Genomic DNA, 57,671 nt, shown 5'->3' with positions numbered 1-57,671 from the left:
AATGTCGTGCTTGATGATAATAATATGCCTAACTATGATGATGATAGCTTAACAGAGAATACCAGAGGCGCATATCCTATAGAATATATCGAAAATGCAGAACTAAGTGGAATTGGTGGACAACCAAGCACTATAATATTTTTAACAGCAGATGCTTTTGGAGTTCTTCCACCAATTTCAAAACTTTCAAAAGAAGCTGCAATGTATCATTTTATTTCGGGATATACAAGTAAGCTTGCGGGTACAGAGCGTGGGATTACAGAACCGAAAGCGACTTTTTCATCTTGCTTTGGAGAAGCTTTTATGCTAATGAACCCTTCAGTTTATGCAAAGCTTTTAGGTGAGAGAATAGACAAATATGACACTGAGGTGTTTTTGGTAAATACAGGTTGGATTGGCGGAGAATATGGGGTAGGTTCAAGAATGAAACTATCATATACGAAAGCTATGGTAAAAGCTGCTCTTGAAGGTAAGCTTAAGGATGTTGAGTATAAAGAACATCCAATATTTAAAGTAGATATACCGGTGGCGGTGCCAAATGTTCCAACAAAAATGTTGAATCCACAAAATACATGGGGAGATAAAGAAAATTATGTTTTAAAAGCTAAAGAATTAGCATTCAAATTTGCTGAGAACTTTAGCAAATTTAAAGGAGTTGCAGAAAACATAAAAAAAGCTGGACCTATATATAAATAATATAAAAACCCGACGGCTAGAAGCATTATAATCCGACGGGTTTTTATGTGATTTTTTGTGTAAATATGATATACTCATTAAATATATGAGTATCTATAGGTATTTTGAATAAGGAGGAATAATGAAAGAATGGTATTTTTTATAGGGTTTTAATTTCTGCTATTATAACAATAGGTATAGTTATTTAGAATCTTAAAGCTGGAACGGATTTAAGTTATTCATTTTTATTAATTGAATTCTCGAAATGAGAACTTATCAAAATTTAAAACAAAGTATGGACTAAATAAACTTATAGATAATAATGATAATAAATTTGAGAACTCAATAAAAATCATGCAATTTATTAATAGAAAAATAAACATATCTACATACAAATAGAATATAATAAATTATGCTTAGAAGGGAGCAGACATTAGATGAATTTAAACGTTATATTGGTGTTAAAAGCTATAATAATAGCTATAGTAGAAGGGGTAACAGAATTTGTTCCTATTTCCTCTACTGGACATATGATCATTGTAGGAGATATTATAAATTTTAAAGGGGCATTTGCAAATCAATTTGAGGTAGTCATTCAATTAGGAGCTATTCTTGCAATTATAGTTTTATATTGGAATAAAATATGGAAGTCAGTTGTGGAATTTTTTCAAGGGAAACCCTCAGGTATTAAGTTTTGGACTAATATTATAGTTGCATTTATACCAGCTGCAGTCTTTGGGTTTGTTCTAAATGATAAAATAGATAAATATCTTTTTAATTCAGGAACTGTAGCCGTGGGGTTAATAGTTGGCGGAGTTCTAATGATTATTATAGAAGGTAGATTTAGGCAAAAGTATACAACGGAAAGTATAGAGAAAATAAGTATTAAGCAATCATTTAAAATAGGTTTTTTTCAATGCTTAGCACTATGGCCAGGTATGTCAAGATCAGCATCGACGATAATGGGAGGTTGGATTTGTGGCGTTTCTACAGTTGCTGCAACTGAGTTTTCTTTCTTTTTAGCGATACCAACTATGGTTGGAGCTACAGCATTAACTTTATTTAAAAGCGGAATGAATTTTAGTAGTGGAGAAATTATAACTTTGGTTATTGGATTTGTAACAGCCTTTTTAGTTGCATTAATTGTGGTTGAAAAATTTGTTTCTTATTTAAAGAAAAAACCTATGAAGGTTTTCGCTATTTATAGAATAATTGTTGGTGTAGTTTTGCTATTATTAATTAAAATTGGTACTATTTCATTATAAATAATAATATTATGGCAATTAGATCATTACATGATTCGCTACATAGATTCGAAGAAGATTTAAATTAATGTTTTCTTGATTTAAATAAAAAAACTAGGTAACTAGTTTTTTTTATTTATGTTCGTGCCATCGCTTATAAGTATAATATTTTTATCTAAATCAGTTCTATAGACAATAGAATTTATCTTTTTCAATTTAGCTAAGGTTCCTTTATTTGGATGACCATAAGTGTTGTAAGTTCCACAACTTATTACAGCAATTTTTGGAGAAACTTTATTTAGAAATTCTTGTGAGGTTGATGACTTACTGCCATGATGAGCTACTTTAAGCACCTGAGATTTTAAATTGTAACCATTGTCTAGTAGTTCCTGCTCAGCTAGGGACTCTATATCACCTGTAAATAAATAAGTTGAATTTTTATAAGATACCTTTATTGTACAGGAGTAATTATTAGTATTTTCATAACTTGTTTTATTAGGTGATAGCATAACGCATGTTGTATTAGGGCCTAAATCTAAAGATATATTAGGGGCGGATACTTTTATTTTAAGATTTTTATTTCTTAGAGAATTGATCATATCAACAAATGACTGCGAGGAAGATATGACTTTAGGGGCATAGAATTCATCTATATCGAAGGTTTTAATTATTTTAGCCATACCGCCTATGTGGTCTTCGTGGGGATGAGTTGCAACTACATAGTCAAGTTTTTTAACATTATTTTTTTTTAGATATCTAATTAACTTTTGAGTTGAATCAACGGTGCCACTGTCAATTAGTAAGTTTTTATTATTTACTTGAACAAGTATACAATCACCTTGTCCTACATCAATAAAATGAGTAACCATATTATTTTCTAAATTTAAGTTAGTTTTTATAGTAGATTTATGACATATAGTTACACAGACAGATATAAAAACTAAGACGGTACAAAGTAAAATATATTTTAACCAGGTTTTCTTTGGCATATGATTAATCTCCTATGAAATATTTGAAGCATATAAATGATTTTATCCAATTATATAAAAAAATATCAATATCCAAGGACAAATTTGAAATAAGTCTTATAAACTAGTATAATTATAGTTGTAATTCAATCGTAAAATGAAAGGAACAGTGATATGAGAACTATATATTTTTATTTGTGTTTTATTATCAATTTGATCGGTAAAAGCTTTGAGAAGATAAAATTTAATAGCATAAAAAAACATAAAACTAGAGAAGAGGCAGATGTGTATATATTCAAAGTAGCTACGAAGTGGTCTAATTTTGTGCTTAGGGTTGCAGGATTAAATTTAACAGTCGTAGGAAAAGAAAATATACCAAATGAGCCTTGTGTTTTTGTGGGAAATCACCAAAGTAATTTTGATACACCAGTAATATTATCTAATATGAATAGACTTACTGGTGCAGTTGCTAAAAAAGAAATGAAAAAAATACCAATAATGAGCTATTGGATGAGGCAAATACATTGTGTATTTATGGATAGGGAAAATCCAAGAGAAGCTTTGAAGGCAATTTCGGAAGGTGTTCAAAATTTAAAGAATGGATATTCTATGATTATTTTTCCAGAGGGTACGAGAAGTAGAAGTAACAGCTTAGGTGAGTTTAAAAAAGGTAGTATGAGGCTAGCAATAAAGGCTGGGGTACCTATTGTTCCTATAACATTTTATGATACTTATAAAGCGATGGAAGGTAATAATGGGAAAATTAAAAAGACAAATGCTAAGCTTATAATAGATAAACCTATATATATTGAGGGTATGTCAAAGGAAGAAAAAGTAAAAATTTCAGAGGTAGTACAAAATATAATCCAAAATAATTTAAATAAGGAACGTTAGGAAAAATAGATTTATATGGTTACTTGTTATTTATTTAAATGCCCTAAAGCTGAAGTAATATAAAAGAAGCTGAATTTGAAACTTCAGCTTCTTTTATATTGTATAGAAATATTTATTTGAAAATTATTTAACCTCAGTTCTATCGCTGTCGCTAGCTCTGTCTCTTCCTAAGAAAGATAAAGAGTATAGACCGCATAAACCTACTAGAGCGAAAATAATTCTCGTAAATGCTGTTCCAGTGCCAAATAAGCTTGATACTAGGTCAAATTTGAAAAATCCAATTAGTCCCCAATTTATAGCGCCTATGATAACTAATACTAGTGCAGTACCATCTAATGCTTTCATTGTAAACATCTCCTCTTTCATAAGTCTTAGTATTATTGTTTACAATTTTTAAAAAATTATTACTATATTAAAAAAAAAATATTTAATTTCCCCATGTATTTAATAGTGGATTATTAATAATATGTTAAATAATTAAGTACAGTTCTTATTAAATACTGCTCACAGATATTTTGGTATAAACTTTTTTTAAATACAAATATAAATAGATAAATTAATGCATAAGCTATTGATATATATTAAAATATGTTTGATAATGTATAGTATACATTTATTTATAGAAAGATAGTGTTAACATTATCTATAAAAAAGGGAGGGATAAAATATGAATATCTTAATACAAATACTTAGCGTTGTTGCATTTGCAATTATTGTTCTTGTAATATATAATGTTTTAAAAGCTTATGTACTAGATAAGTTAAATATTAACAAGTGGATAGTACTTTTATTAGCTATTGCAATATATGTGGTTCCTGTGCTCATATGGCCTAATATTATAAATCATGCAACTTACTATGTAATGACAGGAATATCTGCTATTATGATTTTATGGTTTACGGATTTATCAGGTTTTTTAAAAAATTCGAATATTTTTAAAAAAAATTCAACAAGCATAGGTTCTGCAAATATTAATGCTAAAAAAGATAAGAAGGACGATGTAGTAATTAGGTCCAAGGCTAAACCTAATAGGAATAAAAATAATAAAAAATAATAAAAAGGAGTACAAATTTCCATGGGGAATTTGTACTCCTTTTGAATGTGTCTATATATATAATATTTAATACTTTTTAACTGTCACAAAATAATTGTGAGATTTTGGTTTGTTGAAGCTAACTACATCCAGTAGTAGTTCCACATTCAAGGCAAACTTTACAAGTACCGTTTCTAACAAGCCTAGTACTTGAGCAATGAGAGCAGGTTTCAGAGTATAATCTTTCCCCTTGGATAGTGTCTGTGCTTATGTTAGTAGGGGCGAGGACATTCTCAGCGTCTGCTAGGCCAGTTGAAATTTCAGTCTCACCAGGCATTAGTGGATTTTTAGGTATATTAGCGTTGTCGTAATTTTCAGGTTTGATTTGACATCTACTATAATCTCCTAGTTCTATATCAATAATCTTACTAATTAAATCAGATATAGAAGAAACAGATTTAATATAAGGATGCTTTTGTACAAAACCATAAGGTTCAAATTTTTGTCCGCGAAGCATTTTAGAAATGGCTTGCGCAGGTACATGATGCTGAAGCATTACTGAAATTGCCTTTGAAAGAGAATTCAATAATCCAGTAATTATAGTACCTTCCCTATCTGTAGTTATATATATTTCAGAAATTTCTCCGTTTGAGCGCCTATTTATCGTAGTATAGACTTTTACATCATCAATTTGAGCAGGATGAGTAGTTCCATAACGTATTCCAATTGGCTTTTCTCTTGTGGAGTGGTTTGAAGTTTCTTGTAATGACTTTGCTTTCTTTAAAAGAGCCTCGTATGATAAATCCTCAAGTAACAGTTCTTTGTCAACAGATAAAGTAGTGTTTAAAGGTTGACTTGCTTTTGAACCATCTCTATATAAGGAGATACCTTTCACGCCTAGCTTCCAAGAATTTAATATCACTTCTTTAAAGTCTTCTATGGTAGCATTTTTAGGTAGATTTACAGTCTTTGATATAGAACCTGATATCATTGGGGTTATTGCCGCCATCATGAGAACATGTCCCATAAATGAAATATATCTTTTTCCGCTACCGCATTTGTTTGCTGTATCGAATATAGGCAAATGTTCTACCTTTAAATGTGGAGCACCCTCAATTTTTCCATCAATGATTTTTTCATATTCAAAGCCGTTTTCATCAACCTTTTCTTTTCTTAGAATATAATCAAGAATATCATTTGTTTCACTTTCGGAATATCCAAGGTTATCCAATGAGTCTTTAATTACAGGATTTACGATGGTCATAAATCCACCACCAGATAATTTTTTATAAATAAAATGGCTGAAATATGGTTCAACTGAGGTTGCACCACAATCCATTGCAAAAGAAATAGTGCCAGTAGGAGCTAGAACTGTAACTTGAGCATTTCTAAACCCATATTTTTCACCACTGCTTAGTACTTTTGACCAACAGTTTTTTAAGGTTTCACTTATATTGCTTAGGGAATCATTACCTAAAATATCATGGTTAACTTTTATAGGATCATAATTCAAATGTTCATAGTTACTATTTAGAGCTCCAGCAGCTCTTGCATGATTCCTTATAACTATTTGCATATGTTTTTTGTTGATTTCATATTTTTCAAAAGGAGCTAGTTCTTTTGAAAGTAGGGATGATACATAATAAGCCTGTGCAGTCATTATTCCACTTAGCGCTGCAGCTATATTTCTAGCATCTTCTGAGTCATAGGCATAGCCCATTACCATAAATAAAGAAGCTAAATTTGAAAGCCCAAGACCTGTGGTTCTAAATAAATAACTTTTCCTTGCTATATCTTCAGTTGGAAACTGGCCCCAATGAATGGAGGATTCAAGGACTAATTGAGTAAGTCCTATTAGATGGACATATCCATCAACATCAAATTTATTAGTCAAAGCATCATAAAATTTATAAATATTAATAGAAGCTAAATTACAAGAGGTATCATCTAAAAAAGCATATTCTCCACAAGGATTAGTCGAATTAATTCTATTATGTTTAGCATTAACTACTCCATCTTCTCCACCGGGGCAAGTATGCCATGCATTAAAGGTGTCATCAAATTGAGGCGCTGGATCAGCACATTGCCAAGCAGCGGTATTAAAGGTATCCCATAGCGTCTTAACACTTATGTCTGCATCAACTGTGGAATCGCATCTCCCTTTAAGAGTAATAGTCTGATTAGGATTTTTCGATAAGGTATCAACTTTCATCATAAATTCATCTGAGAATCTTATGGAGTTGTTTCCATTTTGGCCAGATACAGTCTCATAAGCCTCTCCTTCAAAGCTACCATCATAACCCATTTTAGTAAGAGCGCGTACTTTATCTTCTTCTTTAGCTTTCCAAGTCATAAACTCCATTATTTCAGGGTGATTGATATCAAGGCATAGCATCTTAGCAGCACGCCTTGTAGTTCCACCAGATTTTATAGCTCCAGCATTTCTGTCAAGTCCTCTTAAAAAACTCATAAGACCTGATGAAACTCCACCACTAGATAAGCTTTCACCTATACCTCTTATGGATGAGAAGTTAGTTCCGGTGCCAGAGCCACCTTTAAATAATTTAGTCTCTGTTACATACTGCTCAGAGATTGAATGATTGCCAAGTAGTTTATCTTGGATTGATAGAATGAAACAAGCTGAAGCTTGAGTCCTTGTATAAGCATCTTCGCTTTTAACTATCATTTTTTCTTTTTCATCGTAATAAAAATTATCTAATGATTCGCCTTTTATACCATAGGATAGGTTAAGGCCCGTATTAAACCATTGAGGAGAATTTGGTGCAAACATTTGATTTAAAAATGCATATATTAATTCATCATAAATAATGCTTTTTTCCTCTTGAGATTTAATAATAGTCTCATCAGTCAAGGATTCACACCAAAAATTAACAAGTCTATGAGCTACCATTTTCATACTATCCTCATAACCTTGCTTATTATTAACACCAGATTTTCTGAAATATTTTGAAGCAATAATATCGCAAGAATTTTGAGAGTAATGCTCTGGAAATTCTAAAGCCTTCATATCTAAAAGCACTTTATTTGTTTTATGGTCTTTTAAAAAAACATTTACCTTTTTCCATTTGAACAAATCAAAAACAGTAATAGTTTTATCTTTTTCTAATTCCTTTGTATAAAATCGTTTGATTAAATTTTTTATCTCCGCCATAATTAATACTAGCTTAAAAAGCTAGTATATTCACCTCCTATTAGTTGCATGATAATTAAGATTAAGTCTAAATTATGTAAAACATACTTCTGTATGGTTGATATTACTACACTAAAAGATTTTCTTGATTATTTAGTTTAATTATTATGTGTTATATTAGTATAACACCATATGTAGTAAGTAGAAAAAGAATTATAACTACAGATGGTATTATATAATAGAATCAAATAAAAATCAACATTAAATATTAACCAAAAATATGACGAATAAACGGCAAATTTATATAATATAGTAGTATAATAAATACATATTTATTATTATGTAAAATAATAAATCTAAAAGTTTATTATTATGTAAAATAATAAACCTAAAAGTTTATTATTATGTAAAATAATAGACTTAAAAGTTTATTATATGTAGAAATAAACTTACGTATTTATTATTTTGGAAGAGGTGATGATGAAATTATGATACATCAATTTGATGGAAAAATACCTAATGTACATAAACATTCTTATATTGCTTGCAGTGCAGATGTTATAGGAAATGTGTCTATAGGAGAGTACAGTAGTATTTGGTTTGGAGCTGTATTAAGAGGCGATATGAATTCCATGTCTATAGGTTCTTATACAAATATTCAAGACAATTGTACAGTACATAATGATGATGAATTTCCGGTTAATATTGGAGAGTATGTAACTATAGGACATAATGCCATAATACATGGTTGTAAAATTTCAAGTTATGCTTTAATTGGAATGGGAAGTACTATACTAAATGGAGCAGAAATAGGGGAGTATACTATAATCGGCGCTGGTAGCTTAGTTACTCAAGGAAAGAAAATACCCTCAGGGGTTCTTTGTATGGGAGTGCCGGCAAAGGTCATTCGCGAACTAACTACAGAGGAAAAGGAAGGATTAAAAAAATCAGCTCAGCATTATGTAGAGCTTTCAATGAAATATAATACAAAACAAATAAATGACCATACCTTAATTTAGATTGTTATAGAGCGCGAAAAATGATAATATTAAATGGAATAGAAAAGGTGACAGATGAGCAGAAATATAAATACATGTTTATAGAAAATATTTAGTACAATATGTTGATAAATTTAACAAATATATAGATTGGTCAAAAGTTTAAAAAAGGTAGGAGATAATAAATGATAAAAATAGGAGAATTTAATAATTTAAAAGTAGTTAGGCGAGCAGAATTTGGGTACTATTTGGGCGCAGAGACTGAAAACACTAGTGATGATATATTATTGCCAATGAAAAGCACTTTAGGTAGAGCACTTAATATTGATGATGAAGTTGAAGCCTTCGTATATAGGGACTCAAGTGATAGGTTAATTTCAACTTTAAAAAAACCTCTTGCAAAGGTTGGTGATTTAGCCTACCTTAAAGTAATTGACATGACTGCAATAGGAAGTTTTGTAGAAATTGGTTTAGAAAGAGACGTATTAGTTCCTTTTAAGGAGGAAAATTACAAATTAGAAACAGGCAAAAAATATCTTTTTTATATATATTTAGATAAGACTGGAAGAATAGCGGCCACTACTTTTATTGATAAATATTTATACGATACAGATTCATATGATATTGATGAGGAAGTGGAAGGAACAGTATACGGAATCCAGACTAATGGTACAGTAATGATAGCTATTGATGATATTTATAGGGCGGTTATTCTAAGAAATGAGAATTATATGAGTGTAATACCAGGAGATAGATTAAGTGTACGAGTGAAAAAATATTATGAAGATGGCAAAATGGACGTAACAGCAAGAAAACCAAGACTAGAAGAAAGAGATGTAGTTGAGGAACAAATAATAGAATACTTAGATAAAAGTGATGGCTTTATGCCATACAATGATAAAAGTTCTCCAGATGATATAAAGAAAGTTTTTAAAACAAGCAAAAATGCATTTAAAAGGGCATTAGGAGGACTTATGAAAAATGGGCTAATCCATCAAGATGAAGAAGGTACTAGATTAAAGTAATTAGATATATTTATAATAGTAAAAGGCTGATGAGTTAACTCATCGGCCTTTTACTATTTATATTTTAGATGAACTACGTTTAAATATCTTTACAATTTCATTAAAAAGTAATGGCATTAAGGCTAAAATAGTAACGATACCCCAATCTGCTAAACTTAAAGCATGAACACTAAAAGCATTTGCTAGAGGTGGAATAGTTATTATCAAATCTTGTAGCAGTATACCTAAAACTATAGCTGCAATTAAATATTTGTTTGAAAATAAACCTATTTGGAATATGGATTTTTTATTATTTCTCATATTTAAAGAATGAACAAGCTGAGAAACACTAAGTACTACAAATGCCATAGTTTGTGCATGTTTTAAAGCATCTTGTGAAATGTTTTGAGGGAATAGTGGGAATAAGTTAGTTATGCCACTATAATATTTTGCACCTATTATAAAGGCTGCTAAAGTTACTAAACCTATTAACAATCCGTTAAGAAGTAAACTTAATGTTGAACCTTTAAATAAACCATCTTTTTGGTTGCGTGGTTTATACTTCATTACGTCGGGGTCGCCAGGATCTACACCTAAAGCTAAAGCTGGAAGCGTATCTGTAATTAAGTTAACCCATAATATATGGATAGGTCTAAGTGGCGATGCCCAACCTAAAAGTATTGCAAGAAATAAAGCAATAATTTCTCCAACATTACAGGAAATAAGAAATACTACAGTTTTCTTGATATTCGTGAAGATATTTCTTCCTTCCTTTATAGCGGAAACGATAGTTGAAAAGTTATCGTCTATTAATATCATATCAGCAGCACCTTTAGCTACATCAGTACCTGTTATACCCATGGCTACACCTATATCTGCCATTTTCAGGGATGGCGCGTCATTTACTCCATCACCAGTCATTGATACAATATTTCCTTTGGATTTAAGAGCATTTATAATTTTTACTTTATGCTCTGGAGACACTCTTGCGAATACCCTTATATTATCAATTTTACTATTTAGTTCTTCATCTGAAAGTTTATCAAGCTCAGAGCCAGACATAACTGCTAGGGGATCTTTAGTAATATTAAGGTCTTTCGCTATAGCAAAAGCTGTGTTTTGGTGATCGCCGGTTATCATTACAGTTTTTATTCCGGAATTCGTGCACACAGAAATAGAATCCTTAACTTCCAGTCTAGGTGGATCTATCATACCTACCAGGCCAATAAGTATTAAATCACTTTCTAAAGAATCAATATCCACATGAGATGTTGGAAGAATTTTATAAGCTGCGCCTAGAACTCTTAAAGCATCATCAGACATTTTATTAGACACATCTAATATTTCTTTTTTTATGACTGGAGTAATTTCTATTATATTGCCTTTAATACAGGCTTTAGTACATAGTTTTAAGAGATTATCAATAGCCCCTTTTGTCATTACATAATATTCATTATCATATTTATTTACAGTAGTCATTAATTTTCTATCTGATTCAAAAGGAATCTCAGCGATTCTTTTATGGATTTTTTCTAAATGGTCTTTAAATATATTGTAAGTTACCCCAGCTACTAGTAAAGCAATTTCAGTTGGGTCACCTGTTTTTGAACCCTCAGAGTACGTAGCATCATTACATAAAATAAGATTCTCAAGTAAGAGCTTATGCTCATTGTCATTAATGTTTAAATTGGTTATATTACCTAAGAGGCCATCTGTATAGAATTTTGTTACAGTCATTTTATTTTGAGTTAATGTTCCTGTCTTGTCTGAACATATAATATTTACTGAACCTAAAGTTTCAACTGCGGGTAATTTACGTACAATTGCATTCTTCTTTATCATTTTTTGAACGCCCATAGCAAGTACTATAGTGACTATTGCAGGAAGACCCTCAGGTATCGCAGCTACTGCTAAACTAATAGATGTAAGTAACATTTCAAAAATATCTCTTTTTTGAAGAACGCCTACTATAAACATAAGAGCACATATAAACAACGCACCTATTCCTAGGTATTTTCCAAGTTCAGCCAGTTTTTTTTGAAAGGGGGTCTGGTCGTCTACTTTTTCATCTAGCATTTTAGCAATTTTACCTAGCTGAGTATTCATTCCAGTAGATACGGCAATGCCTATACCTCTACCATAAGTTGCGAGTGTTGACATGAAGAGCATATTCTTTTGATCGCCGAGTGGAATATCATCACCAGTTAAGACCAGGGATGCATCTTTATCTACTGGCACAGATTCTCCTGTAAGTGTAGATTCTTCAATTTTTAAATTTGCAGTTTCAATAAGCCGTAAATCGCAAGGCACGTATCTTCCAGCGTCAATAATAATAATATCACCGGGTACAACTTCGTTAGATGGAATTTCTTTTAACTGCCCATCGCGTCTAACTACAGCCTTAGGTGTAGATAATTTTTTTAGTGCATCAAGAGCTTTTTCAGCTTTTGACTCTTGAATAATTCCGACTGTAGCATTAATAACAATTACAATAGCAATTATAACTGCATCACTTGTTTCACCAAGGAGGGCAGAAATTACAGCAGCTGCAATTAAAATATAAATTAAAATATCATTTAATTGGGAAAAAAACATAGATATTAAAGTTTTAGGCTTTTTACTTTCTAACTCATTTAGTCCGAATTTTTCTCTTTTTAGGGCTGTTTCTTTTTGAGAAAGTCCTGTTAGTGGATTGGAGCCTAATTCTTTTAGAACTTCCTCTATAGTTTTGTTAAAAAACATAAATACCACCTCGTGTATAGTATTTGTTGTTACCGTTTAATTTATTAAAAATAAAATACAATACCTAATATTCCTGAAATTATTATTACTAAAATTGGATGGAGTTTATTAGTTAATAATATTCCTAAAATTATAATTCCAATTATTATACTTTTAATATCTTTATATGATTCCCTTCCCATGGATAAGAATACAGAGATTATAAGGCCAATTAGTGCAGGCCTCATACCGGATAGTGCGGCCTTCATTATATAGGATTCCTTAAATTTTAAAATATAGTGATTAGCTATGGAAACTAAGATAAAAGAAAATGAAACTACGCCTAGGGTTGCAGAAATAGCACCGAGTACTCCAGAAACTTTATAACCTACAAAGGTAGCTGAATTTATTGCTATAGGTCCCGGAGTCATTTGTGATATACCAATAATATCAACAAACTCTTTAAAGGTAATCCAATTATTAGTGGATACAATTTCTCTTTCGATAAGTGGAAGCATAGCATAGCCTCCACCAAAGCTAAAGGCACCTATTTTAAAGAACGATAGGTAAATTTTAATTAAAATAGACATTTACTTCACCTTCTTTCCAAGAAATATAATCCCGTATAAACCAGATAAAAGTATAACTATAACAGGGTGTACATTAAAAAATAATATACTTACCATAGAAATTAAGATTATAATAAGATTTACATAGCTTTTCTTTAAAGATTTGGATAAGCTTACTACAGCTATGAGTATAAGAACTGGTACTGCAGCCGAAATGCCTTTGAAAACTAAATCAACATAATAATAATCTCTAAATTGCATAAAGAAAACTGCAATGCATAATATTATGAAAAATGAAGGTAAAATCACACCTAGAAGCCCGATGATAGCGCCAAGTAGGCCGTTAATTCTATAACCAATAAATATACTACTATTAACTGCTAAAGCTCCAGGAAAAGTTTGGGAAACAACAATTATATCCATGAAATCTTCTTTTGAAAGCCATTGTTTTTTACTTACAACTTCAGTCTCAATGAGTGGTATCATTGCATAACCTCCACCAAAGGTAAAAGCTCCAATTTTAAAGAAAGTCCAAAACATATTAAGTAATCTTTTCGTTTTTCTCACCTCAAATAGTTTAAATTTTTGATTATATCAATAGAAATGCCCTTAAAAGTATGAACCTATACTTTTAATCTATAATAGTTACCATATAAGTATACTATTATAAAAAAAATAGGCAAATATATAAACACTATTGATGAAATTTCAGGATTAATTGTAGATATTTATAAATGAAAAAGTACACATATTTTGTAAAGGTTGTTATATAAACTTCACAAAATATATGCACTTTTTTCAGAAATCTAAAGGAAAGAATTAAAACTAGCATCTGACGGCATTCTAAGATCTCCTCTTGGGGATACACTTATAGTTCCTACTTTTGGACCGTCTGGCAGAGCTGAACGTTTAAATTGTTGGGTAAAGAATCTTTTTATAAATTTATCTAACCATTTGCGTATATCTTTTTCGCAGTAATCAGCTTTGAAGGCTTCCTTAGCTAAAAATAATATTTTACTTGGCGAAGTACCTTGCTTCATAAAATAATAAAGGAAAAAGTCGTGTAATTCATATGGTCCTACTATGTCTTCAGTTTTTTGAGTTATTTGACCGTTCTTATCTTTGGGTAGAAGTTCAGGACTTATAGGAGTGTTAAGGATATCTAAAAGAATGTCTGTTACTTCCTTTGAAGCTTCTTTATCTGCTACATATTTAACTAAATATCTCACCAAAGTCTTAGGGATTGAGCAGTTTACGGAATACATAGACATATGATCACCATTATATGTGCACCAACCTAAGGCGAGTTCTGATAAATCTCCAGTACCTATTAAGAGTCCACCTTCCTTATTTGCAACATCCATAAGAATTTGAGTTCTTTCTCTCGCTTGAACATTTTCATAAGTTATATCATGTTTTTCCACTGGATGATCTATGTCTTTAAAATGCATCAGACATGCATCTACTATATTAATTTCTCTGAGTTCTGTTCCTAAATTTTTACATAGGTTTATTGCATTCATATAAGTCCTATCTGTAGTTCCAAAACCAGGCATAGTTATAGTAATAATATTTTTTCTGGGTATTTTTAACAGGTCGAAGGTTTTAACTATAACGAGTAATGCTAAAGTTGAATCAAGCCCACCAGAAATCCCAATAATAGCCTTGTTAAGACCAGTATAAGAGAATCTTTTAGCAAGGGCTGAGGATTGAATATTAAATATTTCCTTGCAACGTATTTCACGTTTATATAAATTAGAAGGAACGAAAGGATGCTTATCAATATTTCTATCAAAAACGCCAAAACCTGCACTCCCAAATTCAAAAGGAATTTCACATGCTTCAAAAGGGCATATAGAAATGCTATTTCTAAAACTGGTATTTTTTAATCTTTCACTGTTTAATTTATCTATATCAATAATTGAAGTAACAACTTCATTTTCTCTTTGAAATCTATTATTTTCTTTTAATACTAAACCATTTTCGCTAATTAAAAGATGGCCACTGAAAAGTAAATCTGTAGAGGATTCAAAAACACCAGAGGATGCATATAAATAAGAACACATACATCTTGCGCTCTGGGATGAAACTAAGGATTTTCTATAATCAGCTTTGCTAACTAATTCATTTGATGCAGATAGATTAGCAATTATATTTGCACCTTGAAGAGCTAAATAGCTGCTTGGAGGAATAGTTACCCAAAGGTCTTCACAAATTTCAAAACCAAATTTAATATTGCCACTGGTAAATAATAAATTTGTCCCAAAAGGGATGCCTTTTGCAAAAGAAAGGTTTACGGTTTTGCTTATGAGGCCAAGACCTTCAGTAAACCATCTTTTTTCATAAAACTCAGAGTAATTTGGAATATAGCTTTTTGGTACTATTCCTAAAAGTTTACCATTAAATATTATATAAGCACAATTATATAGAGAATTGTTATAGTATAAAGGAGACCCTACAGCAATTAGGATATCTTTATTTTTAGAAAACTCACATAGAGATTTAATTGCATTTTCAGATTTTTCAATTAGCTGATGTTGTAAAAATAAATCCGCACATGTGTAAGCTGTTATGCAAAGTTCTGGGAAAACTATGAATTTTGATTTCTCATCATAAGCCTGATTAATGCAGTTTCTTATGTTGATTAAGTTAAATTCTATATCTGCTACATTTACAATTGGACAAGCAACAGAAACCTTTATAAAAGAAGTTTCCAAACTAATTCACGACCTTTCTTTAGTTTTTCAAATATAGTATATGTAAAATTGACTTTAAATAATAAATATTTACTGAAATTATATCATATTAGCTAGATTAGTAGGGTCGGTTAATGATTATTTTACCATTATTTTTTATTGCCTTTTTAATAGTTGTTAACTGTCCCTTGCTATTGTGACAATTTTAATTGTGAAGAGAATGAGAGCAGACATGAGAAAGAAGAAGTCTAAAACAATAAGAAGATGTATAATGCACTAATATTAAACTTTATTAAGTTTAATATATAAAACATAAAATATATAATTATTGTAGTAACATAATAAAATTGTATTATAAAATGCACAGAAGATGTATAATTAAGATAGAAGTTAGTAATACGTAGTTGAAAAGAGCGTATAATATTAAGTGATATTCGTAAGGGGGTACAACATGAACTGGACGCCGATGATATTTTGGATAGTTGTAGCATTAGCAGCATTAGTTATTGATATTACAACTAGTAGTTTTATGTTTATATGGTTTGCTGTAGGTGCAATGGCGGCAATAATTGCTATTGGGCTAAGTGCATCAATAATTGTTCAAGCAATTGTTTTTGTAGCAGTTAGTGCAGTGGTTATGGCTGTGGGTTATCCTATAGTCAAGAAAACTATAAAAAAAACTGTGAAAAAAACTTTAACTATGGAGGAAGGGTATGTTGGGAAAGAATTTACAATAACAAAAGATATTGATGAAAAAGCAAACATTAAGTTTCAAGGGATTTATTGGACTGTAAAAAATGTTGGAAAACCTTTGAAAAAAGGTGAATCAGTTCAAGTTATCGGTATAGAAGGGAATAAATTACTAATAACTAAAGTATAAGATATATTAAAATATAAGGGGGAATTTGTAATGGGAATAGGAACAGTTATAGGCTTGTTTATATTATTTGTAATAGTTATAATGATTTTATCATCGATTAAGATTGTTAATACTGGATCTGTGTATTTAGTAGAAAGATTTGGTCAGTTTCATAGGATACTAGAACCAGGCTGGCATTTTACAATTGTATTTGCAGATTTTGTTAGAAGAAGGATTTCTACTAAGCAGCAAATATTAGACATACAACCACAGAATGTTATAACTAAGGATAATGTTAATATATCGATTGATAATGTTATATTTTATAAGGTTATTAACTCAAGGGACGCGGTCTACAATATTGAGGATTATAAATCAGGTATAGTTTACTCAACTATAACTAATATGAGAAATATCGTGGGAGATTTGACTTTAGATGAAGTATTATCAGGAAGAGATAGAATAAATTCTAAGCTTCTTGAAATAATCGATGAAATCACGGATGCTTATGGAATAAAAATATTATCTGTAGAAATTAAAAATATAATTCCACCGGCTGAAATTCAACAGGCTATGGAAAAACAAATGAGAGCAGAGAGAGATAAGAGAGCATTTATTCTTACAGCAGAAGGTGAAAAACAAAGTCTAATTGAAAAAGCTGAAGGACATAAGCAAGCTCAAATATTAAATGCAGAGGCTGAAAAACAAGCAAATATTAGACATGCAGAAGGAATGAAGGAATCTCAACTTCTTGAAGCAGAGGGTAAAGCTCGTGCTATAGAGACTATTGCAATTGCAGAAGCAGATGCAATAAGAAAAATAAATACAGCTATTATAGAGTCAGGTACAAATGAAACAGTAATAGCATTAAAACAGATAGAAGCTCTTAAAGAAATGGCAAAAAATCCAGCTAATAAACTTATACTTCCAAATGAAACATTGTCAAGTTTAGGCAGTATAGCAGCCATAGCTGATATGTTAAAAATGAATAAGAACTGTGAAAATAAATCAATATAAAAGAAAGCCTGAGCGATCAGGCTTTCTTTTTATTTTTTGAATGAGATTTATTGTTTTTTTTCTGAACTGAATAACCAAATTTTCCTAAAGCGTTAGAATTAACACTAAAATACTCGCCATGAGAATAGGTAATAAGATCTGCCTTTTCAAAATGAATTTTTCCAGAAGCATCTATTAAGCTATTATCTACATGAGTATTCACAATTTCAGCTAAAAATAAATCATGGGTACCTAAAGGTGTAATGCTTTTAACTTTGCACTCTAAAGCTATTGAGCATTCAGAAATTAGAGGCGCTATGACATCCTTGCCATTTTCAATAGTGAAGTTCATTTCGTGAATTTTATCTATTTGCTTACCAGAGCGTACCCCGCAATAATCAACTTCACGAACCATTCTAGAATTAGGTAGATTTACTACAAAGTCACCACTTTCTTTTATATATTCATAAGAAAGTCTGTCGGGTCTTATGGCTACAGTTATCATTGGTGGTTTAGTACAAGCCATTCCTATCCACCCTACTGTAAAAACGTTTATTTTTCCCTCTTTATTTTTTGAGGTGATTAATACCACGGGAACAGGGTTTAACATTGCACTGCCTTTAAATATAGTTTTTGTCATATATTTTCACTCCTATATCTTTATATTGTATAACATTACCCATTATACAATACCTTAAAAGATTTATACAGATGAGAGTAAATTGATTTAAAGAAGTCTTTAAAAAAGGTTATTAATAATAATTTTTTGATAATATGGTATAATAAGTGTATATAAATATAGGTATGGTGATAATTATGACGATGGCAGGAAAAATAATATATGGTTTTGGAAAATTAGTTGGAAATACCGCGGGATATAGTGTTAAACTAACGGGTAATGTTATATCATCTATAGCGGAAATCTCAGGAAACGAAAAATTAGCCATAAACACTAAGGAGTATGCTACGATAGCTTCTAAAGGGATTGATAAAGCTGTGAAAATAACAGCAGCAGTAACCGCTGTTGTAATAGATAAAACTATTGATGTAGCTTTAAACACTGCACAATATATTGAAGAAAACGCTGTGGAAACAAAAGTGCGGGTTTATGGGCAATCAGAGAAATTCTACGATAAAGATAAATATATAGAGGTTAACTATGAGGTCCTGGAGAAATAAATGGTAATATGTTAAAAAAGATACTTTAATGCAATATTAATTAATTATTTAAATAATATTACTTTGCAAATATATAGTTTAGTGATATAATTTATATGAGAGTAAATGTGAAATATGAAATATTGCTAAAAAAAATGAGAGCTACACTAACCAATCTGTTAAATAATGGATTAATTAGTGTGGCTTTTTGTGTTTAACGACATTTCAGAAGGAAAGCCTTCCGCTTATATAAGGGGGAGTTCAATACTATAACAAAGAGAAAACTTCAGTGGGAGTATAAATCTCCTTCTGAAGTCGCTAATATTGTAGCGACCCAGGAGATGATTTAATGACATTTCAAAATATAAATAGGGGATGAAGTTATGATAGTAGAAAATTTTAAGTTTAAAGATAAGGGTGACTTAGAGATATTTGTGTACAAATGGCTACCTAATGTGAACGTACAAATTAAGGGGATAGTTCAGATAGCTCATGGAATGGCAGAGACAGCAGCTAGGTACGAAAATTTTGCAAGTGCGCTAACAAATGATGGGTTCATTGTTTATGCTAATGACCATAGAGGGCATGGAAAAACTGCAGGCGAAGTCCGAAAACTAGGAGAATTAGGTGAGAATGGATTTAATTCGATGGTTGAAAATATGCATGAACTAAATGAGAAGATTAAAGAAGAAAATCCTAATTTACCTATATTTTTATTTGGGCATAGTATGGGATCTTTCTTAACACAAAGATATATTTGTTTATATGGAAGTGGATTAAAGGGGGCAATTATTTCAGGATCCTGCGGCAAACAGGGAATTATTATAGATATAGCAAGACTAATAGCAAAAAGAGAGATTAAGAAAAATGGAAAAATTGCAAAAAGCAAGAAACTAGATAGGTTATCTTTTGGAAGGTATAACAATTCTTTTAAACCAAATAGAACAGCATTCGATTGGTTAAGTAGGGATAACAAACAAGTAGATAAATATATAGACGATCCATTCTGTGGGACGGTTTTTACAACGGGATTTTTCTATGATTTTTTAGGTGGACTAAAGGGTATAGCTGACGACAAGGAAATTAAAAATATTCCTAAAGATTTACCCATTTATATTTTCTCGGGAGATAAAGATCCCGTAGGAAAGAATGGAAAGGGTGTTCTAAAACTGGTTAAGACTTATAAACGACATGGGATCAAGGATTTAACTTATAAACTTTATAAGAATGGAAGACATGAGATGCTTAATGAAACCAACAAGGAAGAAGTAATTGTGGATGTAATAAGATGGATTAAGGAACATTGAGTTTATTATAAAATAGTAAAAGCAACAGGAGACATGGGTATTGTCTACTGTTGCTTTTAATTTTAAGAAATATCTATTGAAAATTTAATTTAACTTAATAACTTCTGTAGAGTGAACTTGTGAATATTATATGTTTACAAGTTGCAAACGTCAATATATTAATTAAGATTTATTTAATATGGCACTAAGAATATAAAGGGAGTTGCCTACGTCATGATAACTTTGCTTTAGTTCGACCTTATAGCCTAATTCAATTGCCGAATTATATAAATGACTAAGCCCTATGCCCATATCTATACGGTTGGTGTCTTTAAGCATCTTTTTAGTTAAAATATTTCTGTTATCTAGATATAAGTCAAATTTATTATTGTTAATTGATAATTTCCAAGGTTGAGAGTTAATTGCAGAGGGGGCATCAATAAGTGATTGTATTATAGTTTCATATTGATTTTCATAATCACCAGTAACTAGTTTGATTTTATCAAATCTCTTTCTATTTACAACTGGTTTTAATTGAGAAGTTGGGTACCCAAAAGCAACTAAAATTATATAACTTTGTTTGTCTTTTACTTTGAATATTGTTTTAAATAACTCCTGTTTAATCGCACTTCCTAACCAACAAGTTCCAATACCAAGCTCTGTTAACTTAAGAACTATTTCCTCACCAATGAAGCCTATATTCTCTAAATGACCTTCCTTAATTTCGGAAGTAAAGGCTAAATAATGTGGAGCTTTAACTTTTGTATATTTGGAAATAAGACCTTTAAATGTATCCGTAATTTTTTCACCATCTTCAATTAGTAATACTTCCATAGGTATATTGTCAAACAAAGGTTTAGCATCATTTATAATAGTTTTAATCTTTTGCAAATGTTCCCCGGATATTTTTTTATCTTTATAATTTCTTATGGATTTTCTTAAATTTATAGCTTGTATCATAATAAATTCCTCTACTTTATCTAAATTTTCGACTGCTATTTAATATTACAGCATCGAATATGATGAACGGCTGCACAGGTGACAATTAAACTCTAGACAATGCTTTTTTGCTGCCGATTACAAGTACTAAGACAAAGACAGAAGTCAGGGCTATAGTTCCCCCAGGGGCACAGTTTATGTAGTAAGATATAAGAAGTCCTAAAATTATGTCAATAAATCCGAACATTATTGAGTAAAGTAGGGTATGCTTAAAACCTTTATTGAGCTGCAGTGATGTTGCTACAGGTAACGCTATCATAGAGGACATAACAAGTATTCCAAGTATTCTTAGCGATGCTGAAATAGTAGCGCCTACGAGTAGCGCAAAAACATAGTTAATCACCTTAACTTTTACACCAGAAACCTTAGCACCCTCTTCATCGAAGGTAATATATAATAATTGATTATATAAAGAAAGTAGAGTTACTATAGAAATAATACTAAGTACAAGCATTATGTATAAATCATTTTTTGTAACAGTCAGAATGCTTCCAAATAAATAAGAATTAACATTGGCACCTGCTTTGCCTGTACTTACTAAAGTTATACCAACACCTACACTAAATGTAAGTAAAATTGCCAAAATCAATTCTGCGTATTTTTTATAATAATCTCTTAAAAATTCAATAGATAAACCGCATAGAGCTGTAAAAACAAAAGCACAAATTATGGGGTTATATCCAAGAACTAAGCCAATAGCCACCCCAGCGAAGGAGGCGTGCGACATAGTATCTCCCATCATGGAATACCTTTTTAATACAAGAAAAACCCCTACAATTGGGAACAAAATAGAAATTAAAACTGATGCAATTAAAGCATTTTGCATAAAACCATATTCAAACATAAAGTAATGTTACCCCCTTTCTTCATTTAATTTGTTTTTATAATTATGTATATTATAAAGTATTCCGCTACCATTACCCATTTCAAAAATATCAGTTGAATTATCTAATGCAGCTTTTAAATTATGTTCTACAGAAACAACTGTAATACCTAGGTTTTTATTTAAGCCTTTAATAATTCTATATATATCTTCCATACTTTGAATGTCTACACCAGTAGAAGGCTCATCTAAAATTAATAACTCAGGGTCACCAATTAAACTTCTAGCAATAAAGATTTTTTGTTGCTGACCTCCAGAAAGATTTCCAATAAGCGTATGAGTATGACTTTCCATACCTACAGCTTGCAGACTTTTTAAAATTAAACTTTTATCTTTAAGCTTTAATACTTTCCTGTGGCAATTTAGCATCTCATAAACTGTTATAGGAAACTGCGCATTAAAATTTTCAACTTTTTGCGCTACATATGCGATTTTAGAAGTAAATATAATAATTTGACCACTATTAGGTTTTAATAAGTTCAATATTAATTTAACTAAAGTACTCTTGGCACTACCATTTTCACCTAGTATTGAGACGTAGCTACCTTTTTCAATTTTAAGATTAACCTTATCTAATATATATGGCTTTGAATTTGTATATGTAAAACATAAATTTTTTATGTTAATCATGTAAATCCTCCTCACTAATTCTTTCAGTTAACAACTATTAATTATTACAAAATTAACTATGCAAAAGGCAATAATAATATGTGCACAAAAATAGTAGCAACAAATAGTATACACCCAAATGCGAATAACTTGCAATAATCTCTTAGTGTTATTGGTAAATAAATATATTAATATTTTTCATAAAATTTATATAATTGGTAAAACTGTATATGGCGATACTTAATTTAAAAGTATATATAATATTGTTTAAGTATCTACCAATAAGAGATACATGTTTATATGTATTAAGAAAGGTAGTGTTATTTTGAATAAAAACGAAATCTCAGCTCATGTTATTAGTAGAGTAGCGAAAGACAATCAAGGAGAAATTACAGCTTACGAACTTGAAAATGGAGAAATAGTTTCAAAAGAACAAGCAGTGCTGCTTGCAAAACAAGGAAATATAATTGGAGTATCTGTCTCAACTTCAAAAAAAGGTGAAGAATTTTTAAAAAGTCTACCTGATCAAGATAAATCCAATAATTTAGACAATTTACCAGTTATAGATGATAATGATATCTATTAAAAACATTAAAAAACAGGGATAACGAATGTCCCTGTTTTTTAATGTTTTTAATGAGGGACGGTTAACAACTAATTCACATTAGTTGTTAGCTGTAATTTATATCCAAAAAGTTTTTCCTTTGAAAAAGGGGGAAGGTGTGTTTAAATGTGTTAATATTATGTAATAACTATATAAGCAGGAGGGTAAACAAATGGTATTGCTAAACAACACATTACAGTGCATTAAACCACTAAATAAAGAGGCTATGAAAAAAGCGTGGGATAGACTTGATAGTTTATCAAAACCTATAGGAAGTCTTGGTGAAATAGAAAATATTATAGCTAAGATGGCAGGGATTACTGGAGACATACATAATAAAATTAATAAAAAGAATGTAGTTATAATGTGCAGCGATAATGGAGTGGTGGAAGAAGATGTGTCTAACTGTCCTAAAAACGTAACGGCTATAGTTACTAATAATTTCACTAAAAAAATCACGGGTGTATATGTTTTATCAAAATTTGTTGGAAGTGAGATTACAGTTGTAGATATAGGCGTTGATGCAGACTTTAACAATCCTAAAATTGTAAATAAAAAAATTGCATATGGTACCATGAACATGATGAAGGGGCCCGCAATGACTAGGGAGCAAACAATTAAAGCTATAGAGGTTGGAATCGATACAGTTGATGATTTAGCGCGTAAGGGGTATGATTTGTTTGGTACCGGGGAAATGGGGGTAGGAAATACTGCCACAAGTGCAGCAATTTTGAGCGTTCTTTCAGGACTTGAAGTAGAGGTGTCAGTAGGTAAAGGTTCAGGAATTACGCAGGAGCAATTTATTAATAAAAAGAGGGTAATTAAGAAAGCTATTGAAGTAAATAAACCAGATAAAAATGATGTTATCGATGTACTTTCAAAAGTTGGAGGATTTGATATTGCGGGACTATGTGGGTGCTTCCTGTCAGCTGCGAAGAATAGGGTGCCTATTGTTATTGATGGATTTATAGCCTCAGCAGCTGCATTATGTGCTTATAGACTAAACCCATTAGTGAAGGAATATATATTTGCATCTCACTTATCTGCGGAACCGGGGGCAGCTTTTATAATGAAGGAAATAGGATTAAAACCTATGCTTAATTTGAACATGAGACTGGGGGAAGGGTCAGGTTGTCCACTTGCTTTTAATATAATTGAGGCGGCGCTTTTCACTATGGATAATATGGGGACATTTGAAGAGGCAACGCTTGATAGTAAAAAGTATATAGATATAAGGGAGAATACCGTAGGGTAAAATTTAGGTGTGAGAATTTATGAATATTTATTTGTTAAGACATGGCCAGACTGAAGAAAATAGAAAAGGGTCTTATTATGGTAATTTGGATATAAGTCTAAATGAAATTGGCATAGCTCAAGGCAATAAGGCTAAAGATTTCTTTGATGGCATAAAATTAGATAGAGTATACGTTAGTGATAAAAAAAGAACTTTAGAGATGGCAAAGTTAGTTTTAGGACAACAGGAAATTGCAGTTATACAAGATAATAGAATAAATGAAACTGATTTTGGAGATTTTGAAGGGAAAACATACGAGGAAATTAAAGTTTCATATCCCCAACAGTGTATTTGTTGGCAAAATAATTGGAAAGAATTTGTACCTCCGAATGGAGAAAGTTATATTAAACTATGTGAAAGAGTTAAGAACTTTATGGAGCATATTAAAAAGCTAGAATGCGATAATATTTTAATATGCGCTCATTCGGGAGTCATAAGAGCTATATATTGTTATATTATGAATGAAAATATAGATTTGTTTTGGAAATTTGGTTGTAAAAATGGGGATATAAGCATTATAAAATATGAATATGGTAATTTATATATTGATGCTATTATTCATAATGCATAGTTAGAAAATTGATTTGAGGTATATTTAGTTCTTGCCGATTAACTTTAAAATTAAAATAAACATTACTATTTAGGAAAGAGGTGAGCTTTGCAAGGACAAGTCTTTGCGAGCAAATAAAATGAGAGAATATTTAAATGATTTTTTACTGTTTTTCCAATTCTTCACACGGATACCTATAAATAAAAGTTTAAACTGTGACAAGGAAAACTTTAGGCGGGGATCTGTATTTTTTCCGGTGGTAGGATTATTTATAGGAATTGTCCAGTGGATAACTTATTATATATTAATAAAAGTGCTGCCAGTAGATATTACAGCAATATTTGTAGTTATTATACCGATAGTTATTACTGGAGGATTACATGTGGATGGACTTGGAGATACTTGTGATGGTTTCTTTTCGTTTAAAGGAGACAAACATAAAATAATAGAAATTATGAAGGACAGCACAGTAGGCACTTATGCAACTATTGCTATAGTATTTGATATGTTAGCACGATATGCAGCGGTCTGCACTATCATAGGAAAGAATTTACCACTCATATTAATTGCAACGCCAATAATTGCAAGATTTACCGTTGTTTTTATATCTTTTATTGGTAAGAATGCTAAAGAAACAGGCTCGGGTAATATATTTATTGGAAATATTGACATCAAAAGGGTGGTAATTTCAGGTATTATAACTATTGTATTTGGAACCTTATTAATAGGATTTAACAAAAGTGTTATATTGATACTATCAGCGTTACTTTTAAGTTTCCTATTTAATAAGTTTTGCGAGAGTAAAATTACGGGACTTACGGGAGATAGCTTAGGAGCTAATAATGAATTAGTTGAAATTCTAACTATGATCTTATTTATAGCAATAAGTTAAGGTAAGATAATGGGGACGGTTAACAATTATTTATATTATAATTGGGTGCAAGTTGTTTATGGAAACTTGTACCTTTTTATCGTTGAATTAATTTATTGAACACTAATTTTAATTATTTTTATATTATACATAAGTAAAATGTATATTTTTGATACTTGTCCATGTTTATTAAATGCATATATCCATCTGTTATTCTAATTTTTTTTATTTAATATAACAGATTTAATAAATAGGTAGGTTAAAGTAAATAATTAGAATGAATTTTAATGATTGTCATTAAGTTATTAATCATAATATTGAAGATTATATTAATAAATTATTACTAAGCATAACGTTTAATAAAATCCATGATAATATTCTCATATTTATCTTCTGTTCCAATTAATTCGATGCCAATAGTGCTTAATTTTGATACTCTAGCCTGTGTAATGTTTCCAAGAGTGCTGGATATATCGCTAGATTTAAAATTACAGAGGCTCCTCATTAGAACAACGGTTAAGGCTTTTGCCCGTACAAGCTTTCTGCTGTACTTCATATAAAGATGAGTCTTTGATACATTCATCTTTGACGCTATATATTCTATTATATCTTCTGGCTTAAAGTTCCTTACAAGTATTTTTCGTTCACATTTATACTCTGATTTTTCATCTTTAAATTCTATTTCTTGTTTTAATTTTTCTCCATTACAGCGAAAGACAAGATTATAGTAATTCTTTCTTGCATTTTTTAGGTTATTACCAAAAGAGCTCATAATAAATCCATAATCAACTAATTTAAAAGAATCATGTCTTTTTCCTAAAAATATGGCTAGACTAGAAAAAGCATATTTTTCAGGACAATTTTTATATTCATCTATATCCGTAGGATTATTGTGTATATATAGAGATAAAGTCTTCAAATATCGTTCATTATTAACTATTTTACTCTTAAATCTATCTTTAAAAAGATGTCCTTCCCTTTTATATTTTTTATTAAAGTACATTGCATAAGAAAAATTTATTCCATGCATTGCCTTTGATATATCAGTGCCATTAGCATCAATCATTAAATGAGAATGGTTATCCATAAGACAGTAACCGTAGATTTTAAAATTATAGAGATATTTATACTTTTTTACAAGTGATAAATACTTGTTCTTATCCTCATCATCCTTGAATAAATTTATTTCGCTGATACTTTTGCACATAATATGAAATATCGAGTCATCTGTTTTTTCTCTTGCCTTTCTTGGCATTAAAATCACCCTTCCTCATAGATTTTTATTTGAATTATTGCCTATGAATCGGGATGATATTCATAATCTTAAGCTAATATATATATAAATAATTTAAATAGTTGTTAACCGTCCCTAACTATTTTTCTGAATCATTTTTTTGCCTATTAAACTAAGGAGACACTCTAAATATTGACAGTACGGCTTAAATATAATAAACTAGAATTAATAGAGAATTGAATATGATTTTAGGTGCCTTGAAATAGGTGAAAAGGGAATGCGGTTTAAATCCGCAGCAGCCCCCGCTACTGTAATTGATGAAAAACTTTTAAATGCTACTTCGTAAATTAAAAATGAGGAAGGATAATTAAAGGAAGAATCAAAAGCCAGGAGACCTGCCTAAATGATGTTAACAAGCTTTCGGAGGGAAAGAACTATTTAATTATGGATTAATTAAAAAGTAGTCGCTATCGTATGCGTACTATTTTTTTTGTTTTAAAAAGCATTATATGTAAATGTTATGATAGATTTCGGAAAATATTTAGCAAGGTGGATGATCGAAATGAAGAAGGCAATTTTAATTGTAAGTTTTGGAACAACACATGAAGATGCAAGAAAAGTAACTATCGATGCAATAGAAGATAAAATAAGACATACTTTTGAAGATTATGATATAAGAAGAGCATTTACTTCACATATTATTCTTAGAGTACTTAAGAATAGGGATAATATTCATGTAGATACTCCAGAAGAAGCTTTGGAAAAGTTAAAAAGCGAAGGATATAATGAGGTAATTGTTCAGCCTTTGCATGTTATTCCTGGAGTAGAATTTGATTATATAAATAATGTAGTTAATAGATACAAAGAATGTAAAGCATTTAAAAATATCTTAATAGGAAGACCTCTTTTATGTTTTAAGGGTGAAGAAGCAGGCGTGCCAGATGATTACTCAATAATGGTGGATGCTCTATCAAAGCAATTGCAACCAATGGATACAGTAATTTTGATGGGGCATGGTACAAACCATATTGCAAATGCAGTATATTGCTGTTTTGAAAGCGTTTTAAGGGATAGAGGTTTTAACAATGTCCATGTAGCAACCGTGGAAGGGTATCCAACTTTGGAAAGAGTAATACCTAATGTTACGACTCAGAGTATTAGCGAAGTCACTTTAATGCCACTACTGCTCGTAGCAGGAGACCATGCCAAGAATGACATGGCGGGAGATGCAGAGGACTCCTGGAAGAGTATTTTAGAGGCAAAAGGGTTTAAAGTTAAAATATATCTGCATGGGTTAGGGGAAAATAGTGACGTTCAAGACATTTATATACAGCACATTAATGATGTAATTAATGAAAAGTTTAAGAATGTAGGGAAAACACATAAGGGAAATTAAAATTCTGCGTAAGTTATAAGTAACAAAAGTACGGTAGATGTGAGTTACAAGTAGAAAGGAAGGTATTCAATGATACATGGTGGAGATGTTTATACTAATGGATTACTTGAGGGGCGAGAATTAATAGATTACAGTTCTAATATTAATCCATTAGGGGTTCCTAAAAGTTTCACTGATAACATTAGTGAAGCCGTAGATGCTTTAACAAGATATCCAGATATTCAATATAGGGAGGTATTGAAAGAATTAAAAGAATACATTGATTGCCCAAAAGAATATTTTGTTTTAGGAAATGGGGCTGCAGAAATAATTGACTTAGTTATAGCTTGTCATAAAAATCTACTAATTGTGGTGCCATCTTTTGTAGAGTACGAAATTGATGCTAAAAAGTGGAATTGTAGTATAGAGTATTCTTATTTAAAAGAGAAGATTAATGAGAATACCTTATTAAAGCATGAATATGCTGAGCTTTCCTATGATTATGAGGATATTCTTAATAGATTACAGAGTGTAGAAGGTGTGGTTTTAGGTAATCCGAATAACCCCAATGGCAATATCATAAATAAGGCTGAGTTTCAAAAAATTCTTGAATATTGTGAATGTAACGACAAAGTCATAATAATAGATGAGGCTTTTATAGAATTTACTGGAGATTCACAGCACAGTTTCAGTGAAAAAGTTAAAACATACAAATGTTTATTTATAATAAGAGCATTAACCAAATTTTTTGCGATGCCTGGTATAAGGTTTGGGTATGGAATAAGTAGTAACGTAGACCTATTAAAAAAAGTTAAAGAAAAACAAAACCCCTGGAACATAAACTGTTTTGCAGAAATGGCTGCACGTCATGTGTTAAAAGATAACGTTTATATTGAAAAAAGCAAAGAGTGGATAAGAGCGGAAAGGCCTAGGTTTATAAGATCACTTGAAAATATTTCATTTATAGATAAAGTGTATTTAACCTATGGAAATTATGTATTATGCAAATTAAAAGGACTGGACTCAGAGGCACTTTATAAACTATGCCTAGCTCAAGGATTTGTTATAAGAAAAGCAGATAATTTTAGAGGACTAGATAAACAATATGTAAGGCTTGCTATTAAGGATAATGATAGGAATAGAAAATTGATTCAGTGTTTGAAAAACTTAGAATTGATAGTGAAAACATTGGGGACAGTTAACAACTAATTGCACATTAGGGGATAGTCCGCAAAAGGATGTGAATATAAATGAAGAGTATAGTCATAGCTTCAGATTCAAGTGGTGGTGGTAAGACCACAGTAACACTCGGAATTATGAAAGCGTTTAAAAATAGGGGATTTGAGATACAAGGGTATAAAGTAGGACCTGATTATATAGACTCAGCTTTTCATACAAAGATAACAGGTAAAGGTTCAAGAAATTTGGATTTGTATCTTATGGGAGAGGCGGGAGTTAAGGCTAGCTTTTCTAGAGGATGCGGAGAATTGGGTGTAGTCGAAGGTGTAATGGGTTTATATGATGGAAAAGGCATAAATACATCCTATTCTACGTATCACGTGTCAAAGGTTTTAGACTTGCCTATCATACTTGTATTGTCTCCAAAGGCTCAGGTAGCAACCCTCTGTGCAGAAATTAATGGAATAGTAAATTTTAAAGATGCGAATATAAAGGGCATAATACTAAATAATATAACAGAAAATTATTATAAGTTACTTAAGGCAGCAATTAAAGAAAACTGTAACTTGAAAGTGTTAGGCTATCTTCCAAAAGATGAACGATTAAGCTTAAAAAGTAGGCACTTAGGGCTAATTCAAAGCAGTGAAACAGAGGATTTAGATGAGAAAATTGAAATCTGTGCCAAGTTATTAGAAAAGCATTTGGATATGGATTTATTGTTAGAACAATTTAAAGAAAGTGAAAGGCATATAGATGATTTCCATGTGGAGAATAAGGGGAAAAGGATAGCTGTAGCCTATGACAAGGCCTTTAGTTTTTATTATAAAGAAAATTTAGAGCTTCTAGAGGAAATGGGACAAGTTATATATTTTAGTCCAATTAAAGATAAGAAGCTACCCAGTAATATTGGTTTTCTTTACATAGGTGGAGGGTACCCTGAGGTTTTTATAAAGGAGCTATCTGAAAATACATCAATGCTTGGCAGTATAAAAAAAGCTCTTGATAATGGGCTACACTGTTACGCCGAATGTGGAGGATTAATGTATCTTACTGAGGGAGAAAAACTGCAAGGCGAAGAAAAAATATCACATAATACTGTTGGCTTTTTTAAGGGGTATTACACCTTAACAAAAAAGCTTCAGAACTTTGGGTATGCAGAAATAAAGGTAGGGGTAGAAAATAATATTTTACCACAAAATATGAGTATAAACTGTCATGAGTTTCATAAATCTATTGTTAATTTATCTGAAGAAAAGGTATTTAAGCTTTCTAAAGAGGGTTATGATGGATATGAGAAAAATTGGCAATGCGGATATGTTAAAAAAAATACTATGGCAGCTTATGGACATGTGCATTTTTGGGGAAACTTACAATGGTTTAAGGAGATTTTCAAATAGATTAATTAGTTGCTAACCGTCCCTACCTATGAACACTTATTTAAATTATTTAAATTAAAAGAAAAGGAGATTAAAATATGGATTATATAAAGATTCCTATGGATATAGAAAAAAAAAGCTTCGAAATTATTGGAGAAGAAATGGGAGAACATAAATTTTCTGACAAAGAGCTTTCAATAATCAAAAGAGTAATACATACTACAGCAGATTTCGATTATAAAAACATAGTTTATATTAGGGATGGAGCTATTGATGAGGCTGTAGAGTTACTTAAAAATGGAGCTACCATTTATACTGATACAAAAATGGCACTGGCAGGTATAAACAAAAAAGCTCTTAAAGATTTAAATTGTAAGGCTTTATGCTATGTAAGTGATGAAAAAGTGGCAGAGATAGCAAAAGCGCGTCACATAACGCGGTCTATGGCAGCAGTTGAAAAAGCGGTAGATGATGGAGTAGAATTTTTCATATTTGGTAATGCACCTACAGCTTTGTTTAGATTAAAGGAACTAATCGAGGAAGGAAAGTGTAATGCTAAATTTATATTGGCAGCACCTATAGGTTTTGTTGGAGCAGCAGAATCTAAGAAAGAAATTGAAAAATTAGATCTGCCAATGATAACAGTGCGAGGAAGAAAAGGTGGAAGCACAGTAGCTGCATCCATTTTAAATGCACTGATGTACATGATAGTAGATAGGAGTTAGTAATCCGCTAGAGTTTCATAGTTATTAGGCATTTTGAAATAAATGTTAGGTATCTTTAAATGAATAAGAAACTTAACAGGGGGTACGTAATAATGCTGAATTTATATGTTAATAGTAATGGAAAAAAGCTTAGATGTGGATATACCACTGGTTCTTGTGCTGCTGGGGCAGCAAAAGCTGCCACACAAATTTTATTTTATGATACCGAAATAGACGAGATAAGGATAGATACTCCAAAGGGTATAGAATTATTGCTACCAATATCTAAGGTAGCAAAGGGAGAAAATTTTGCTGAGTGTTGTATTATAAAAGATGCGGGGGATGACCCTGATGCAACTAATGGTATAGAAATTTGGGCAAGGGCTGAAAAAGCAGAATCAGTATATACATTAAAAGGTGGAAAAGGTGTAGGGATAGTTAGAGGAGAAGGATTATATGTACCCAAAGGGGAATGGGCAATAAACCCAGTACCTAGAAAAATGATAGAAAAAGAAGTAAAAGAGGTGCTTCCTAAGAAATCTGGGATTACAATAACTATATTTGTACCTAAGGGAGAAGAAATAGCCAAGAAAACATTTAATCCTAGACTTGGCATTGAAGGTGGTATATCAATACTCGGAACAACAGGAATTGTGACACCAATGTCAGAAGAAGCTCTCACACAATCTATACATATAGAAATATGTCAAAAGGTAGCTGCGGGGCATAAAAATCTTACCTTAGTTTTTGGTAACATGGGTGAGGATGTGGCTGCACAGGTAGGCCTTAAAGTTGACAATATAGTAATGATTTCAAATTTCATAGGATTTGCACTAAACAGCTGTATGGAAAAGGAAGTAGAAAGTGTAATTTTAGTAGGACATATAGGAAAGGTAAGTAAAATTGCAGCGGGATGTTTTCAAACTCACAGTAGAGTATGTGATGTGAGGCTTGAAGTAATAGCTTTAGAACTGGCGTTGGCTGGAGCACCTACGCAGCTTATTACACAGGTATATAAGGAAAAAACTACTGAAGGAGCAATAAAGCTAGTAGGTGAAAATTATAAGGATATATATGAAAACATTGCAAATAAGGTAAAGCGAAGATTATTCCAGTATACTTATGAAACAATTCCGGCAGAGGTTATTATGTTTTCTATGGATAAGGGAATTCTCTGTGACACAAGAAAGAATAGTTAGAATGGTTAGGGACAGTTAACAACTAATAGATGAATAAATAATGAAAGGTAGCAGAGTATATGGTTTATATAGTGGGGATTGGGCCTGGAAGCCCTAAATATATTATTCCTTTGGCAGTAGAGACTATAGAAAAGGTTGATGTAATCATAGGATTTGAAAGAGCTGCAATGAGTATACCAAAGATTAATGTCGAAAAGATAGTAGTGAAAACATTAAAGGATATTATGAATTTTATAACAGAAAACATAGAGAAGGATATCGCAATAATAGCATCAGGTGATCCATGCTTTTATGGTATCACAAATTATATAAAGAGTAATTTTAAAAGCAAAATAGAAATAGTACCTGGTATAAGTTCTTTTCAATACTTAATGTGTAAGCTCCAAAAGCCGTGGCAAAACGCTTATTTAGGTAGTATGCATGGAAGACGAGAAGAATTCATAAAAATAGTGCGGGAACACGAGATATCTGTGTGGCTTACGGATAAAAGTAATTCGCCACAGGCTTTATGTAGAAAGCTCTATGAAAATAATATTAAAGCCACAGCATATGTTGGGGAAGAATTATCATACGAGGATGAAAGAATAATAAAAGGTACAGTGGAAGAAATTAAGGAAAAAACTTTTAATGACCTTAGTGTGGTTGTTATAGAAAATTTAAATTAAGTAAGATACATAAAAATAAACAATAATATTGATTTGTTTGTGCTTACTTAGATATGGGGGATTAAACATGGCAAAATTATATGGTGTAGGGGTAGGACCAGGAGATAAGGAATTACTTACAATAAAAGCAATAAAAACTATTGGAAAATGCGATGTAATAGTAGTGCCTAGTGCTATGAATGGAGGCAAAAGTATAGCACATGAAATAGCAGAAGAGTATATTAATAAGGACTCTGAGGTGCTAGTTAAGCATTTTCCTATGGGGGGAGAAGAGCAGGAATCTAAAATATATGAAGCATTTAAAGCTGTTGAAGAAAAGCTAAAAGCTGGGAAAGATGTGGCTTTCTTAACTATAGGCGACCCGTTTGTATATAGTACATATATATATCTTTTAAATTATATAAAGGAAAGCGGATATGAAGTTGAAACAATTCCAGGTATAACATCATTTTGTGCTTGTGCGAGTATTGCAAATGAGTATTTAGTAATTGGTAATGAGCCTCTTTTAATACTTCCAGCATCTAGGCTTGATACTATAAAGGATGAAAAATTCTTAGTAATTATGAAGGTTTATAAAGTAGAAGAGGAAGTAATAAATCATCTAGAAGCAAAGGGATATAGCTATGTATATGTTAAAAAAGCAGGTAGGGAAGGACAAGAAGTTCTAAGAAGCCGTTTGGATATATTAAAAAATAAAGAGTACATGAGTTTAATAATTGCTAAGAAGGAATAGGGTAGGGACAGGTAACAACTAATTAAGCGGGGACGGTTAACAACTATATCAATAATAATTAATAAGGGATAGGTGGATTTTATGGTTTATTTTATAGGTGCAGGGCCAGGAGATGTGGATTTAATAACAGTTAAGGGAAGAAATATATTATCTAGTGCAGATGTAGTTATATATGCGGGATCGCTTGTGAGTGCTGAGCATATGACTTTCTGTAAGGAAGATGCAGCAATTCATAATTCCGCTTCAATGACACTCGAAGAAGTTATTGAGGTTATGAGAAAGGCACATATTGAAAATAAAAATGTAGTAAGACTACATACTGGAGACCCAGCTATATACGGAGCTATAAAAGAACAAATGGATGAGTTAGATAAACTAAATATAGATTATTCAATAGTACCAGGAGTAAGCTCCTTTTCAGCGGCAGCTTCTGTTATAAAAAAAGAATTCACACTTCCAAGTGTAACTCAAACTTTAATTTTAACAAGAGTAGAGGGTAGAACCCCAGTACCTGAAACAGAAGATTTAGAAAAACTTGCATCAGTTGGAGCATCTATGGCTATTTTTTTATCTATAAGTATGATAGACAAGGTAGTTGCAAAGCTTAAAGCAGGTTACGGAAGGAATGTTCCAATAGCTGTGATTGAAAGAGCTACTTGGCCAGATGAAAGAGCTATTATTGGGACTTTAGATGATATAGCAGAAAAGGTAAAAATAGCTAAAATAACAAAATGTGCTCAAATTCTTGTAGGCGATTTTATAGATTGTGAATATGAAAAGAGCCTTTTGTATGACAAGACCTTTACACATATGTTTAGAGAAGGAAAAAAATAGATAGCGAAGGGGATGTAGAATTGGGTAAATTATATGTAATAGGAATAGGACCAGGTGGACTTTCTCATATGACAATAAGAGCAATGGAAGCCATTAAAGAGAGTGATATAGTTGTAGGCTATAACAAATATATAGATATGATAAAACCATTATTACAAGGCAAGGAAGTATTCTCTACAGGCATGATGGGAGAAGAAGAAAGATGCAAAAAGGCATTAGAGCTTTGCCGTGGTAAGATAGTTAGTGTAATAAGTACTGGTGATGCTGGAATTTACGGAATGGCGGGATTAATTCTTCAGCTTCGAATAGATGAGGAGGTTGAGGTTATTCCGGGAGTTACAGCATCGTCAGCTGCAGCTTCAGTACTAGGAGCACCTTTAATGCATGACAATTGTAACATAAGCTTAAGCGATTTAATGACTCCATACGAATTAATTACAAAAAGAGTAAAGTTAGCCGCAGAAGGCGATTTCATAATTTCATTATATAATCCTAAAAGTAAGGGTAGACCTCATTATTTAAAAGAAAGTATAGATTTAATAAAAAAATATAGAGAAGGAACCGTACCAATAGCCGTAGTTAAAAACGCGCTTAGGGATGGACAAGAAGTAAGTATATCTACATTAGATACCTTTGATGAAAACATAGTTGATATGCTTTCAATTGTTATAATTGGTAACAGTCAAAGCTATGTAAAAGATGGTAAGTTTATAACACCAAGAGGTTATAAGGTTTAAAAAAATTGAGGGACAGTTAACAACTTTTTAGCTATTAGTAAACTAATAAGTAAGAAAAAGTTGTTAACCGTCCCCAACTATTTTAGGATGTGAATAAAAATGATAGGTTTAATTGTAGGGACTTCAGAGGGGAAAAATATTCTTGCAGGACTGAATGGGTTTACAGAGGATATTTTCATCTCAACAGCTACGGCTTATGGCGCAGAGCTTTTGAAAAATTATAAATATAAAATTTTCAATGAAAAACCATTAGACCTTTCAGGGTTAATGAAAGTCATACGATTACATGATATTAAAATATTAATTGATGCATCTCACCCTTATGCTCTAGAAATTACTGAAAATGCAATGGAAGCATGTAAAATCTATGGAGTACAATATGTTAGATATGAGAGGCCATCAGTTGTGGAAAAATTTAAGAAAAATAAAAATGTTATTGTGGTGGAGGATTATGATAGTCTATATACACAGCTTACAAAAGTAGAGGGAAATATTTTAAATACCACTGGTAGCAGAAATATAGATAAAATTCTAAGTTTTAATTTAAATAATAGGATAATACATAGAGTTTTACCTTCTGTTAAGGTTCTAGAAGAGATTTTAGAATTAGGAATAAGAGTTGAGGATATAGTGGCGATGAAGGGTCCTGTAGGCTATGAATTAAATTGTGGCTTTATTAAAGAATACAAGGCTAAGGCAATACTCATGAAGGATAGCGGAGTTCAAGGTGGAACTTACGACAAAATAAAAGCAGCTATAGATAATAATATACCAGCGTTTATAATAGGAAGAAAACCAATGGTATATTCACAGGTGTTTTATAGTGAAATAGAACTTATAAAATATATATCGGAATTAACGATGTAAAAATTAGTTTATACAAACCCCTTTAGTTTAATATTAGCTAAAGGGGTTTATAATTATGTATTATTTAAATTCATTAACTGTCTCACATACCTGTATGCATACATTTGTAGTTATTTGTACAAACTAATTAAAATGATTGTGGATGTATCACTATTGATACACATATATTATAGTGATATAATATTGATATTATGTAATGTAGGAGGATTTAATTTGAATAAAATAGCGTTGATTACAGACACTACAAGCGATTTAAGTAAAGAAACAATAGAGAAATATAATATAAATGTATTACCCTTTAGGATTATCTATTCTGATAGAGAATATTTGGATAATATAGATATATCGCCACAAGAAGTTTACGATAATATGAAAACAGAAGTACCTACATCCTCTTTGCCATCAATGAAGGATATGGAAGAACTGTTTTTGAAATTAGAAGAAGAAGGATACACTCATGTTATAGCAATAACTTTATCTACTGGGTTATCAGGTATATTTAATGCTGTGAAGCTTACAAGTGAAAATCATCCAAGTATTATTACTCATGTATGTGATTCACAATCTATAGCCCTAGGCGAAGGATTAATAGTAACGGAATGTGGAAAGCTGATACAAGAAGGAAAGAGTTTTGAAGAAATTGTTGAAGCTATTCCGTCTATTAAAAAAAGAATCCATCTATACTTTGTAGTAGGGACTTTAGAGTACTTAAAAAAAGGTGGAAGAATAGGGAAAGTTGCAGGCACAATAGCTGAGCTTTTAAACATTAAACCTATAATTTCGTTTGATGATGAAGGTAAGTATTGTACATGTGAAAAGGTAAGGGGTAGAAAGCAATCTCTTAATAAACTTGTAGAACTTACAAATAGCATTTTAGATAAAAAGAAGTGTAGGGTTTATATATTACACGGTGATGCATTAGAAGAGTCTAAAAAAGTAATGGAAAGTATAAGTCTCCATCCAAATGCTATTTCCGTAGAATTCGGAGGATATATAAGTCCTGTATCAGGGGTTCATAGTGGACCAGGTTTGGTAGGAATGGTTTGTATAGAGGAACCTTAAATAAAAATGGATGATATAGTGAATAAAGAAAGTGAGATAGACATTAGGGTGCAGGAAAAGAGGTTGTATGTTGAATACAAGAAAAAACTTTTACAGCTTCGAAAAGTTCAAAAGGAAAAAGAAGCTGTAGGTCAAGTATTCACAAAAGGGTTACTACCTTTGTACGTGCTATACATTCTAAGTTTAGGCGAAACTAATGGAAACGATATATCTCATAAAATTGGTGATAGAACAAATGGTCTTTGGATTCCTAGTACAGGCGGAATATATCCTCTTTTAAAAAAAATAGAAAAAGAAAAATTGATTATTGGGGAATGGAGTAATTCCAAGAAAGCACAGAAAATTTATAAAATCACGGTGGAAGGTAGAAGGCAGCTAGAAAATAAAAAATACCTACTACAAGATAAAATAGAAGAGGCTTTAGAAGTATTTAAAATTATTTATAGTGATTTATACAATTAAATATTATAACAAAAGAAGCTGCAGGTGAACTCACCCAAAGGGTGTATTATCACCTGCAGCTTCTTTTGAATTTCACTAACTCAAAGCTTAAGCTTTAAGTCTCCTTGACTAATCCACCCTTTCTTCCTCATAATCTCTGAGAAGAGTAGGGTTAAAACAGCAGGGGCTATAAAGTGTAGAAGTAATATTTTTAAAACTATCACCGAAGTAGGTTGGCTCCCCTGCATAGCGGCAAGGGTTCCAAACTGACCTACAAGACCGCTAGTACCCATACCTGCACCTAGAGAGTTGTTTTTCATGGATAAAACCGTAGTAGCAAGAGGGCCGAGTATTGCACCGGCAAGTGTTGGAGGTATCCAAACCTGGGGACGTCTTATTATGTTAGGTACTTGTAGCATAGAGGTACCTAGTCCTTGAGATACTAAACCACTTATCTTATTTTCTCTATAACTAGAAACAGCAAAACCTATCATTTGAGCACTGCAACCAACAGTGGCGGCACCGGCTGCAAGGCCAGACATTTTTAGTGAAATTGCTATGGCAGCACTACTAATTGGAGCAGTAAGCGCTAAACCCATTAAAGTAGATACAGCAATACCCATTGGAATAGGCATAAGAGTTGTAGCAGAATTTATGACTGCACCAATATTCGTCATAAGAACTGAGATATAAGGGCCAACAAACTTACCGGATATACTTCCAGTAACAATAGTAACAATGGGAACTATAACAATATCAATCTTAGTTTTTCCAGACACAAAGTTGCCAAGTTCTGCACCTATTACTGCAGCAATGAAAGATCCTACTGGGCCACCACCCATATACATATATCCAAAAGCACCAGTAGCAGCGCAGGAGAACATAGTAAGTGGGGTAACTTTTAAGCCCCAAGCTATAGCCACACCAATAGCTGCGCCAACTACAGGGGATTTAACTGAAATGATTTCTGCAAACTCTTCAAGGAAAGCTAGTGCAGGTATTTTTGATAATTGACTTAGTATTAGTCCAATAATTAATGAAGCAAATAGACCTAATGCCATTGCACTCAAGGCATCTAAAAAATATCGTTTAAGGCCTTTTTTTACAACGATTTTGAATTTTTCCATGAGGTTTCCTCCTAATAAAATATATACTTTGTTAAGTTATGAATATAAAGGATGTTTATAATATTATGCACATAAACTGTTATTTAACTCAGGTGCACATGTATATACTGGTGTATATACATGTGCACCTGACAACATTATAACATCTTATTATAAACACATCAATAAGATATACAAAAAAATGACAAGCCTAATATATAGTGAATTATTAGTGAGGTTATTAGCCTATAAAGTAAAGCCTATATCTTATTTTACATAGTAATTTAAGATATAGGCTAATTTTATTTTTTTATTTAAAACTTTTAAATAAAACTTTACGTTATTATATGTAGAAGGGTGGTGATGGAATGTCGACTGATGAAGAATTAATTAAGGAAATACAAAGCGGAAATCAATATGCAATGGAAATTTTGGTTAAAAACAATTATAAATTATTGTTTTCATTTATATATAGACATATTGGAGACTATCATACATCTTACGATATTACACAAGAAGTTTTAATAAAGCTTGTTAAATCAATTAAATCTTATAAAGATGAAGGAAAGTTTAAAAATTGGTTGCTACGGATTGCAGCAAATACATGCAATGATTATTTTAGAAGTAGCGGCGCTATAAAAAATAAAAGTAACATAGAGCTTAATACAAATATAATTGATAAAAATAGCAATGTTTATGAAATAATGAGTAGGAAAATTGAGAGGCAGAAGATAAAAAATGCAATTACGACACTTCCCCAATTTCAAAGAAATGCTATAATTTTAAAATATTATCATGATTTAAAGATTAAGGATATTGCATATATAACACAAAGTAATGAATCAACAGTAAAGTCGAGACTAAAGCAAGGCATAGGAAAACTTAAACAAGTATTTGAAAGGAGTGAAAAAAATGAAAAAAGTGCCAAAGAATCTTATCGCTAAATCTCAGGTCATACCAGATAATGATGACAAGGCAGTAGAAGAGTTGCTCACGTATATGCAAAATTATACAATAGAACTCCCAGGGGAAGAGGAAATAGATGCAACGATAGAAGTTCTGAGACAATATGTACCGATAAAAAATGAAAGATTTAAAAAGTTCTGCCATATTATAAGGATGGCAGCAGGAGAAATAACTTTTATAAGTAAGATTTACTGGGTTTTCTGCACCGCAATATTCATTATAGGGTATTTTATATCTATTAATCAGATTGATCCATACATTACCATTATGGCGTTAGCGCCTTTGCCTTCTATTTTAGGTATAGTTGAGGTATTCAAAGGTCGTGACAGTGGTGTGCTTGAAATTGAACTAAGCTGTAAAATATCAGCTATTGAGATAATGCTTTCGAGAATATTAGTTATAGGAATTTACAGTATATTTATGAATACAGCACTTTCCGTCGTTCTATACATGTTTAGGAGCAATATAGATCTATGGAAGCTATCAGTACTGTGGCTAACACCGCTTACATTGGTTTCCGGAGTATCACTTTGGATAGCAATGAAAATCAAAGGAGATTATGCGGTAGCTGCGATTGTATCAATTTGGTCAATGGTAATTTTATATATGTGCATCGATAAGAAATTTGTAAATACCATTATGCAACTTGATACTGTTGCATATATGGTTATATTATCAATCAGTACATTAATGTTAGTACTACAGCTTAAAGCTTTACAAAGCAGATATAATAATATTTTTGAGAGGGGAAATCAAATTGAAATTAGTGCTTGAAAACATATCAAAACAGTACAAAGACAAATATGCGGTTAAAAATCTAAAGGTTAAACTAACCCCAGGAGTGTATGGACTTCTTGGTCCTAATGGTTCGGGGAAGACAACACTTATGAGAATAATGACGGATATTTTAAATCCAACAGGAGGAAGAGTTATTCTTAATGGTGAGGATATTAAGGTAATGGGAGATAGGTATCGGGATATTCTGGGATATTTACCGCAAAATTTTGGTATATATAAAGATTTTACTGCCCATAGGTTTCTTATGTACATTTCAGCCTTGAAGGGACTTGATACACGTTCTGCCCAAAGAAAGGTTGACGAACTGCTTGAACTTGTTAATTTGAAGGCAGTTAGTAAAAAAAAGCTGGGAACATTTTCAGGTGGAATGAAACAAAGAATAGGAATAGCACAGGCATTACTAAATGATCCTAAAATTCTTATATTGGATGAACCTACCACAGGACTTGATCCAAAGGAGCGGATAAGATTCAGAAATTTGATATCAGATATGTCAAAGGATAAAATAATAATATTTTCTACTCACATTGTTTCGGATATAGAATATATTTCAAAGGAAGTACTTCTGCTTAAAAATGGAGAGCTTATTGAAAAAGATTCTATCGATAATATTCTAAAGAATATGGAAAACAAAGTATGGAGCGCTATAGTTGAGGAAAATATGCTAAATGAGCTTAATAAGGATTTTAAAGTAGGCAATATAATGAGAAAAGAAAAAGGCATTGAAGTAAGAATAATAAGCGATGAAAAACCTTTACCTAAAGCGAAAGTTGAAGTTCCAAGACTAGAGGATTTATACATGTATTATTTTGAGGAGGAACAAACTGATGAGCAAGCTATTTAATTTAATAAAGCATGAGCTTTATAAAATTTTTTATAAGAAAAGTGTTTTAATTTCCTTGGCAGTGTTTGTAACAATTCTAATATTAAGTACAATATTGACAGGTGGTGGGAATAAAGCGATAGAGGCTAAAAATCTAGTCAAAGAATATTATAAAACTGGTGGTAATGTAACAAAACTTAGTCAAATTACGCAAAAAGAAAAAGAGGGATTATCAATCTATACAAATATCTTTAACTTAGAGGAATATAAAACAAATAATGCTGAAAATGTTGCTGAATTGCAAGATAAGTTAAATGGAATGAAGGCCAGTGGCATCACTGGATATGAGTACAAATCAAAGGTTATGGAACTTAATATGTATAAAAAAGTAAATAAAGATGCAAAGCCTTATTACTTAGGTCTTTGGGGGGATATTAATCTTATAGGTACAAGTAGCATTATTGTTGGGTTATTACTACTTTTATGTTTGGGGCTTTCAGGAGTATTTTCAGAAGAATATTCGAGTGGTATGGATGCACTTATATTAAGCAGCAAGTATGGTAAAAAAACTATAATTACTGCAAAACTCATTGCTTCATGTATCTATTCTTCTTCTATTGCTTTAATATTTGGAATTATACCGATTCTATCATCTGTTTTATGCTATGGAAATATAGAAGGTTTTGATAGACCGATGCAAGCTTTGGGAATGTATTCTTTTAGCCCATATCAGCTAAATATATCTCAGGTATATTTATTGCAGTTCTTGATGATGTTTATAGGGATATTAGCCTTTGGGTTATTGATTTTAATGTTTTCCTCACGTATAAGGAATCTACTGGTAACGTTCTTCGTTAGTTTTGCAGCAATTATAATGCCTTTATATCTTGCTGGAAATATGGGGATTGAGCATTCTATACTTGGACTTATAAATTCATATTGCTTTTTTATAAGTCCTTCTGATTCATTACAAATGGTTAATACCTATAATATATTTGGGACACCTGTGATAAATATAGTCGCTTGTGGTATCGCTTTAATAATATTTTCTATGATTTCTATATATATTACAAAGCACTCTTTTAGAAAACATGAAGTTGTTAATTAAATTACAGTTTTTGAAGTATAGATGGAGGTGAGTTTATGGATTTAGTAAGATATGAATTATATAAAATTTTTTCGAAAAAGATAGTAATTATTGGAATAGTGATACTTGCAGGTTTCATTGTATTAATAGCTTCGCAGCTTTCTAATGTAAATAATACATTTAAAAAATATAATAATGCAATTAATACTGGTAAAAGTACAATAATGGTAAGTAATATGGAGCAGGAGATATTATATAGCACAATTTCTCGTCCTAACATATTGTGGTCAAATCACAAAGAGAAGCTTACTAAACTAAAAAATGAAATAACAAAAATTCAAAAAGTAAAGGGGATAAGTAGTTATACTTATAGGAAAAAGAACCTAGAATATAATTACCTTAAAAAGATAGGATCACCAGAAACCATCAGTTACCATAGTATATGGCCGGCTATTCTTAGAAAAAATGATATATATTGCTTTATTGCGTTTCTTATTATACTTGGAATATCTCCTATATTTTCTGAGGAATATTCAACTGGTGTTGATTCTCTAATACTAAGTAGTAAAAAAGGAAGAAATACTATAGTAAGAGCAAAAATATTAGCGGCGGTAGTATATATCATTGTTATTGCAGGTTTTGCATGTACACTTCAGACAATTTTCGATATAAGTATGCTGGGTAATTATAGCGGTGTTGCATTCCCTTTAAGCATGTTTGGACATTTTGTTCTTCAATTTCTAACTAATCTTACTGCGGGTATAGCTCTTGGTTTATTCATTTTAGTTATTTCTGCAAAAGCTAAAAATTTGCTTATTCCGGCATTCACTGGAATTGCAGCTGTTGTAGCTATAAATGTAATTGAAATTATTCAAAGTATTCTTCCAGAGTGGCTAAAGAATTTAACAGATTTTTATTATATAAGATACATTTATTCGGATTATTTGTATAAAGACTTTAAAGCGTTTAATATACTGGGATATCCTGTATTATATCCTTATCTAGCATTCTTTGTAATGTTAGTAGCATCAATAAGTTGTATATTAATGACTAAGCGCTTATTTATTAATCATAATGTTTCAGATTAAGAAATTTGGAGGATAAATATGAGAAAAATATATTTGTTGTTGGCATTATCTATAGTTTTAATGCTTTCAGGTTGCAATGCAAAAAATAATGCTGTAACTACTGCATTACAAAGCTCTAATAGTGAAAATACTCCTACTTCTAAAAGTGGGACGTATATTGTGAGGCATCCTCCTGCATCTGGAGAAAATATTGGTGGTCTTAATGTAATAACAGGTCACAAATCAAAGTTCTTAGGAGATGTGAAAAATTTTAACGGTTATCTTGATTTACGGTATAGTGACTTAAGTAATGTCAATCTAAGTCAAAATAGTGAACAACTTAGTAATTGCTTTTTTAGTAATCATACTAAATGGCCTGAAAAAATGACAAAAGAATATAAGCCAGATACCATTTTGGAGCTTGGTAAAAATCAAGGATTAGGAATAAGCAAGCTTAACAATGAGGGTATAGATGGTAGAGGAATTAATATTGCTATAATAGACCAGCCCTTATTAGTTGATCATGAAGAATATAAAGATCAGATAAAGTTCTATGATGAGATCAATGGCAATGGAAAAGCATCAATGCATGGGCCTGCAATGACTTCAATAGCTGTAGGTAAGTCAATAGGAGTTGCACCAAAAGCTAATCTTTATTATATTGGTTGCTATAATTTAGATATTAAGAATGGAAATGGAGAAATAAATTTCATATGGGAGGCAAAAGCAATTGATAAAATTCTAAAAATTAATAAAACTCTTTCTGAAAAAGATAAAATAAGAGTATTATCAATTTCAGCTGTATGGGGTCCCAATAATAAAGGATATAAGGAAATGAATGAAGCTGTGAAAAGAGCCGAAAATGCTGGGATTTTCGTTATTTCTGCCAATATATTTGAAACTTCTAATTATAAGTTTTGGTATTATGGAGTTGATAGAGAACCTATGGCTGATCCAGAGAAACAATCCTCCTACAAACCTCATAAATGGAGTAATTGGATTTCTTTCGTAGCAGAGATACCTGGATTTGGTAAATATTATGAAGAAAAGTATAATAAATTAGCAGCAAAAGAATTGCTATTAGTTCCAATGAGCTCAAAAACCTTTGCGATTCCTGAAGATGTCAAGGGCTACAGTTTTAATAGAATAGGTGGGTGGAGCTCGGTAGAACCTTATCTTGCTGGACTATATGCCCTGTCTTGTCAAGTAAAACCCAATATCACTCCTGATTTATTTTGGAGTACTGCACTGAGAACAGGCGATGCCATGGATATAAGCAATGAAGGTAAAGAAACCAAAACAGGCAAACTGATAAATCCAATAAAATTAATAGAAGCATTAAAGGATGATAAGTAAGAATTTCAGCGCACCATAAAGTTCTAGGAATTTTTGCAAATCCTAGAACTTTAATTTTAATATTTTTTATCAAAAACACGCAATAACTAATCTTCGCGTAAATCTAAATAAGAACTACCATCAAGAGGAATTAGAGCTTGAAGGCCTGGAATATCGTTAGCTAATCCTACAGCATAAACAGTGTAAAAACGATTAGGTTTTAGTTTTATATTAGGGACGTATAAAGCAATATTCGTGGTACCAGTAGGTCTAACTTCTAAAGTATAAGTTCCAACAGGGACTTCTATATAATCAGTAAATTGTTTGTACTTAATATTTTTAAGTAGAATTTTACCGTCTGGTAATGCAACATCTACAGCACCGAGATTAGGTGATAAATGAGCAAATTTAATATAAGCATTGTTACTAGGATTTATAACTATAGGTTCTGGAATAGGTAGTAACTCAATGTTAGGTAATAGACCAATAACTGCAACGGTGTAAATTTTTTCAGGCGGAATAAAAATATTTTTATTAAGTACAGGTGTAGTTTTAGTACCTGTAGCATACAATTTTACATTGTAATTTCCAGCCATAACTTCTATATAATCTGTAAAAGCACCATAAGTAAGGTTTTTAAATTTTAACATATCATTAATATATACATCAACAGCTGGGGATTTAGGTGAAGCATGAAGAATCCTAAAATAAGAATTCTTAGGGGTAACTCTATATAGCGGATAAGGATCATTATAATTGTTTGGACAATAGAACATAAAAGGCTCCCTTCAAATATTTCTACTGTATTAATATATGAAGAACAATCCTAGAATGTTACTGAAATTAGTTGTAACTCGACTATCACATGGTAAAACTCGTATTATTGAATGAATCTGTTGAATAAATAGCCAACTAATAAATCCCGGAGAATTAACATCTTCCGGGATTTATTAGTTGGCTATTTATGTAGAAATTTTTAAATAAGCTTAGAAATTGTATGGATTCCTAAGTTTGGTTCACACTAAAGATATCTACAATTTAAAGAAAAACTGATTATTTTATGCTTCCAGCTGCAATAGATTTTATAATTTGTTTTTGTGCTAAAAAATAAAATATTATAACTGGAATAATTGCGAGAGTTAGTCCCGCAAGAGCTAAATTCCACTGTTTGGTATATTCACCAAAGAAAAAGAAAGTTCTCAATGGCAATGTTTGTGTTCCTGGTCTATTAATAACTAAGGATGGCAATAAAAAATCATTCCAAATCCAAACGGTATTTAAGATAGAAACTGTAACAGTTATTGGTTTTAACAAAGGAAATATTATATACCAAAAGGTTTGAAATTTGTTGCAACCATCTAACATGGAAGCTTCATCTAACTCCTTTGGGATTCCTTTTACAAAACCATGATACAGGAATATGGATAAGGCTGATCCAAAGCCAAGATACATAAATATGAGTCCACCCATATTCAATAATTTAAATTTACCCATAATTCTAACTAGGGGCAACATGATTGCTTGAAAAGGTATTAACATGGATGAAATAAATAACAAAAGAATTGCGTTGCTCAGTTTTGTTTTTGTCCGCTCTAACATCCAGCCCGCCATTGAAGCGAATATTGCAATAAAAATAACACCAGATATTGTTATTGTTAAAGAGTTAGTAATTGCATTTAAATAGTGCAACCTATCAAATGCTTCTTTATAATTATTTAAAGTGAATATTTCAGGAAAGGACAATACACTTGCAAATAATTCTTTTTTTGTTTTAAGGGAATTGATAATAATGATATAAAAAGGTGATAAAAATAATGCGCCTAAGGCAATACCAATAACTCCTAGAGCTAGTTTACCTACATTTAATTTTCTGGTTTTTTTTATCATGCTTCCACCTCATTTTTCTTAGAAAGATATACTTGTGTTAAAGTAACCGCACCAACTATTAGTAAAAATATAACAGCTTTTGCTTGCGCTACGCCCATTTGATTAAATTTGAATGCGGTGTTGTAAATATTCATAGAGAGCATCTGTGTTGAATTTGCAGGACCACCTGCAGTTAAGGATAAATTTTGGTCATAAAGTTTAAAGGAATTAGATAAAGTTAAAAATAAACTTACTGTAAAGGCAGGTCCTACTAGAGGGAATGTAATATTCTTTATTCTCTGCCATGCATTTGCACCATCAATCTCAGCTGCTTCCGTAAGCTCTGGTGGTATGTTTTGAAGAGCAGCTACATAAATAACCATTAAATATCCTGACATTTGCCATGACATTAAAATTACTAACCCATAAAATCCAGTAGTCCCATCCGATAACCATCCAAGTAACCATTGCTGATGAAAAATAGTTCCAAGTCCAGAAAAAACTTGTGTGAAAATAAACTGCCAAATAAATCCAAGTATAAGTCCTCCTATCAAGTTAGGCATAAAAAATATAGTTCTAAGTAGATTATTGCTTTTCATACCAGTTGTTACAAGTAAAGCGAGGCCAAATCCAATACAATTTATTACAACAACTGAAACTATAGTAAATTTAGCTGTAAATAAGAATGAAGCAAGGAAAGTCTCATCCTTAAATGCAGAGACGTAGTTTGCAAATCCGATCCAACTTATATCGGATGCAATTCCATTCCAGTCTGTAAAAGAATAGTAAACTCCAAAAAGCAATGGTATGATCAAAACTATAGTGAACACAGCTAAAATTGGACCTACAAACATCCAAAATGACGCATTATTTTTTTTCATTACAGTATCTCCTTTCGTACATTAGCTTGATATTAATAAAATCCTGGAACAGATTTGAACTTTCCCAGGATTTTGAAATCTTAAATCATATTCATTATTTTTTTCTTGCTGCTGACCAGGTCGTTTTCATATTATCTACTAATTTATCCCATGTGATGGTGCCAGCAATATATTTTTGAACGTCTGTTCCGAATTTTTCCATACCCCATGCAGTAGGATATCCCATAAATACCCATGGAATTGTTTTTCCTTCGTTTACGTATCTAAGTACTTCTTTACCTAGTGCATCTGTTGGTTGTAATTTCTCACCGTCATAACCTTTGAAAGCTGGTATAAACTTAAAGTCTTTAATGATCATTTCTTTACCTCTGTCTGAAGTATATAACCAGTTTAAGAAGTCTGCAGCAGCTTTCTTAGCTCCATCATCTTTTGAACTGTTAATAGCCCAATACATAGGTACTCCAACTTGGATACAACCTTCTTTAACGCCATCTAAAGGCATTGGTAATATACCAATATTTTTGGACAATTCTGGATCGATACCATCTATTGATCCAAAAGCCCAGTTTCCTTGTTGAATTATTGCTACTTTACTCATAGAGAACATTTTTTCAACTTGAGTAGAATAGTCCACGCTGTTAATTGATTTATTAGTACCATCTGGCTTATAAGCATATTTAATTTGAAGATCTAATAGTTTCTTTAATGGCTCATTTTGTTTGAATGTTATTTCTTTTGCATTAAATGCATCTACAACTGTTGGAAATTCATTTGCAAAAGCAACGTTAGATAAATGTAATCCTGTTACCCAAGTTTCCTTGCCAGGTAAAGCAAATACTGCATCTATCTTTAATTCTTTCTTCTTTGAATCCAATGTTTTCGATGCGGCTTTTAAATCTGCATATGTTTTGATTTTTGAAGCATCAATTCCTGCTTTTGTGAATATTGTTTTATTGTAAATAAGTCCAGATCCTTCTTGGTTAAACGGCATACCATAAAGTTTACCATCCATCTTTACAGCATCTAAAGTTCCTGGGTAAGCTTGTGATACCCATGGTTCGCTTGATAAATCTTGAAGTTTAGCTTTCCAGTCAAGGACATCTTGAGTTCCGCCAATATTGTATATTGTTGGTTCTTGTCCTGATGCAAATTTAGATTTTAATGCCGCACCGTAGTCTTCTCCACCGCCAACTGTTTGTACATTAATTTTAACATTTTTATTTAATGCCATGTATTCTTTTGTAGCTTTTTCAAGAGCATCCTTAGCTTCAACTTTAAATTGGAATATGTCCACTACGACATCCTTGCCTACCGCTTTTGAAGCAGCAGGATCTGTACTTTTACTACAACCAGACAACATACCTGTCATTATAGCAACTGTACATGCAACTGCTATAAGCTTTTTTGTGTTCTTCATTATTAAGCCCCCCCTATTTTCTAATTAAATCTTATCTATGCAATCGTTTGCTTAAACATTATAATAAACCATTTAGAGAATATTGTCAATATAGTAATTTTATTTTTTTCTTTCAGTATTTTAGTAAATACTAAAAGAGAAGATATAACATTTCTACTGATATTATTCTAATAAATTTTTTTGATATGTGACAGCCATTCCGTGGATATCAGTACATTGCTGAGCTTTTATTATAACTACCACTGGTGAAGTTTCAGGGCCCTATAACTATGGTATTTAAGAGAGCGTTCCAATATTTCAAGTATGGTCAATGAGGAGTGATTTTAGTAATTATAAACCTAATTTTGTTAGCATTTAGTATCGTATTTATTAGAACTCAAAAATAAGAAGAGTAGAGGTGATTTGTATGAAAAATAATGAATTTTAGATTTAATGGAGAATTATGCTTGATTCTGAATTTATTGCACAAAATTATGATTTTATTGCAAAATTGCACATTCGTTGAAGATTGATGATTTGTTTTTTTCTGTAGTTGTAGTAAATTACTTAGTAGACGTATGAATTAATTAACATTTAGGGGGATGAATATTTATGGGGAATTTTCAAAATATTAATACTTTAAAGCCAGAAGGCATTGAAAACAAAAAAGCATATTTAGTCGGAGGAGGTATAGCCTCTCTTGCGGCTGCTGCATACTTAATTCGAGATGGTCATATGGATGGTAAAAATATCACTATTTTAGAACAAGCACATATTATCGGTGGTAGTATGGATGGAGCTGGAAACGCAAAGGACGGTTACGTTGTTCGCGGTGGACGCGAAATGGAAGAACATTATGAGTGTTGTTGGGATTTATTTAGCGCGGTTCCTTCTCTAAGCGCCCCTAATCGAACTGTTTTGGACGAATTTCGAGAGCTAAATATGGCTGACCCTAACGAATCGACTTGTAGGTTACTTCATAACTGTGGTGAAAAGGCCGATTTTTCCTCTCTTGGATTAAACGATCTTCATATTAAGCAACTTACTATGCTTCTTCTTGCAACCGAAGAAAATTTGGGAGCCACAACTGTTGAGCAGTATTTTCACCCATCTTTTTTAGAAACTAATATGTGGTGCTTCTGGCGCTCTATGTTTGCATTTGAAAATTGGCACAGCGTTGTGGAAATGAAACGATATATGCAACGTTTTATGCACTTGCTTCCTGGAATGAGCCATATGAAAAACATTATGTTTCCAAAGTACAACCAGTATGAGTCTATGATTCTTCCTTTGGAAAAATGGTTGCAGTCTAAAAATGTAGTCATTAACCTAAATGCACAGGTTACAGATTTGGATATTGATATAGAAACTGATAAAAAAACTGTTACGGCCATTCGACTGTTGCATAATGGCAAGGAAGAAATAATTCATACAACCGAGAATGATTTGGTATTTGTTACCAATGGATCTATGACAGAAAATTCTACGATTGGAAGTATGCACGAGCCTGCAACAATTAATCGTGGAACAGCAGGTTGCTGGGATTTATGGAAAAACATAGCTAAGAAAGATCCTTCATTTGGAAAACCAGAAGTTTTTTGTAGTGACATAGACAAAAGCAAATGGGAATCTTTTACTATAACTAGCGCGGATCCTAAAATAGCAGATCTTCTTAAGGAATTAACAGGTAATGACCCATATTCCGGGAAAACTGTTACAGGAGGTATTATAACTATCAAAGATTCAAGCTGGCTTTTGAGCGTAACTTGTAATAGACAGCCTCACTTTATTGACCAACCTAAAAATGTATTGGTACTATGGGCTTATGGTCTTTTCCCTGACAATATTGGAGATTTTGTAAAAAAGAGAATGTGTGATTGCACTGGTGAAGAACTTGTAACGGAACTTTTATACCATATGGGTAAGAAAGATGAAATACCAGAAATCCTTAAAAACGTTAATGTTATCCCTTGCATGATGCCTTATACAACCAGTCAGTTTATGCCACGTGTCAAGGGTGATCGTCCTGACGTTATTCCGAAAGGAAGTAACAATCTTGCCTTTTTAGGACAATTTGCAGAAGTTGCAGATGATTGTGTATTCACAGTTGAATATTCCATTCGTTCAGCTATGATGGCGGTTTATACGCTACTTAATCTTGAGAAAGAAGTACCAGATGTATATCCCACTAAATACGATGTTCGCGTGATTGCTGCGGCAACAAAGGCATTATATAGTGGACGTCCTCTCCCCGCTGAGATGATTGTGAAAAAACTTTTAAAAAACACAACACTTGAAGGGTTAATTTAAATATAAAAAAAGAGAACCAGGAGAAATTTAATTCCTCCTGGTTCTCTTTATTATAAATATTTTTATAATAACTACCACATACAATTTCTGATGTTTAAATAAAAATACTATCAGTGACAGTATGGTTGGCAAAAGTGTTTACTATTTTTGTATTTTGCATTTTGATAATGCTCTATGGATATCGCCACTTATTACATTATTGAGATCGGCGATAAGTTGTTCTGGATTTTTAACCATCTTTGTTCTTATCCAATCAAGCAATAACCCTACAAATGCAAATTTATAAAAATTAACTATAAATTCTTTTTTTTCTTCCCAAATCTTCATGTCCACGGCGAGCTCATCAACAACATTAAAGACAAGGGTGTACACTGCATTGTATAAATGGGTTTCCAAATACTCACGCCCAACGGAATTATAGGTATTTAACACCATTTTATGATTTTGATCTAAATAGAGAAATATTTGCAAAAATCCCTGTTGCCACGTTTGATACGTTTTATTTTCTGCCATGACACTAGCAACTTCAGTTTCGAAAACCCACTCTAAAAGTGCATAGATATCTTGAAAGTGATAGTAGAATGTACGGCGATTTACTCCACAGTCGTTAACAATATCATTAATTGTAATTTTTGTTAATGGAGTAGTATTCATTAGTTTTTTCAATGATGATGCTAAAGCTTTTTTTGTGGTTTGTGACATACATTACAGCTCCTTTCCCTGCGCATTATATATATTATATTTATAATGAAGGAGTTAGTCAATGAGGTAGTAAGGAGCTGGATTTAGTTATATCCTACGGAATCATGTTCGTAGCCTAAAAAATATAAAATGATAAAACTTTTAGATGCAAGTATAATATATGTTATACTAAAATTGAAAAATATTAATTTAGAGGTGATACTTATGGATCATAAAAGTACAGATATTGCTAAAATTTCTGTGAAAATGTCCCTATGTCCAAGAGCTAGTGAAGAAAAATTTATCGCAGCTTATAAAGAAAAAGGAATATTGGTTACTGCAATAGATATTGGAGGTAATTTTTCTGCATTTACTACAAAGGTAATTGAAAGTGCTATTGTAGCTTCAAAAAGAGGTGGACTTATAAAGGATTGTCATGTTCATGAGGGTGCTGTAGCTGGTGCTACTAAAGATGCTTTAGCCCAAGTTGCACCTAAAGCTAACGGATTAAATGTAGGTGGGAAAATGGGAATAGCGAGATCTGGTGAACATATAAGTGTATGTATATTTTTAAGTATAGGTTTGCTCCATTTGAATGAGGTTGTAATAGGACTTTCACATCGTTCTATACCTGATATTTATTAACTGAAATTTTATAATTTAAAAATCTAATATTTTAGAAATATATTGACAATTTGAAAAAAATGCTATAAGATTAATAAAAAATTTAACATAGAATAATAATGTAGTTAAGGTATTTTGTAGCATGTAGTATGGTAGCGTAGTAGGGTAGTATGGTAGTGTAATAATGGTAGGGATTAAGACGTAAATAAAGCTAACTATAAAATTAATGACATTTCAGAAGGAAAGTCTCCAACTTTTATAAGTGGGAGTTCTATACTATAACAAAGAAAAAATTATTGTGGGAGTATAAAGCTCCTTCTGAAGTCATTAATATTGCAGCTCCGCAGGAGATGACTCCGCAGGAGATGATTTAACAGTAGCTTTTATTTTTATAATTAAATATTTTAGGAGGATGGTAGTATGGTAGCGAAAAAGAGATTATTATGTGTAATTGGCACGTTGTTTTTAGGTGCCTCAGTTTTAGCAGGTTGTTCGACTGCTAAAACAAAAAGTAAAGGTAATTCTGGTAAGGTGACAAGTATTGGAATAATCCAACTTGTAGAACATCCCGCACTAGACAAAGCTCACAAAGGATTTATGGATGCTCTTAGTTCTAAGGGGTTTATAGATGGTGAAAAAATAAAAATAGACTTTCAAAATGCTCAAGGCGATATTCCAACAGCTCAAACTATTGCAAGCAATTTCACTTCAACTAAAAAGGATTTAATATATGCTATAGCAACGCCTTGCGCACAGGCAGCATATAACAGTACTAAAAGTATTCCTATACTTATAACTGCTGTAACTGATCCTGTAAAATCAGGTCTGGTAAAATCTCTAAACAAACCCGATACAAATGTTACAGGCACTAGTGATGAATTGCCTATGGATAAACAATTTCAATTAATTAAAATACTAAAACCTAACTGTAAAAAGGTAGGTATATTATATAATACTAGTGAAGCAAATTCAGAAATTCAAGTAGAAATGGCAAAAAAGCAAGGTTCAAAGATGAATTTAGAAATAATAGCTGTGGGGATTTCAAGTTCTAACGATATATCTCAAGCATTAGCTTCATTACTTCCTAGAATTGATGTTTTATATACAACAACTGATAACTTAGTAGCATCTTCAATGCCTCTCATCAGCTTAAAATCCATTGAAAAAGGAATTCCTATAATAGGCGCTGAAAAAGCCCATGTAGATGCTGGTGCATTAGCTACAGAAGGTATAGACTACTATAAACTTGGTTTTGAGACAGGTCTTATGGCAGTAGATATCATAAATGGTAAAAAGCCAAATGATATGCCTATACAAACTTTAAAGGAATCAACACTTACCATAAATGAAGATACGGCAAGCAAACTTAAAATTACTATACCAAGTGATTTAAAGGCAAAAGCAGTGATAGTTAAGGGCGGTGCTAAGTAATGGATGGCCTTATCATAAACATACTAGAACAAGGATTTATTTTTGCAATAATGGCTATAGGAGTTTATATAACTTATAGAATATTAGATTTTCCCGATTTATCTGTAGATGGAACTTTTGCATTAGGAGCTGCAGTTACAGCAGCCGCATTAGTAAAAGGTGTAAATCCTTTTATATCACTAATTTTAGCTTTTATTTCGGGCATAATGGCCGGAGGAATTACTGGGATACTTCATGTGAAGCTTAAAATAACAAATTTACTTTCAGGTATTTTAGTTATGATAGGACTTTATTCTATAAATCTTAGGATAATGGGTAAAGCTAATGTGCCATTATTTTCACAAAGCACTATTTTTTCTAATGATATTTCTCCAGTAATCATAATTGCCTTATTTGCTATTTTAGCTAAGATAGTTTTAGATTTGTTTTTGAATACAAAACTAGGGTTTATATTAAGAGCTACAGGAGATAATTCTCAAATGGTAACTTCCTTAGGAATTGATATAGGGACTATCAAAATACTTGGTCTTATGCTTTCAAATGGTCTTGTAGCAGTTTCTGGTTCTATGATGGCTCAATATCAAAGATTTTCTGATGTAGGCATGGGAACTGGAATTATAGTTATGGGTCTAGCGTCTGTTATATTAGGAGAAGCTATTTTCAAAAAAACTTCATGGATGCTTCCAACGACTACTGCAATTTTAGGTTCAATATTATATAAAGGCAGTATATCTCTTGCTTTAAACTTAGGGTTACCTCCAACAGATTTAAAACTTATAACTTGTATAATTGTTATATTTGCTTTGTCCTTAAATGGGAGAAAGGTTAATTTAAGTTTTAAAATGTTAAAGAAATTTAAGTCAGGAGGTGTTCCAATTGCTTCAGATAAATAATCTTCAAAAGGTTTTTAACAAGGATACAATAAATGAAAAAGTTATATTTAATAATTTGAACCTTCATTTAAACAAGGGAGATTTTATTACTGTAATAGGTAGCAATGGTGCCGGCAAATCATCTCTATTAAATTTAATATCTGGTTCAATATTACCTGACAAGGGTTCTATTTGTTTAAATGGAAGAAATATATCATCGCTTCCAGAACATAAAAGAACAAAATTTATAGGAAGGGTATTCCAAGATCCAACTTTAGGTACTTCTCCTTCTATGTCCATATTAGAAAATTTATCAATGGCTTATAATAAAGGGAGTAAATTTGGATTAACTCCTGGCATTAACAATAAAAATTTAGAGTTATTTAAGGAATCATTATCCAGACTTTCTTTGGGCCTTGAAAATAACTTAAATAAAAAGGTTGGTTTATTATCTGGTGGTCAAAGACAAGCTTTGTCACTACTTATATCAACTATATCTAATCCTGATTTATTGCTTTTAGATGAGCATACCGCAGCCTTAGATCCAAAGACTTCTGAAAATATAATAAAATTAACTAAAAATACAGTTAGTGAAAAAAATATAACTACACTTATGATAACTCATAATTTAAATTATGCCATAGATATAGGAAATAGGCTGATAATGCTTCATGGTGGAGAAATAGTTTTAGATATCAGCGGAGAAGAAAAGAAAAGTTTGACTATACCCAAACTTTTAGACAGATTTAACAACAAAAATTCCAATGACTTTATAAGTGATGAAGTGGCTTTTTCATAAAATTTTAGCAAGGAACTAACTAAAATGTACCCTATAGAGTAGACAATTTTAAAAAGTCTATCCTGTAGGGTAGTTTTAGTTATTTCCTATTTGTTTTTTTTGGAAACCATCCTTTTTTAACTCTTTCTTCTTGCTCTATAATTTCATGAATACTCCAAATGCATGAGAAACCAGCTACCCCTACTATAGCTGATAGTGTAGTATTTTTAATATACAATGAGACAAGCACAAAAACAATTCCTAAAATTAAAAATACAGGCCATATTTTTTTACCAAAATAGTATTCTCCTTTAATTACTATAGGATGAAAAACTCCAATAATAAGAAAGGCAGCAATGCCAATAAAAATTCCATGAAAATTCATTATAAGACCTCCTAAGCATTCTGAATAGTGTTAACACTATCGTTGTTGTATATATAGTATCATATAAAAACATCTTCCTCACCTAATCCGTTTTTACTAACAAAAAATGTAATATTATTAATCCTTGACATATTATAATTAAAAATATAGAATTTAAGTGATAACATAATTTTATATTTTTAATTATGCACAATGAAGTGTATTAAATGAGCATTGAGGCTCCGTGGGAATTGATTCCTATGGCGCTTTTTTATTTAACGACAGTTTAGAAGGAAAGACTCCCACGTCTATAAGCGGGAACTACGTACCATAACAAATAGAAAACTTCAGTGGGTGTATAAATCTCCTTCTGAAGTCGTCAATGCAGCTTCCGCGAAGCTGTTTCAGCTCCGCAGGAGATGATTTAATTCTGAAAGGAGAATATTAATGGAAAGTTTTAACATTAAAACGCAGATATATTTCGGAGACGGTTCATTAGAAAGATTAAGTCAACTTGATTGTAAAAGGGCATTTATAGTTACAGACCCTTTTATGGTAAAATCAGGTGCCATAAACAAGATTACTGATGAAGTTTCGAAGGGTGACATTCAGTATATGGTATTTTCAGATATTGTACCAGACCCACCAATCGAAGTTGTGGTAAAAGGTATAGAGGTTATGATGAAATTTAATCCAGAAGTAGTAATAGCTCTAGGTGGAGGTTCTGCTATAGATGCAGCAAAAGCAATATGTTCTTTTAGTTCTAAGATACATGATCGTATGGATTGTGGCGTGAAGAATAATAAAAAAATTAAATT

Annotated in this window: 57 protein-coding genes and 1 riboswitch (2 of these 58 running past the window's edge); of the genes, 38 read left to right on the top strand and 19 right to left on the bottom strand. The window is 31.6% G+C overall.

The window, feature by feature from the left end; translation table 11 throughout:
• A protein-coding gene (gene pckA / locus KTC92_RS08795) for a phosphoenolpyruvate carboxykinase (ATP) (protein WP_216302750.1) crosses the window boundary here: on the top strand, positions 1-696 show its end. Its footprint begins 882 nt before the window's first position; the window shows 696 of its 1,578 coding nt (coding positions 883-1,578); the start codon falls outside the window, past its left edge; its stop codon occupies positions 694-696.
• 416 nt (positions 697-1,112) lie between these two features.
• Complete coding sequence (locus KTC92_RS08790) at positions 1,113-1,940, top strand: undecaprenyl-diphosphate phosphatase (protein WP_220286431.1); 828 nt, start codon at positions 1,113-1,115, stop codon at positions 1,938-1,940.
• Positions 1,941-2,041: 101 nt separating this feature from the next.
• Here the strand turns inward: KTC92_RS08790 and KTC92_RS08785 are convergent, their stop codons facing one another.
• Entirely contained in the window at positions 2,042-2,908 is an 867-nt protein-coding gene (locus KTC92_RS08785; RefSeq protein ID WP_216302752.1) for a ComEC/Rec2 family competence protein, read from the bottom strand.
• A 153-nt stretch (positions 2,909-3,061) separates the two neighbouring features.
• Between KTC92_RS08785 and KTC92_RS08780 the strand changes: the two genes are divergently transcribed.
• Positions 3,062-3,781 (top strand): 1-acyl-sn-glycerol-3-phosphate acyltransferase, encoded by a 720-nt coding sequence (locus KTC92_RS08780; protein WP_220286430.1) that lies wholly within the window; start codon positions 3,062-3,064, stop codon positions 3,779-3,781.
• A gap of 123 nt (positions 3,782-3,904) precedes the next feature.
• Here the strand turns inward: KTC92_RS08780 and KTC92_RS08775 are convergent, their stop codons facing one another.
• Positions 3,905-4,126: a DUF378 domain-containing protein gene (locus KTC92_RS08775; RefSeq protein ID WP_165411517.1), complete on the bottom strand. Its 222-nt coding sequence runs from the start codon at positions 4,124-4,126 to the stop codon at positions 3,905-3,907.
• Between the two features lie 322 nt (positions 4,127-4,448).
• Between KTC92_RS08775 and KTC92_RS08770 the strand changes: the two genes are divergently transcribed.
• On the top strand, positions 4,449-4,835 hold the full coding sequence (locus KTC92_RS08770) for a hypothetical protein (RefSeq protein WP_216302754.1): 387 nt from the start codon (positions 4,449-4,451) through the stop codon (positions 4,833-4,835).
• Between the two features lie 118 nt (positions 4,836-4,953).
• Here the strand turns inward: KTC92_RS08770 and KTC92_RS08765 are convergent, their stop codons facing one another.
• Positions 4,954-7,986: a vitamin B12-dependent ribonucleotide reductase gene (locus KTC92_RS08765; RefSeq protein ID WP_220286429.1), complete on the bottom strand. Its 3,033-nt coding sequence runs from the start codon at positions 7,984-7,986 to the stop codon at positions 4,954-4,956.
• A 467-nt stretch (positions 7,987-8,453) separates the two neighbouring features.
• Here KTC92_RS08765 and KTC92_RS08760 point away from each other — a divergent pair, with 467 nt between their 5' ends.
• Positions 8,454-8,984, top strand: a complete 531-nt coding sequence (locus KTC92_RS08760) for a gamma carbonic anhydrase family protein (RefSeq protein WP_220286428.1) — start codon at positions 8,454-8,456, stop codon at positions 8,982-8,984.
• Positions 8,985-9,148: 164 nt separating this feature from the next.
• Entirely contained in the window at positions 9,149-9,988 is an 840-nt protein-coding gene (locus KTC92_RS08755; RefSeq protein ID WP_220286427.1) for a S1 RNA-binding domain-containing protein, read from the top strand.
• 57 nt (positions 9,989-10,045) lie between these two features.
• Here KTC92_RS08755 and KTC92_RS08750 read toward each other — a convergent pair whose 3' ends face one another.
• The 4 genes from KTC92_RS08750 to KTC92_RS08735 form a co-directional block, all read right to left on the bottom strand.
• Positions 10,046-12,709 carry a cation-translocating P-type ATPase gene (locus tag KTC92_RS08750; protein WP_220286426.1) on the bottom strand — a complete coding sequence of 888 codons (2,664 nt, stop codon included), beginning with the start codon at positions 12,707-12,709 and terminating at the stop codon, positions 10,046-10,048.
• A 44-nt stretch (positions 12,710-12,753) separates the two neighbouring features.
• Positions 12,754-13,278, bottom strand: a complete 525-nt coding sequence (locus KTC92_RS08745; RefSeq protein WP_165411523.1) for a chromate transporter — start codon at positions 13,276-13,278, stop codon at positions 12,754-12,756.
• Positions 13,279-13,797 carry a chromate transporter gene (locus KTC92_RS08740; RefSeq protein ID WP_216302766.1) on the bottom strand — a complete coding sequence of 173 codons (519 nt, stop codon included), beginning with the start codon at positions 13,795-13,797 and terminating at the stop codon, positions 13,279-13,281.
• Positions 13,798-14,063: 266 nt separating this feature from the next.
• Positions 14,064-15,974: an NAD(+) synthase gene (locus tag KTC92_RS08735; protein ID WP_220286425.1), complete on the bottom strand. Its 1,911-nt coding sequence runs from the start codon at positions 15,972-15,974 to the stop codon at positions 14,064-14,066.
• A gap of 430 nt (positions 15,975-16,404) precedes the next feature.
• On the opposite strand from KTC92_RS08735, the gene KTC92_RS08730 reads away from it, so the two are divergent.
• On the top strand, positions 16,405-16,833 hold the full coding sequence (locus KTC92_RS08730; protein WP_220286424.1) for an NfeD family protein: 429 nt from the start codon (positions 16,405-16,407) through the stop codon (positions 16,831-16,833).
• A gap of 30 nt (positions 16,834-16,863) precedes the next feature.
• Complete coding sequence (locus tag KTC92_RS08725; protein WP_216302762.1) at positions 16,864-17,829, top strand: SPFH domain-containing protein; 966 nt, start codon at positions 16,864-16,866, stop codon at positions 17,827-17,829.
• A gap of 16 nt (positions 17,830-17,845) precedes the next feature.
• Here KTC92_RS08725 and KTC92_RS08720 read toward each other — a convergent pair whose 3' ends face one another.
• Positions 17,846-18,448 carry a flavin reductase family protein gene (locus KTC92_RS08720; RefSeq protein WP_220286423.1) on the bottom strand — a complete coding sequence of 201 codons (603 nt, stop codon included), beginning with the start codon at positions 18,446-18,448 and terminating at the stop codon, positions 17,846-17,848.
• A gap of 182 nt (positions 18,449-18,630) precedes the next feature.
• Between KTC92_RS08720 and KTC92_RS08715 the strand changes: the two genes are divergently transcribed.
• Both KTC92_RS08715 and KTC92_RS08710 read left to right on the top strand, forming a co-directional pair.
• Complete coding sequence (locus tag KTC92_RS08715; protein WP_220286422.1) at positions 18,631-18,987, top strand: hypothetical protein; 357 nt, start codon at positions 18,631-18,633, stop codon at positions 18,985-18,987.
• 362 nt (positions 18,988-19,349) lie between these two features.
• Positions 19,350-20,273: an alpha/beta hydrolase gene (locus KTC92_RS08710; protein WP_220286421.1), complete on the top strand. Its 924-nt coding sequence runs from the start codon at positions 19,350-19,352 to the stop codon at positions 20,271-20,273.
• Between the two features lie 162 nt (positions 20,274-20,435).
• Here KTC92_RS08710 and KTC92_RS08705 read toward each other — a convergent pair whose 3' ends face one another.
• The 3 genes from KTC92_RS08705 to KTC92_RS08695 all read right to left on the bottom strand — a co-directional run bounded on the left by KTC92_RS08705 (position 20,436) and on the right by KTC92_RS08695 (position 22,764).
• The gene (locus KTC92_RS08705) at positions 20,436-21,212 is read right to left on the bottom strand and encodes a nitroreductase family protein (protein WP_216303399.1); all 777 of its coding nucleotides are present in this window, start codon (positions 21,210-21,212) and stop codon (positions 20,436-20,438) included.
• An 85-nt stretch (positions 21,213-21,297) separates the two neighbouring features.
• The gene (locus KTC92_RS08700) at positions 21,298-22,095 is read right to left on the bottom strand and encodes a metal ABC transporter permease (protein ID WP_165411532.1); all 798 of its coding nucleotides are present in this window, start codon (positions 22,093-22,095) and stop codon (positions 21,298-21,300) included.
• Positions 22,096-22,104: 9 nt separating this feature from the next.
• On the bottom strand, positions 22,105-22,764 hold the full coding sequence (locus tag KTC92_RS08695) for a metal ABC transporter ATP-binding protein (protein ID WP_220286420.1): 660 nt from the start codon (positions 22,762-22,764) through the stop codon (positions 22,105-22,107).
• Between the two features lie 304 nt (positions 22,765-23,068).
• Between KTC92_RS08695 and KTC92_RS08690 the strand changes: the two genes are divergently transcribed.
• The 4 genes from KTC92_RS08690 (at position 23,069) to cobS (ending at position 26,083) form a co-directional block, all read left to right on the top strand.
• Positions 23,069-23,329, top strand: a complete 261-nt coding sequence (locus tag KTC92_RS08690) for a DUF3892 domain-containing protein (RefSeq protein WP_258280749.1) — start codon at positions 23,069-23,071, stop codon at positions 23,327-23,329.
• 190 nt (positions 23,330-23,519) lie between these two features.
• Entirely contained in the window at positions 23,520-24,602 is a 1,083-nt protein-coding gene (gene cobT, locus KTC92_RS08685) for a nicotinate-nucleotide--dimethylbenzimidazole phosphoribosyltransferase (RefSeq protein WP_216303402.1), read from the top strand.
• Positions 24,603-24,621: 19 nt separating this feature from the next.
• A complete protein-coding gene (cobC, locus tag KTC92_RS08680) occupies positions 24,622-25,212 on the top strand; it encodes an alpha-ribazole phosphatase (protein ID WP_220286418.1) in 591 nt (196 codons plus the stop codon).
• A gap of 118 nt (positions 25,213-25,330) precedes the next feature.
• The gene (gene cobS / locus KTC92_RS08675) at positions 25,331-26,083 is read left to right on the top strand and encodes an adenosylcobinamide-GDP ribazoletransferase (protein WP_216303404.1); all 753 of its coding nucleotides are present in this window, start codon (positions 25,331-25,333) and stop codon (positions 26,081-26,083) included.
• A gap of 322 nt (positions 26,084-26,405) precedes the next feature.
• Here cobS and KTC92_RS08670 read toward each other — a convergent pair whose 3' ends face one another.
• Positions 26,406-27,317, bottom strand: a complete 912-nt coding sequence (locus KTC92_RS08670; protein ID WP_216303405.1) for a transposase — start codon at positions 27,315-27,317, stop codon at positions 26,406-26,408.
• A gap of 212 nt (positions 27,318-27,529) precedes the next feature.
• Positions 27,530-27,714: riboswitch (cobalamin riboswitch) on the top strand.
• Positions 27,715-27,858: 144 nt separating this feature from the next.
• Between KTC92_RS08670 and KTC92_RS08665 the strand changes: the two genes are divergently transcribed.
• From KTC92_RS08665 to KTC92_RS08610, 12 genes are all read left to right on the top strand, one after another.
• Positions 27,859-28,692, top strand: coding sequence for a sirohydrochlorin cobaltochelatase (locus KTC92_RS08665; protein WP_165411539.1), 834 nt, complete (start codon positions 27,859-27,861; stop codon positions 28,690-28,692).
• A gap of 69 nt (positions 28,693-28,761) precedes the next feature.
• Positions 28,762-29,880 (top strand): histidinol-phosphate transaminase, encoded by a 1,119-nt coding sequence (locus tag KTC92_RS08660; RefSeq protein ID WP_220286417.1) that lies wholly within the window; start codon positions 28,762-28,764, stop codon positions 29,878-29,880.
• 41 nt (positions 29,881-29,921) lie between these two features.
• The gene (locus KTC92_RS08655) at positions 29,922-31,247 is read left to right on the top strand and encodes a cobyrinate a,c-diamide synthase (RefSeq protein WP_220286416.1); all 1,326 of its coding nucleotides are present in this window, start codon (positions 29,922-29,924) and stop codon (positions 31,245-31,247) included.
• A 77-nt stretch (positions 31,248-31,324) separates the two neighbouring features.
• Positions 31,325-31,951 carry a precorrin-8X methylmutase gene (locus tag KTC92_RS08650; RefSeq protein ID WP_165411542.1) on the top strand — a complete coding sequence of 209 codons (627 nt, stop codon included), beginning with the start codon at positions 31,325-31,327 and terminating at the stop codon, positions 31,949-31,951.
• Between the two features lie 92 nt (positions 31,952-32,043).
• Positions 32,044-33,129, top strand: coding sequence for a cobalt-precorrin-5B (C(1))-methyltransferase CbiD (gene cbiD, locus KTC92_RS08645; protein ID WP_220286415.1), 1,086 nt, complete (start codon positions 32,044-32,046; stop codon positions 33,127-33,129).
• A 59-nt stretch (positions 33,130-33,188) separates the two neighbouring features.
• Complete coding sequence (gene cbiE / locus KTC92_RS08640) at positions 33,189-33,794, top strand: precorrin-6y C5,15-methyltransferase (decarboxylating) subunit CbiE (RefSeq protein WP_165411544.1); 606 nt, start codon at positions 33,189-33,191, stop codon at positions 33,792-33,794.
• A 67-nt stretch (positions 33,795-33,861) separates the two neighbouring features.
• Positions 33,862-34,527, top strand: coding sequence for a cobalt-factor II C(20)-methyltransferase (locus KTC92_RS08635; protein ID WP_220286414.1), 666 nt, complete (start codon positions 33,862-33,864; stop codon positions 34,525-34,527).
• A gap of 81 nt (positions 34,528-34,608) precedes the next feature.
• Entirely contained in the window at positions 34,609-35,361 is a 753-nt protein-coding gene (gene cobM, locus KTC92_RS08630; RefSeq protein ID WP_220286413.1) for a precorrin-4 C(11)-methyltransferase, read from the top strand.
• 20 nt (positions 35,362-35,381) lie between these two features.
• The gene (cobJ, locus tag KTC92_RS08625) at positions 35,382-36,098 is read left to right on the top strand and encodes a precorrin-3B C(17)-methyltransferase (RefSeq protein ID WP_216303412.1); all 717 of its coding nucleotides are present in this window, start codon (positions 35,382-35,384) and stop codon (positions 36,096-36,098) included.
• A 99-nt stretch (positions 36,099-36,197) separates the two neighbouring features.
• The gene (locus KTC92_RS08620; protein WP_216303413.1) at positions 36,198-36,965 is read left to right on the top strand and encodes a cobalt-precorrin-6A reductase; all 768 of its coding nucleotides are present in this window, start codon (positions 36,198-36,200) and stop codon (positions 36,963-36,965) included.
• Positions 36,966-37,178: 213 nt separating this feature from the next.
• The gene (locus tag KTC92_RS08615; RefSeq protein WP_216303414.1) at positions 37,179-38,027 is read left to right on the top strand and encodes a DegV family protein; all 849 of its coding nucleotides are present in this window, start codon (positions 37,179-37,181) and stop codon (positions 38,025-38,027) included.
• Positions 38,028-38,033: 6 nt separating this feature from the next.
• On the top strand, positions 38,034-38,489 hold the full coding sequence (locus KTC92_RS08610; protein WP_165411550.1) for a PadR family transcriptional regulator: 456 nt from the start codon (positions 38,034-38,036) through the stop codon (positions 38,487-38,489).
• An 80-nt stretch (positions 38,490-38,569) separates the two neighbouring features.
• On the opposite strand, the gene KTC92_RS08605 is transcribed toward KTC92_RS08610, so the two are convergent.
• The gene (locus tag KTC92_RS08605) at positions 38,570-39,595 is read right to left on the bottom strand and encodes a PTS transporter subunit IIC (protein WP_216303415.1); all 1,026 of its coding nucleotides are present in this window, start codon (positions 39,593-39,595) and stop codon (positions 38,570-38,572) included.
• Between the two features lie 347 nt (positions 39,596-39,942).
• Here KTC92_RS08605 and KTC92_RS08600 point away from each other — a divergent pair, with 347 nt between their 5' ends.
• The 6 genes from KTC92_RS08600 to KTC92_RS08575 are packed head-to-tail and all read left to right on the top strand — an operon-like array spanning position 39,943 to position 45,671.
• Positions 39,943-40,518, top strand: coding sequence for an RNA polymerase sigma factor (locus KTC92_RS08600; protein WP_216303416.1), 576 nt, complete (start codon positions 39,943-39,945; stop codon positions 40,516-40,518).
• On the top strand, positions 40,487-41,314 hold the full coding sequence (locus KTC92_RS08595) for a hypothetical protein (RefSeq protein WP_216303417.1): 828 nt from the start codon (positions 40,487-40,489) through the stop codon (positions 41,312-41,314). The genes KTC92_RS08600 and KTC92_RS08595 overlap by 32 nt, the downstream gene beginning before the upstream one ends.
• Positions 41,298-42,182, top strand: a complete 885-nt coding sequence (locus tag KTC92_RS08590) for an ABC transporter ATP-binding protein (protein WP_216303418.1) — start codon at positions 41,298-41,300, stop codon at positions 42,180-42,182. The genes KTC92_RS08595 and KTC92_RS08590 overlap by 17 nt, the downstream gene beginning before the upstream one ends.
• Entirely contained in the window at positions 42,166-43,269 is a 1,104-nt protein-coding gene (locus KTC92_RS08585) for an ABC transporter permease subunit (protein WP_216303419.1), read from the top strand. The genes KTC92_RS08590 and KTC92_RS08585 overlap by 17 nt, the downstream gene beginning before the upstream one ends.
• A gap of 35 nt (positions 43,270-43,304) precedes the next feature.
• Positions 43,305-44,336 (top strand): hypothetical protein, encoded by a 1,032-nt coding sequence (locus tag KTC92_RS08580; RefSeq protein WP_220286412.1) that lies wholly within the window; start codon positions 43,305-43,307, stop codon positions 44,334-44,336.
• An 18-nt stretch (positions 44,337-44,354) separates the two neighbouring features.
• Positions 44,355-45,671 (top strand): S8 family serine peptidase, encoded by a 1,317-nt coding sequence (locus tag KTC92_RS08575; protein ID WP_216303421.1) that lies wholly within the window; start codon positions 44,355-44,357, stop codon positions 45,669-45,671.
• A gap of 86 nt (positions 45,672-45,757) precedes the next feature.
• Here the strand turns inward: KTC92_RS08575 and KTC92_RS08570 are convergent, their stop codons facing one another.
• The 4 genes from KTC92_RS08570 to KTC92_RS08555 all read right to left on the bottom strand — a co-directional run bounded on the left by KTC92_RS08570 (position 45,758) and on the right by KTC92_RS08555 (position 49,814).
• Positions 45,758-46,426 (bottom strand): DUF4397 domain-containing protein, encoded by a 669-nt coding sequence (locus tag KTC92_RS08570; protein WP_220286411.1) that lies wholly within the window; start codon positions 46,424-46,426, stop codon positions 45,758-45,760.
• 277 nt (positions 46,427-46,703) lie between these two features.
• Positions 46,704-47,537, bottom strand: coding sequence for a carbohydrate ABC transporter permease (locus KTC92_RS08565; protein ID WP_165411558.1), 834 nt, complete (start codon positions 47,535-47,537; stop codon positions 46,704-46,706).
• Positions 47,534-48,397, bottom strand: a complete 864-nt coding sequence (locus KTC92_RS08560) for a carbohydrate ABC transporter permease (RefSeq protein WP_216303424.1) — start codon at positions 48,395-48,397, stop codon at positions 47,534-47,536. Before KTC92_RS08560 ends, KTC92_RS08565 begins: the two co-directional genes overlap by 4 nt.
• A 94-nt stretch (positions 48,398-48,491) precedes the next feature.
• Positions 48,492-49,814 carry an ABC transporter substrate-binding protein gene (locus tag KTC92_RS08555; RefSeq protein WP_216303425.1) on the bottom strand — a complete coding sequence of 441 codons (1,323 nt, stop codon included), beginning with the start codon at positions 49,812-49,814 and terminating at the stop codon, positions 48,492-48,494.
• Positions 49,815-50,405: 591 nt separating this feature from the next.
• Here KTC92_RS08555 and KTC92_RS08550 point away from each other — a divergent pair.
• The gene (locus KTC92_RS08550; protein WP_216303426.1) at positions 50,406-52,103 is read left to right on the top strand and encodes an oleate hydratase; all 1,698 of its coding nucleotides are present in this window, start codon (positions 50,406-50,408) and stop codon (positions 52,101-52,103) included.
• 141 nt (positions 52,104-52,244) lie between these two features.
• Here the strand turns inward: KTC92_RS08550 and KTC92_RS08545 are convergent, their stop codons facing one another.
• The gene (locus KTC92_RS08545; protein WP_216303427.1) at positions 52,245-52,805 is read right to left on the bottom strand and encodes a TetR/AcrR family transcriptional regulator; all 561 of its coding nucleotides are present in this window, start codon (positions 52,803-52,805) and stop codon (positions 52,245-52,247) included.
• A 204-nt stretch (positions 52,806-53,009) separates the two neighbouring features.
• On the opposite strand from KTC92_RS08545, the gene KTC92_RS08540 reads away from it, so the two are divergent.
• From KTC92_RS08540 to KTC92_RS08525, 4 genes are all read left to right on the top strand, one after another.
• Positions 53,010-53,429, top strand: a complete 420-nt coding sequence (locus tag KTC92_RS08540) for a HutP family protein (RefSeq protein ID WP_216303448.1) — start codon at positions 53,010-53,012, stop codon at positions 53,427-53,429.
• 399 nt (positions 53,430-53,828) lie between these two features.
• The gene (locus KTC92_RS08535; protein ID WP_216303428.1) at positions 53,829-54,839 is read left to right on the top strand and encodes an ABC transporter substrate-binding protein; all 1,011 of its coding nucleotides are present in this window, start codon (positions 53,829-53,831) and stop codon (positions 54,837-54,839) included.
• Positions 54,839-55,732, top strand: coding sequence for an ABC transporter permease (locus tag KTC92_RS08530; RefSeq protein WP_165411564.1), 894 nt, complete (start codon positions 54,839-54,841; stop codon positions 55,730-55,732). Before KTC92_RS08535 ends, KTC92_RS08530 begins: the two co-directional genes overlap by 1 nt.
• The gene (locus tag KTC92_RS08525) at positions 55,716-56,510 is read left to right on the top strand and encodes an ABC transporter ATP-binding protein (RefSeq protein ID WP_165411565.1); all 795 of its coding nucleotides are present in this window, start codon (positions 55,716-55,718) and stop codon (positions 56,508-56,510) included. The genes KTC92_RS08530 and KTC92_RS08525 overlap by 17 nt, the downstream gene beginning before the upstream one ends.
• Before the next feature lie 79 nt (positions 56,511-56,589).
• On the opposite strand, the gene KTC92_RS08520 is transcribed toward KTC92_RS08525, so the two are convergent.
• The gene (locus KTC92_RS08520) at positions 56,590-56,874 is read right to left on the bottom strand and encodes a DUF4491 family protein (RefSeq protein WP_216303429.1); all 285 of its coding nucleotides are present in this window, start codon (positions 56,872-56,874) and stop codon (positions 56,590-56,592) included.
• A 426-nt stretch (positions 56,875-57,300) separates the two neighbouring features.
• Between KTC92_RS08520 and KTC92_RS08515 the strand changes: the two genes are divergently transcribed.
• Positions 57,301-57,671, top strand: partial view of a 1-propanol dehydrogenase PduQ gene (locus tag KTC92_RS08515; protein WP_216303430.1) — the 5' end (the start) only. The gene runs 799 nt beyond the window's last position; only the first 371 of its 1,170 coding nucleotides appear in the window; its start codon is at positions 57,301-57,303; the stop codon falls past the right edge of the window.

Origin of the sequence: Clostridium sp. CM027 (assembly GCF_024730565.1) — a bacterium.
GTDB classification, from domain to species: Bacteria; Bacillota; Clostridia; order Clostridiales; family Clostridiaceae; genus Clostridium_AD; species Clostridium_AD estertheticum_B.
Note: the sequence above shows the minus strand (reverse complement) of the source record. Positions and strands in the feature narration are given on the sequence as shown.

Coding starts and splice junctions, on each gene's coding strand:
- KTC92_RS08545 (WP_216303427.1), bottom strand. CDS start 52,805: ATGTCACAAACCACAAAAAAAGCTTTAGCATCATCATTGAAAAAACTA.
- KTC92_RS08710 (WP_220286421.1), top strand. CDS start 19,350: ATGATAGTAGAAAATTTTAAGTTTAAAGATAAGGGTGACTTAGAGATA.
- KTC92_RS08695 (WP_220286420.1), bottom strand. CDS start 22,764: ATGATTAACATAAAAAATTTATGTTTTACATATACAAATTCAAAGCCA.
- KTC92_RS08665 (WP_165411539.1), top strand. CDS start 27,859: ATGAAGAAGGCAATTTTAATTGTAAGTTTTGGAACAACACATGAAGAT.
- KTC92_RS08570 (WP_220286411.1), bottom strand. CDS start 46,426: ATGTTCTATTGTCCAAACAATTATAATGATCCTTATCCGCTATATAGA.
- KTC92_RS08605 (WP_216303415.1), bottom strand. CDS start 39,595: ATGGAAAAATTCAAAATCGTTGTAAAAAAAGGCCTTAAACGATATTTT.
- KTC92_RS08650 (WP_165411542.1), top strand. CDS start 31,325: ATGGATTATATAAAGATTCCTATGGATATAGAAAAAAAAAGCTTCGAA.
- KTC92_RS08565 (WP_165411558.1), bottom strand. CDS start 47,537: ATGATAAAAAAAACCAGAAAATTAAATGTAGGTAAACTAGCTCTAGGA.
- KTC92_RS08585 (WP_216303419.1), top strand. CDS start 42,166: ATGAGCAAGCTATTTAATTTAATAAAGCATGAGCTTTATAAAATTTTT.
- KTC92_RS08705 (WP_216303399.1), bottom strand. CDS start 21,212: ATGATACAAGCTATAAATTTAAGAAAATCCATAAGAAATTATAAAGAT.
- KTC92_RS08535 (WP_216303428.1), top strand. CDS start 53,829: ATGGTAGCGAAAAAGAGATTATTATGTGTAATTGGCACGTTGTTTTTA.
- KTC92_RS08720 (WP_220286423.1), bottom strand. CDS start 18,448: ATGACAAAAACTATATTTAAAGGCAGTGCAATGTTAAACCCTGTTCCC.
- KTC92_RS08560 (WP_216303424.1), bottom strand. CDS start 48,397: ATGAAAAAAAATAATGCGTCATTTTGGATGTTTGTAGGTCCAATTTTA.
- KTC92_RS08670 (WP_216303405.1), bottom strand. CDS start 27,317: ATGCCAAGAAAGGCAAGAGAAAAAACAGATGACTCGATATTTCATATT.
- KTC92_RS08740 (WP_216302766.1), bottom strand. CDS start 13,797: ATGTTTTGGACTTTCTTTAAAATTGGAGCTTTTACCTTTGGTGGAGGT.
- KTC92_RS08700 (WP_165411532.1), bottom strand. CDS start 22,095: ATGTTTGAATATGGTTTTATGCAAAATGCTTTAATTGCATCAGTTTTA.
- KTC92_RS08530 (WP_165411564.1), top strand. CDS start 54,839: ATGGATGGCCTTATCATAAACATACTAGAACAAGGATTTATTTTTGCA.
- KTC92_RS08745 (WP_165411523.1), bottom strand. CDS start 13,278: ATGTCTATTTTAATTAAAATTTACCTATCGTTCTTTAAAATAGGTGCC.
- cobS (WP_216303404.1), top strand. CDS start 25,331: ATGAGAGAATATTTAAATGATTTTTTACTGTTTTTCCAATTCTTCACA.
- KTC92_RS08790 (WP_220286431.1), top strand. CDS start 1,113: ATGAATTTAAACGTTATATTGGTGTTAAAAGCTATAATAATAGCTATA.
- KTC92_RS08725 (WP_216302762.1), top strand. CDS start 16,864: ATGGGAATAGGAACAGTTATAGGCTTGTTTATATTATTTGTAATAGTT.
- KTC92_RS08555 (WP_216303425.1), bottom strand. CDS start 49,814: ATGAAGAACACAAAAAAGCTTATAGCAGTTGCATGTACAGTTGCTATA.
- KTC92_RS08715 (WP_220286422.1), top strand. CDS start 18,631: ATGGCAGGAAAAATAATATATGGTTTTGGAAAATTAGTTGGAAATACC.
- cobT (WP_216303402.1), top strand. CDS start 23,520: ATGGTATTGCTAAACAACACATTACAGTGCATTAAACCACTAAATAAA.
- KTC92_RS08730 (WP_220286424.1), top strand. CDS start 16,405: ATGAACTGGACGCCGATGATATTTTGGATAGTTGTAGCATTAGCAGCA.
- KTC92_RS08780 (WP_220286430.1), top strand. CDS start 3,062: ATGAGAACTATATATTTTTATTTGTGTTTTATTATCAATTTGATCGGT.
- KTC92_RS08575 (WP_216303421.1), top strand. CDS start 44,355: ATGAGAAAAATATATTTGTTGTTGGCATTATCTATAGTTTTAATGCTT.
- KTC92_RS08635 (WP_220286414.1), top strand. CDS start 33,862: ATGGCAAAATTATATGGTGTAGGGGTAGGACCAGGAGATAAGGAATTA.
- KTC92_RS08580 (WP_220286412.1), top strand. CDS start 43,305: ATGGATTTAGTAAGATATGAATTATATAAAATTTTTTCGAAAAAGATA.
- KTC92_RS08655 (WP_220286416.1), top strand. CDS start 29,922: ATGAAGAGTATAGTCATAGCTTCAGATTCAAGTGGTGGTGGTAAGACC.
- KTC92_RS08765 (WP_220286429.1), bottom strand. CDS start 7,986: ATGGCGGAGATAAAAAATTTAATCAAACGATTTTATACAAAGGAATTA.
- KTC92_RS08760 (WP_220286428.1), top strand. CDS start 8,454: ATGATACATCAATTTGATGGAAAAATACCTAATGTACATAAACATTCT.
- KTC92_RS08550 (WP_216303426.1), top strand. CDS start 50,406: ATGGGGAATTTTCAAAATATTAATACTTTAAAGCCAGAAGGCATTGAA.
- KTC92_RS08785 (WP_216302752.1), bottom strand. CDS start 2,908: ATGCCAAAGAAAACCTGGTTAAAATATATTTTACTTTGTACCGTCTTA.
- KTC92_RS08600 (WP_216303416.1), top strand. CDS start 39,943: ATGTCGACTGATGAAGAATTAATTAAGGAAATACAAAGCGGAAATCAA.
- cbiD (WP_220286415.1), top strand. CDS start 32,044: ATGCTGAATTTATATGTTAATAGTAATGGAAAAAAGCTTAGATGTGGA.
- KTC92_RS08750 (WP_220286426.1), bottom strand. CDS start 12,709: ATGTTTTTTAACAAAACTATAGAGGAAGTTCTAAAAGAATTAGGCTCC.
- KTC92_RS08755 (WP_220286427.1), top strand. CDS start 9,149: ATGATAAAAATAGGAGAATTTAATAATTTAAAAGTAGTTAGGCGAGCA.
- cobC (WP_220286418.1), top strand. CDS start 24,622: ATGAATATTTATTTGTTAAGACATGGCCAGACTGAAGAAAATAGAAAA.
- KTC92_RS08775 (WP_165411517.1), bottom strand. CDS start 4,126: ATGAAAGCATTAGATGGTACTGCACTAGTATTAGTTATCATAGGCGCT.
- KTC92_RS08770 (WP_216302754.1), top strand. CDS start 4,449: ATGAATATCTTAATACAAATACTTAGCGTTGTTGCATTTGCAATTATT.
- cbiE (WP_165411544.1), top strand. CDS start 33,189: ATGGTTTATATAGTGGGGATTGGGCCTGGAAGCCCTAAATATATTATT.
- KTC92_RS08520 (WP_216303429.1), bottom strand. CDS start 56,874: ATGAATTTTCATGGAATTTTTATTGGCATTGCTGCCTTTCTTATTATT.
- KTC92_RS08660 (WP_220286417.1), top strand. CDS start 28,762: ATGATACATGGTGGAGATGTTTATACTAATGGATTACTTGAGGGGCGA.
- KTC92_RS08540 (WP_216303448.1), top strand. CDS start 53,010: ATGGATCATAAAAGTACAGATATTGCTAAAATTTCTGTGAAAATGTCC.
- KTC92_RS08610 (WP_165411550.1), top strand. CDS start 38,034: ATGGATGATATAGTGAATAAAGAAAGTGAGATAGACATTAGGGTGCAG.
- KTC92_RS08620 (WP_216303413.1), top strand. CDS start 36,198: ATGATAGGTTTAATTGTAGGGACTTCAGAGGGGAAAAATATTCTTGCA.
- KTC92_RS08595 (WP_216303417.1), top strand. CDS start 40,487: ATGAAAAAAGTGCCAAAGAATCTTATCGCTAAATCTCAGGTCATACCA.
- cobM (WP_220286413.1), top strand. CDS start 34,609: ATGGTTTATTTTATAGGTGCAGGGCCAGGAGATGTGGATTTAATAACA.